Here is a 57671-nt window from a genome sequence, read left to right as displayed (position 1 = left end):
CACCTTCACCGTTATCTACGTACATAATGTTGTAGCCAACCACTAAGAAAGTCGTACAAGCAATAGCGTATAAACAGATGTTCTTAGTTAAAATTTCTGTGGTGTTCTTTGAGCGAACTAGGCCAGCTTCAAGCATTGCGAAGCCTGCAGCCATCCACATGACCAACGCACCTGAAATGAGGAAGAAAAAAGTGTCTAGTGCGTAACGTAGTTCCATTACTGTTGTCGTAAGTTCCATATTAAAGTCTCCAGTCCTTGTAATTCTTTAAAGTGCTTCAGCATCCATTTCACCAGTACGAATACGTACGGCTTGGCTTAGGTCATACACAAAAATTTTGCCATCACCGATTTTTCCGGTATGTGCTGCTTGGCTAATCGCTTCAACAACTCGGTCAACATTTTCAGCTTGGGTAGCAATCTCTAGCTTCACTTTTGGTAGGAAATCCACTTGGTACTCCGCACCACGATACAATTCAGTGTGTCCCTTCTGACGACCAAAGCCTTTCACTTCAGAAACAGTCATACCTTCAATACCCACATCAGAGAGCGCTTCGCGTACATCGTCTAATTTGAATGGCTTAACAATGGCATTTATTAATTTCATATTCGTTCCTTAAATTCTTACTTAATCCGTTAATTCTCTTATTACAATCCAAGTAGCGTGCCAAAAAGTTAAATCATTGATTTTAAACAACATGAAGATAATAAGTTCGTAATAACGAAAAAGGCCGCACCAATATGGTGCGGCCTTTTCACTATCTTAATGCGTTGCGCTATTGTTGCTCCAGTTTTGGGCAACCAAGCCTTCAAAGCTCTAAATGACTCAAGAATAGGGGCTAACTAGCGAGTAGAAAGTTAAACCTTAATAGCCTAAAAAGTCCATCCAGCGTTCGATAAGTCGCTCGAAATCATCGATTCCACAGCTTGCTTGGCTTTCACAGTTGTAGAAGTCAAATTCACTGCCCTCTTCCATCTCTTGCTCATGCGCTAACACGTTTTCCTGAATCGTTACGTCATCTTCATTGATAGCAAGGCTGATCTCTTTGCCAAGCAGCGTCACTTCATTACTCAGATCCTGTCGAGATTGTTCAATCAACGCCATCACGTGATCCAGTTTCTGCTTATCTTTCCCGATCTCTTCTTGAAGCCAGCGGCCAACAATTTCATGACCCATGCTGCACTTTACATAGTACTCGCCCATTAAAGTGTTTCGTGTAAATTCAAATTCCATAAAGGCTCCGCGCACTAATGACAGATAGGGTAAAAAATGAGGCGAGAGTATATAGCGAAGTCTACGAGAGATCGAGTGCGTTTAATGCTGCACTAAACCACCAATAAAAAATCAGCAAGAGCAAATCACCAAGAACGCACACAAACAAAAACGCCCTCTCGTATAGAGAAGGCGTTGTATTAGCAGCGAGTACGTTACTGCAATGCAGTAGCGACTGACTGATTATCTATAAAGCGCTTATGCAGGCTCTTGAAAGATAACTGTGTCTGCTTTTTCCGTGTACTGACCCATTTTATGGAAGTTCAGGTAACGATATGTATCAGCAGCGGTTGCATTGATCTTCTCTGCGTACTCTAAGTACTCTTCTTTCGTTGGAATACGACCAAGAATCGCACCAACAGCAGAAAGCTCAGCAGAAGCTAGGTAAACGTTCGCACCATTACCCAAACGGTTCGGGAAGTTACGTGTTGACGTCGACATAACCGTCGAAGCATCAGCAACACGAGCTTGGTTACCCATACATAGTGAACAGCCAGGAGTTTCGATACGTACCCCAGCACGACCGAAGATGCCGTAGTAGCCTTCTTCTGTCAGTTGGTCTTTATCCATCTTCGTTGGCGGAGCAACCCATAGGCGAGTATTTAGTGAGCCGTTAAACTCTTCTAACATCTTACCTGCAGCGCGGAAGTGACCAATGTTGGTCATACAAGAACCGATGAACACTTCTTGAATCTCAGTGCCTTGAACGTCTGAAAGAAGGCGAGCATCATCTGGATCGTTTGGCGCACATAGGATTGGTTGGTCAATATCAGCAAGATCAATCTCGATAACATGCGCGTATTCCGCATCTGAATCTGCAGATAGCAACTCAGGGTTCGCAACCCACTCTTCCATTGCCGTAATACGACGCTCAATCGTACGAACATCACCGTAACCTTCAGCAATCATCCACTTAAGCATAACGATATTCGAGTTCAGGTACTCATCGATAGACTCTTGAGATAGCTTAACAGTACAACCTGCAGCTGAACGCTCAGCAGATGCATCAGAAAGCTCAAATGCTTGCTCTACAGACAGGTGTTCAACGCCTTCAATTTCTAGTACACGACCAGAGAATTCGTTGATCTTACCTGCTTTCTCAACAGTTAGTAGACCTTGCTTGATACCGTAAAGTGGAATGGCATGTACTAGGTCACGTAGTGTGATACCCGGTTGCATTTCGCCTTTAAAGCGAACCAAGATAGATTCAGGCATATCAAGAGGCATAACACCTGTTGCCGCCGCAAATGCGACCAAGCCAGAACCCGCAGGGAATGAAATACCAAGAGGGAAACGAGTATGCGAGTCACCACCTGTACCTACAGTATCAGGAAGAAGCATACGGTTTAGCCATGAGTGAATAACACCATCACCCGGACGAAGTGAAACACCCGCACGGTTCATGATGAAATCAGGTAGCGTATGGTGAGTGTTTACATCAACCGGTTTAGGGTATGCAGATGTGTGACAGAAAGACTGCATTACAAGGTCTGCTGAGAAACCAAGACACGCCAGATCTTTAAGTTCATCACGAGTCATAGGACCCGTAGTATCTTGAGAACCCACTGTCGTCATTTTAGGTTCACAGTACTGACCAGCACGTACACCTTCAACACCACACGCTTTACCTACCATCTTCTGAGCTAGCGTGTAGCCTTTATCAGAAGCTAATGGATCGATTGGTTTAGCAAATAGGTCTGTTTCAGCTAGGCCTAGAGCATCACGAGCACGACCTGTTAGGCCACGACCAATGATCAGTGGAATGCGGCCACCAGCACGAACTTCGTCTAGCAAAACTTTGCCTAGTTCAAAGTTTGAAATCACAGAACCGTTCTTATGAACAACACCTTCGTACGGGTAGATATCAATGATATCGCCCATGTTCATGTCTTGTACGTTCAGTTCAATGGGTAGTGCGCCTGAATCTTCCATTGTGTTGTAGAAGATTGGTGCAATTTTACCACCAAGACAAACACCGCCAGTACGCTTGTTTGGTACGAATGGGATATCTTCGCCCATAAACCAAAGCACTGAGTTCGTTGCCGATTTACGTGAAGAACCTGTACCAACAACATCACCAACGTAAGCCAGTTGAATGCCGTCTTTTTGCATTTCTTCAATCTGTTTGATTGGACCAACGTTACCCTGTTCGTCAGGAGTAATGCCATCACGTTCCATTTTCAGCATCGCTTTCGCATGTACTGGGATATCAGGACGTGACCATGCATCAGGCGCTGGAGATAGGTCATCGGTGTTCGTTTCACCAGTGACTTTAAATACTTTAACGGTGATTTTTTCCGCTACTTTGTCTTTAGCTGTGAACCATTCAGCATCAGCCCAAGATTGAAGCACTTGTTGTGCAGAAGCATTACCTGCTTTCGCTTTCTCTTCGACATCGTAAAACGCATCGAACATCAGTAGAGTATGAGAAAGGGCTTTAACAGCGATTGGAGCAAGTTCAGCGTCATCTAGTAGAGATACTAGAGATTCGATGTTGTAACCGCCTTGCATAGTACCAAGCAGTTGTGCAGCTTTTGCTTTGCTTACTAGTGGAGATGTCACTTCACCTTTAGTGATAGCCGTAAGAAAGCCCGCTTTTACATAAGCAGCTTCATCTACACCCGGTGGAATGCGGTTTTCTAGTAGGTCAAGAATGATTTCTTCTTCACCTTGAGGTGGATTCTTCAGAAGTTCAACTAGGCCAGCTACCTGCTCAGCATCTAGTGGTTTTGGAACAACTCCCTCGGCAGCACGTTCTTCGACGTGTTTACGGTAGGCTTCAAGCACGACTTTTTTCCTCTCATTGCGGTTCACTTCTTACCTTCATAATTGTTAGTAAAATAAAGAAGTGAACATCCTTGGAAACTTGGCTCTCCATTGCCATTTTTGTCATTCAATTTGTATTGATGAGCGGCGTCATAGAGGCCAAACTGTGGGCGATAGAATAGCAAATTTAACGTTAAATTAAAATCTTATCATTTTGACCAACATAGCAAGTTAAGACGAAAGTCCCACTATTTTTGCCTAATTACGCAGTTAAACGGCTACTCTACGCATGATTATTTGTAGGAAGTACCGACAATCAAATAGACCGAATCATAGTTATCTTCAGTTCGGCCATAAGCCAAAATGATCGGTCCTATTGGCGAATCGACACCAGCAAAAACAGAACCTGCGGTGTACATTGGTGCTTCATCAATGGTTAAATCATTGTTCGACCAAACACCACCATGTTCTATGGATGCACCTACGTAGAACGGTGATTTAAAGAGGCCGAAGTCATTTTCAAACCACTTATAACGATAGATAAGGCTGGTGTAGGCCAAGTTCTGACCTATCATACTATTCCTTGGAATACCTGACAGGTTTAAGAAACCGCCAAGCTCTTTGGGGTCGATTGGAAAAATCGAGTTCTTACTCTCTACAATACCGTAATCAAGCTTTGCGACTAAAGTATGCTTCTCAATACTCTTTGCTGCCATGAAATTAGCCGAAAACTCATAAACCGTATCGCTTTCAGCCCCTAGATCCGGGGTATCTCCAGACGTGTTGTCCTCAAAGTCATCATGGGAAACAAGATATTCTAAATCGACAAAGTAACCTTCCGTTGGCAAACTAAAATTATCTAAAGTATCGAGCCGATAACTAATAAACCCGCCTATACGTGTATACGCTCCGTTACCAAAAGATGGTAGCGAAGAAACCTCCAAACCCCCATCAGTATAACGAGCACCAAATTTCAGTTCTTGCCACAACGTCGGTTGATAGCCTAATGCCAATTCACCGACATATTCACTATAAGTCAGTGGGACATAGTCTGTAGTCGCCTCTAATGTCGGCTCTCCAATCTCCCCCTCAACCACGGACAAGTTTCTATTTTCCTTACTGTAAACAATCGATGCAGAAGTGAACAGTTTTTGACTCGAAAAGAAGGGCGAGTAAAGTTCCGCTTCAATTCGTTTGTCAGTACCCATCTCGACGTTAGTTCTTAGCTCTGCACCATGCTTATTAATATCGGTAAAGTTGGCTGAGACACCGATCGAGTACTGACTAGTAGTAGAGAAATCATCTTCAAGAAAGAATCGAAAGTTGAGGTAGTTTGGGCCCCAAGACTTTTCGTTCACATCGACTTGAAGTTGGTCTTCACCGTCAACGTTGTCAAATTCATAAGTGACCAACTCAAATCTATCCAGTGCATAGAGATCTTTCACTTTAGATTCGATTTCACTGGTTTTCAAAACCTCACCAGAATCAAGGTTTAAGCGGTTTTCGATCAACTTATCTGAATAGTGGGTGTTGTTGTTGATGACCACCCTATCGACGACAGTTTGATCGCCATGTTTCAGCTGCTTTCGAGCTTGTTGCTTATGCTCGATATACTTCTGATAGTCCGCGTTAGAAAGTGACAGCTTAGAAAGCTCATCAGTATGCTGCTTAGCGGCTTCATAGCCCGCGAGGAAAGCCGATGGCATTTTATCAAAGTCAGTCGTCTCCATTTGCCCAACATCAGGACGTAGGAAAACATCATCATCCGTCAGTGTTTCAGCTTGCTCTTGAGTGCTGCGTTGGACCAGATAATTAGAGAGTTGATCAGCTGCCGCTAGAAAATTCGTGAAATCTTCTTTGCCTTTGTAATTGGTACTGATATCCACCGCAATGACAATGTCCGCGCCCATCGCTCTGGCAACGTCGACTGGCATATTATTGGTGACACCACCATCAACCAGCATTCGGCCATCTAATTCATAAGGGGGAAGCGCGCCGGGAACTGACATACTGGCCATCATCGCATCAACAAGGTGACCATGGTCGATGACCACTTCTTCAAGCTCAATAATGTCGGTTGCGACTGAACGGTAGGGAATAGCAAGATGGTCAAAAGAGTCGAGTGGAGATAGGTTACCTGTGGTCTCACGCAGAATACGCAACATGTTCTGACCTTGAACCACACCTTTCCTAGCTTTGATTTCGCCCCAACCTAAACCGAGATCGGTGTTCAGTTGGTAACGGTCTTCATATTCTTTGTCACGTACTCGGCGATCACTACGGTTAACACGATCACGGTAGCCGCGATTCCAATCAACCGTATAAATAAAACTTTCAATCTCATCAGCACTCATCCCTGTCGCATAAAGCCCACCAACGTAAGAACCCATGCTAGTACCAGTAATGTAATCGACCGGAATTTGCATCTCTTCTAGCGCTTTAAGTACACCAATGTGAGCCGCTCCTTTGGCTCCTCCACCAGCAAGCACAACAGCAACGGTTGGTCTTTTATGAGCTTGTCCAGCTTGCTGAGATTGTTCCACCGGTGTCACAGTAGATGCAAACAGCTGAAAACTGATCACAGTACCGACAATGCCTAAGCTGCTCACTATCCAACGAGAAATCATTCTTTAAACTATCCTTGTCATTCTTTTCTTTTACGACTTTACCACTGAAAAAGCTTTTTTAGCCACTGTTTTGGTTGACTTTCACAACCCTTTTTAATGTTTCCATTCTCATCCCATACCGGCAGTTTAACCGTACCGTCACAGTCAAACTCTAAAGCCCCTTGAGAAGTTCGAGTAAAACTTGCCGTCGTAATGCCATTCGGCCAAGGCAACAGTAACTGCTCTGGAGTTCGATGTTTCAGATAATCGGCATAGACACGTAGCGCACCACTAGAGCCCGTGAGTTTAGTCGGCTTATTATCATCGCGCCCTAGCCAGATGGTAGTGACTTCGCGACCATCAACACCCACGAACCAACTGTCTCGGCTGTCATTACTGGTTCCCGTTTTACCCGCTAATCCTGCCCATGCAAACTGACCTTGCAGGAAACGCCCCGTACCTTCAGACACACCACGTTTCATGGCATAAGTTGTCAACCAAGCTGCTTGCTGGTCAACGCTTTGTGATACACGAGGGATCGACTGATATAGAACCTCACCATCGTTATCAACAACTGAACGAAGCGCAGACAAAGGTGCGATACGGCCAGAGTTGGTGATGGTTTGGTACATCTGCGCTACCTGAAATGGGGTCAATGAGAATGAACCCAAAAACATCGATGGCACTGGACGAATTTCGTTTTTATCGACACCCAGTTTTCCAATCGTATCCGAAACGCTATCAATACCTAACTGCATGCCCAAACGAACCGTTGGTACGTTGTAAGACTTAGAAAGCGCCACATACAAGGGCACATCGCCACGGAACTTACGATCGAAGTTTCTTGGGCTCCACACGCTGCCTTTACTGCCTTTCAAGCTCAGTGGCGTGTCCTTCAATGTTGTCGCCAACGTGTACTTCTGGGGTTGATCTAGTGCGGTTAAGTAGATTGCAGGCTTAACCAAGGAACCAATAGGACGACTCGCATTCAAAGCACGGTTAAAGCCATCGTAGCCAGTACGCTTACCACCAACCATCGCACGAATTTCACCAGTATTTCTATCCACGGCAATAGCAGCAGCCTCGAGCTTGTTACCTGCCGTTTTAGATAAATCAGGCACCTTACGAGCAATCGACTTCTCTAGCTTGTCTTGGGACACCGGATCCAGAGAGGTAAAGACTCGAATGCCTTTCTGTGCTTCAAATCGGTCACCGACATATCTCTTAAGCTCAATGTTTACTTGCTGGAAGTAAGCGGGCTGACGGCTCGCTATACGTGGGTTATCTTGAATATCCAAGTCTCGGCTTGCGGCTTCTTCGTACTGTTTCGGCGTCAATATGTCTTGTTGCATCAGCAAACGTAGAACCAAATCACGTCGAGTCTTAGCTCGCTCAGGGTAACGAACCGGGTTGTAATACGAAGGTCCTTTGACCATGCCGACCAGCAGTGCTAGTTGATCGATTCGGAGTTCTTGAATCGGTTGCCCGAAGTACAAGCGAGATGCTAACCCAAAGCCATGAATCGCTTGCCCACCATTTTGCCCAAGATAAACCTCGTTTAAGTATGCTTCTAAGATGCGGTCTTTGCTGTAACGATGATCCAAGATAAGTGCAATATAGGCTTCGCGAACCTTACGCCATAATGTGCGCTCGCTAGATAAGAACAGGTTTTTTGCCAATTGTTGCGTCAACGTACTGCCACCTTGTACGGTTCGCCCTGCTTTTACATTGACCACCATCGCACGAGCGATTGCCAGTGGCGATACCCCATCGTGCTGATAGAAATTTCGGTCTTCGGTTGCCAGCAATGCATCAACCATCACCTCAGGGAACTGATTACGTTTTAAGAACAGACGCTGCTCATCGCTGCTTTTTTCAAGCATGCCAAGCATTTTCGGTTCAACACGCAGATACCCCATGTCGCCTTTCTTCTCTAGCGACTGAATACGAGTTAACTCGTTACCGTTGAAATGCAGCATCACATGACGATCCGCTTCCGGTCCATCGACAAACTCGAACGGGCGACGAATCATTTCAATCTTGGTTGAAGAAGAAGAGTATTCGCCTGGGTGACGAGGAGCGTTCACCTTACGATAATTGAGTACATCCAGCTCATTCTTAACCTGCACCAAACTCACCTGAGTTCCCGGAGACAGGTCCAGCACTCGCGCATAAACCACGGTTGGCAAATCAAACAACTGACCTTCAAAACGCTGCTTGACCACGGAATCAAGATAAATACCGACGAACAACAGCAATGCAGCAAGTGCCAAGCCTGCTTTCCAAGAAATGCCCCACAGGATCTTCAACCAACCTCTCTTGCCAGACGGCTTAGCTTTAGGTTTAGTCTTTTTTGCTGCTGCTCTTGGCTTTCTAGGCTTGGCTTTGGTCGCTGGTGACTTCTTTGCTGGCGCTTTTTTAGGTGGTGCCTTTTTGGGCGTTAACATTTTGGTCATCATCGATTCAACTGTCGTTTGGTTTTAGTGGTTGCTACATGGTTAGCAGGGTCATCTGGCCAAGGATGTTTTGGGTAACGGCCTTTCATTTCTTTTTGTACTTCTTTGTACGCGCCAGCCCAAAAGCCAGCTAAATCTTGAGTAATTTGTAGTGGTCGTTGTGCTGGAGAAAGTAGCTCAAGCACCACTTTTTTACGCCCTTGCGCGATCAATGGCGAGTCTCGTTCACCAAAGACTTCCTGCATTCGTACTGAGATCACTGGCTCAGACTGATACTGGTAGCGAATTGCTTTTTTACTGCCCGTCGGCATCAGATAGTCGGTAGGCAGCCATTGATCAATTTCTTGATTCAACGGCCAACCAAGGTATGCCGACAGTGCTTGTTCAATCGATACATTCGACAACCCTTTAGCAGACTTAATGCCATTTAAATACGGCGACAGCCACTCATCAAGATGTTCAACTAAACTCGCCTCATCCATCGCTGGCCAATCATGCTCAGGCATCCAAAGTTCTGCACAGCGTACCCGCTCAACCAGTTGTTTAGCCGAAGGGGTCCAATGTAAGCGATCCAACCCGCATCGAGCGATATAATTGAGTAGCGCTTGGCTCGCCTGATTCGCATCAGGCTCTGGTAAAGCTTTGGTGCTGATAATCAACTTGCCCAAAGACACTCGCTGCTCGGCCACTAAGCGGCCACGTTTTTCATCCCAATCGGCGTAATCTGAACGCACAAGCAGTTTTGGGAATTCAACTTCTAGCTGCGAAATATCAACGGCGGTGGCTAAGAAAATCTGACTGGCTCGCCCTGTGCTGCGCATCAAATCAATCACTACGATATAGTCATTGTTCGCCAATGAATCATCGTCTCGAACCTCAGCCCCGTGGCCATTCGCAAGAAGGAAAGCACTGCTGGTTGCGCTTCTCACTTGTGCAATTCGGTCTGGGAAGGCAAAACAAAGCACTAATGGTAGCAATGATTCGTCAACTTGTGACAAATCTAAGTGATGTTTGAGTTTGCTCGCGAGACTTTTCGCTCGCTGCATCACAACGCTATTTTTTGAGTGTTTTCTTTGCTTCAGTCGATGCAACGAATGCTGAATATCCGTCACATTGCGCTCTGGCTCTTCAAGTAAAGCGGCAGCAACAATCGCGACATTCAGTAGCTCTTGGCTGCTTTGCTGCGCTTTAACCAACATACTGGCGATGCGAGGTTCAATTCCTAAGCGTTGAGCCTGTTTTCCTAGTGCCGTAAATTGACCATTACCGTCTAACAGTTCCAGGTTTTGTAAGAGTTGCTTAGCTTGTTCTGTTGAAGCTTTCGGTGGAATGTCTAACCATTGCAATTCATCAGCACTTGCGGCTCCCCATTGTGTCAATTCAGACACCAACGAAGACAAATCAGAATGAAGAATCTCAGGTTCTGGCACAGCAGGTTGCTGCATCAACTGTGTTTCACTGTACAAGCGAACACACAAGCCCTCTTCGATTCGCCCAGCACGACCCGCTCTTTGTTCAGCTGAAGATTGCGAGATTTTCACTTGCTCCAGCTTAGTAATACCGGTTTTCAGATCGAACTTTGCCACACGTTCAAGCCCGGAATCGACCACCAGTCGAATGCCCTCAATCGTTAAAGAAGTCTCAGCAATATTGGTCGCTAACACCACTTTTCGACGCCCTTTCTCTGATGGCGCAATCGCTTTTTGTTGTTGAGGAAAGCTGAGCTGACCGTACAAAGGACACACATCGATATCGCTGGCGAGTTGTTCTAGTTGAGATTCGACTTGTTTTATCGCCGAGACACCCGGCAAGAAAGCCAAAAGTGAGCCTGACTGTTTCTCCATCAGAGAACGAATTACGTTGGCCATCTTAGGAGCTAAATATTCATTCGAGCCTAATGGCTGATAACGGAAGTCGACCGGGAAAGTTCGCCCTTGTGATTCAACATACTTGGCATCAGGCAACAAAGATTGCAGCGCGTGTTGATCTAAGGTTGCCGACATCACCACCACTTTTAGATCATCACGCAGTGCTTCTTGGATCTCCAAACTAAAGGCCAGCGCGGTATCTGCATGGATACTGCGCTCGTGGAACTCATCAAAGATCACCATATCAACCCCAGTCAATTCAGGGTCGGTTTGGATCATTCTCGTCATAATCCCTTCGGTTACGATTTCCAAGCGAGTCGCATTGCTGGTTTTAGATTCACCACGAACTCTAAAACCTATGCTCTCTCCCACTTTTTCTCCCAATTGGCTGGCTAAGTAAGTTGCGATATTCCTTGCCGCCAAACGCCTCGGTTCAAGCATAATGATTTTGCCTTGAACGGCGTTGGTCTTAACTAACTGTAAAGGGAAGAATGTTGACTTACCCGCACCGGGAGCGGCCTTTAGAATAAGTTGAGTGTGTGTTTCTACGCCAGCGAGCAGATCTGGCATCACAGCTTCTATGGGCAGTTGTGGCAATGGGAGAACCTTGTGGTGTAATGTTGGCAACATTGTACATAAAAACCTACCTGTCTAAATAAGTAATATGCACTTCAATCCTCCATTAGAGCCAGCGACTCTTATTAAACGCTATAAACGTTTTCTCACTGACATCCAACTTCCAGACGGCAGCGAACGTACTATTCATTGCGCTAACACTGGTGCAATGACGGGATGTGCGACCCCTGGCAATACGGTGTGGTACTCAACCTCAGATAATGTAAAAAGAAAATACCCAAACAGCTGGGAGATCTCAGAAACAGACAAAGGTCACCGTATTTGTGTAAATACTGCGCGAGCAAACCAGTTGGCAGTGGAAGCAATTGAAAATAATACTATAGTTGAACTCTTAGGCTATAACGCGTTACGAACCGAAGTGAAATATGGCAGTGAGAATAGTCGAATTGATATTCTGCTTGAAGATAACGAAAAGCCGCCTTGCTATATCGAAGTAAAAAGCGTCACTTTGCTCGACGAACAACAAACGTCCACTAAGCAACAAATATCAACTAAGCAAAAAACGTCAACCAAAGGACAAGGCTTTTTCCCTGATGCGGTCACCACTAGAGGCCAGAAACATCTGCGTGAACTCACAGAAATGGTCGAATCTGGAAATAGAGCCGTACTTTTATTCACTGTTTTGCATTCAGGTATTGAAAAAGTGTCTGCGGCACACCATATAGACGCCAAATATTCGTTATTACTTAAACAAGCACAAGACGCTGGTGTTGAAGTGCTTTGCTATAAAGCAGAGCTCAGCAGTACTCAAATACAACTAAAACAAGCTGTTGAATTTATCAATAGCTAAGCAAAAATGCTGAACTATTCACATTGATTGCAAGTTTGAACAAGAGTATTTGCCACCATTCGTTCTTTCTGCTATAGATACCCGCCTTAAAATTAGCTGCTTTGCAGTTGACTAGGTGTAAATAGGAGATGCTGTATGCCAGAATCTAAGAAAAAAGCGCTAGGCATCCTAGCCATCGCAGGTGTTGAACCGTACCAAGCAAAGCCAGGTGAAGAATACATGTCACCTGAGCAAACGGAACATTTTACAAAAATTTTAGCAGCTTGGCGCAACCAGCTCAGGGAAGAAGTTGATCGTACTGTGCACCACATGCAGGACGAAGCAGCAAATTTCCCAGACCCAGTTGACCGTGCTTCTCAAGAAGAAGAATTCAGCCTAGAGTTACGTAACCGTGACCGTGAGCGCCGTCTTATCAAGAAAATTGAGAAGACACTAGACAAGATCGAAGAAGACGATTTCGGCTTCTGTGACTCTTGCGGTGTCGAGATTGGCATTCGTCGTCTTGAAGCTCGTCCAACTGCTGACCTTTGTATTGACTGTAAAACACTTGCAGAGATCAAAGAGAAACAGATGCAAGGTTAATTCTTGCGGATGTAAAAAAGGGAGCTTTGGCTCCCTTTTTTGTTTGTTATCCAAGCTGAATATTTCAATATTTTGCTAGAAAATCAACAGCTTTGGCTTGTTTGTACGTATTAATACGATGACTAAACGAACCAAAGCAATAGATAAACGTCTTAAGAATCGGCTACTGCGGTACCATCAAGATTAGGTTTTTCACTTATGAATTATATCGGGCGCTTTGCACCATCACCGTCAGGTCCTCTTCATTTTGGATCACTAGTTGCAGCTCTTGGTAGCTACTTTCAAGCGAAATCAAACCAAGGACAATGGTTAGTTCGCATGGAAGACCTCGACCCACCAAGAGAAATGGCCGGCGCTGCAGACCTCATTCTTAAGACGCTTGAGGCTTACCACCTATTTTGGGATGGCGAAGTCGTCTACCAAAGCCAACGCCATGACCTTTACCAAGCTCAAATTGATCAATGGGTCGCTGACAAGCAAGCCTATTACTGTCAATGCACACGCAAGCAGATAAAGTCTCTGGGTGGGTTTTATAATGGTCACTGCCGAAACGCAGGTTTGATTGATTCAGGCGAACAAGCCGTGCGCTTGTGCATGGACTTTCCAGTCGAGTCTTTTGACGATGTTCGTCACGGCACGATTCAAATCCCTAAAGCATTGGCTGAAGAAGATTTTATTATCAAACGCAGAGATGGATTGTTTGCCTATAACTTGGCGGTTGTCCTTGATGACATCGAGCAAGGGGTAACAGAAGTCGTAAGAGGCGCAGACCTGATAGAACCTACAGGTCGACAAATCAGTTTGTATAAGACACTCAAGCAAAAAACCGTGAGTTACTTGCACTTACCATTGGCAACCGATGGCTTGGGGAATAAACTGTCAAAACAGAACCATGCCACCGCGATCGATCTCGACAACCCAAAACCAACGCTGCTCGACGCTATGCGATTCTTAGGTTTTGGTATCCCGCATGCCCTCTGTGAGGCTTCAATGGATGAGATTTTGTTATGGGGAACTCAGCAATGGAACGTCAGCCAGTTACCTGATAGTTTACAAAAAGAGCACAGCGATTAGCTCAAAACTAACGGTAAATAGCAAAAACGACACATAAAAATGCCATAACCAACTGCAGTGGTTAAGCAGACGATGTTCTCAAATGGCTCGCGCTAAGCTATCATTAGCCGCAATTAAACTCTGCACTACCACTTTGGACTAAGAGAAAAACAAAGCTGGCGATACCTACTTTGTTCTAAACTAATGAATACAAACGACAATACCCCAAGCGAACAACGCGGATTCCACGAATTAGCTCTGAATATATATACTCGTCAAGAGCACAATATTTCACGCAAGCAGATCAGCGACAACGCACTAAAAGTGCTATATCGCCTGAATGGTGCGGGTTTTGACGCATTTCTAGTCGGTGGTGGTGTTCGCGATATCTTATTAGGCTCACAGCCAAAAGATTTTGATATTGCGACCAACGCAACACCAGAACAAATCAAAAACCTCTTCAGAAACTGTCGCCTTATCGGTCGCCGTTTCCGCTTAGCACATATCATGTTTGGTCGTGACATCATTGAAGTGGCAACTTTCCGTGGCCACCACCAAGAGCCATCGAAAAACGTATCTGCGCAATCTGATGAAGGCATGCTGCTACGCGATAACGTGTACGGCAATGTTGATGAAGATGCAGAGCGTCGTGACTTCACTATTAATGCGATGTACTACAACATTGCAGACTACAGCATTCACGATTACGCGGGTGGTGTGGAAGATTTAGAAGACAAGCTGATCCGCTTAATTGGCGATCCAGAAACTCGCTACCGTGAAGATCCGGTACGTATGCTTCGCGCGATGCGTTTCGCCGCTAAACTGGATTTCGATATTGAAGAAGACACAGCAGACCCTATCGAAGAGCTGGCACACCTGCTAAAAGATATCCCAGCAGCGCGCCTTTACGAAGAGTCTCTGAAATTACTTCAATCAGGTCACGGTTTAGAAACCTATCACCTAATGCGTGAATACAATCTGTTCCAACAGATGTTCCCTGCAATTGCAGAGCACTTCACTGAAGGTTACGACTCTCATACAGAGCAGATGCTTGACTTAGTACTCGACTCAACCGATCTTCGTATCGAAGATGGCAAGCGAGTAAACCCTGCATTTATGTTTGCAGCGATTCTTTGGTACCCAATGAACAAGCTTGCAGACAAGCTTGTCGCTGAGCAGGGTATGGCGCATTACGATGCGATAATGGAAGCGAGCAACATCATTCTTGACCAGCAAGTTAAGTCTATTGCTATTCCTCGTCGTCACACGGCGACCGTTCGTGAAGTTTGGCAACTGCAATTGCGACTGCCTCGTCGTAACGGTAAACGTGCTGTTCGTCTCATGGAACTGAATAAGTTCCGTGCTGGTTACGACTTCCTAGAAATGCGTGGCGAGATTGAGGGTGGCGAAACCAAAGAACTAGCAAAATGGTGGGAGCGTTATCAGACCGCAGGCCGCAACATGCGCCAAGCGATGGCTAACGACGTTGCAGCACCATCAAAATCAGGCCATCGTCGCCGTAAGACTTACCGAAACAAAAAGAGTAAGCAGTCCGAATGATAACGGCTTATATTGCGGTCGGCAGCAACCTTGCCGACCCAGTTAGCCAAGCAAACTTGGCTATCGAAACGCTAAAAATCCTACCGCGATCAACGTTTATTGCGACCTCTCAGCTATATAGTAGCACTCCAATGGGGCCGCAAAACCAACCTGACTACATCAACGCGGTAGTAGCAATCCAAACCGAATTAACGCCAATTGAACTGCTTGATTGCACTCAAAAGATCGAGCTAGAGCAAGGGCGCGTCCGTAAAGACGAGCGTTGGGGGCCAAGAACTTTGGATCTCGACATTGTGTTATACGGCAATGAGGTGATCGATTCAGAGCGCTTAATCGTTCCTCATTACGGAATGAAAGAACGAGAGTTTGTACTTTACCCGCTTGCTGAAATCGCACCAAGTTTACAACTCCCTGATGGGACTGAGCTGACAGAACTACTCAAAATAGTTGATAAGAACGGGCTCAATGTTTGGCAACAATAGCCAAGCGCATTAAGGAAAACCAATGAAAAAAGTAACCATTAACGACCTGATCAAATGCAAACGTGAAGGCCGTAAATTCGCGACGTCGACAGCTTATGATGCGAGCTTTGCTCAGTTATTCGAAAGCCAAGAAATGCCAGTTCTGCTTGTCGGTGACTCACTGGGTATGGTTCTACAAGGCCATAACGACACATTACCAGTAACCGTTGAAGACATTGCTTACCATACTCGCTCAGTGCGCGTAGGTAGCCCAAACTGTCTTCTTATGGCTGACATGCCTTTCATGAGCTACGCAACGCCAGAGCAAGCCTGTGAGAGCGCAGCAACCTTGATGCGTGCTGGTGCGAACATGGTAAAAATCGAAGGCGGAAGCTGGTTGGTTGATACTGTGAAGATGCTAACAGAACGTGCAGTACCAGTATGTGCACACTTAGGCTTAACGCCTCAGTCTGTGAACATTTTGGGTGGTTACAAAGTGCAAGGTCGTGACGACGAGCAAGCCGACAAAATGGTTGCTGACGCTCTAGCACTGCAAAACGCAGGCGCTCAAATCGTTCTCCTTGAATGTGTGCCCGCTTCATTGGCAAAAAGAATTACAGAAGCTTGTGACGTACCCGTTATCGGTATCGGCGCAGGTAATGTTACCGATGGTCAGATCTTGGTTATGCATGACATGTTCGGTATTTCTGCGAACTACATGCCGAAATTCTCTAAGAATTTCCTAGCTGAAACAGGTGATATGCGTAAAGCCGTCGCTCTATACAAAGAAGAAGTAGAGAGCGCACGTTTCCCTGATGATGCTCATACAATCGCTTAGGAGTAACTATGCAAACTTTTGCTGAAATAGCGGCTCTTCGTGAGCAGATTAAACAGTTTAAGCGTGATGGACGTACGGTTGCTTTTGTCCCGACAATGGGAAACCTGCATGAAGGTCACCTGACTCTGGTCAAGAAAGCTCGTGAACTGGCTGATATTGTTGTGGTAAGCATCTTTGTTAACCCGATGCAGTTTGATCGTACTGATGACTTGAACAACTATCCTCGTACGTTAGAAGCTGATTTAAGTAAGTTAACAGCCGAAGGTGTTGAGCTCGTGTTTACACCGACACCAGAAGTCATGTACCCAGATGGATTAGATAAACAGACGTTTGTTGAAGTTCCAGGCATATCTCACATGCTTGAAGGCGCGTCTCGTCCAGGTCACTTCCGCGGCGTATCAACGATTGTCGCTAAACTGTTTAATATCGTTCAGCCAAACTTTGCATGCTTCGGTGAGAAAGACTTTCAGCAACTTGCTGTTATTCGCCAGATGACAACAGATTTAGCGTTAGACATTGAAGTTGTCGGCGTAGCGACCGTTCGTGAAATGGATGGCTTGGCAATGAGCTCTCGCAATAGCAACCTAACGATTGACGAGCGTCAACGAGCTCCAGTTCTAGCGCGCACTATGCGTTGGATCAGCAGCGCTATTCGTGGTGGCCGCGATGATTACGCGTCAGTGATTGAAGATGCGACTGACCAGCTACGCGCAGCTGACTTACAACCAGATGAGATCTTTATCTGTGATGCGAAAACGCTGCAAGCGATCACGTCAGAAACGACTCAAGCTGTGATTCTGATGTCAGCTTTCCTAGGTAAGACGCGTCTTATCGATAACCAAGTTCTAGATTTGGTTACGGAAACAAAAGAAGAAACGGCTGAATAGTCGGCTTCTGCTCTTAACGCAAAACAAGAACACCAAACGCAAAACATAAAAAAGGTCGATGTTATATCGACCTTTTTCTTTACCTATGACTTAGATTAACCAAAGGTTAGCTACGTAAGCCAATCCCCTTAGTCACTAGATAGTGTGCAACGCCATACAGCGCTACGATAAACACACCCAATACACCAAACGACGTTACAATACCCACATCAGACACGCCCAAGAAGCCATATCTGAACGCGTTAACCATGTACACAATTGGGTTCAGTTTCGACACACCTTGCCAAAATTCAGGCAATAGACTGATCGAGTAAAACACACCACCAAGGTACGTCAACGGCGTTAATATAAAGGTCGGGATAATAGAGATATCGTCAAACGTGCGTGCAAATACAGCGTTGATTAAGCCGCCCAGAGCGAACACAACCGACGTTAGAAATACTGTCGCAATAATCACGCCCCAATGGTCAACTTGCAGGTCGACAAAGAAAAGCGATACGAAGGTAACTATGGTGCCCACTAACAAGCCACGCACCACACCGCCCATGACGAAACCAGCAATGATCACGTAGTTAGGGACTGGCGCTACAAGCAGTTCTTCAATGTTCTTCTGGAATTTGGCACTAAAAAACGACGAAGCAACGTTGGAATATGAGTTAGTGATCACCGACATCATGATCAGGCCGGGAACAATGTATTCCATGTAACTAAAGCCGTTCATTTCACCAATACGCGCACCAATCAAGTTGCCAAAGATGATGAAATACAGCGTCATGGTAATCGCTGGCGGGACAAGCGTTTGCACCCAAATACGAGTAAAGCGATTGATCTCTTTGGTCAACAAGCTACAGAAAGCGGTCCAATATAGGCTGTACATATTATTTACTCCCCTCACGGACAATACTCACAAATAGCTCTTCTAAACGGTTTGCTTTGTTACGCATAGAGAGGACTTTCACCTGCTGTTCACTCAATTGAGCAAAGATGGTATTCAAACCTAGGTTCTTGTCGATTTCGATTTCTAGCGAACCATTAACCATCACTTGGCTATTCATACCTTCAAGTTTAGGTTCAGTGGCGCCCTCTTCAAGATCAAGAATAAAGGTCTCTGCACTCAACTTACCCAGCAGCGACTTCATTGTTGTATTCTCGATCAGCTCACCACGGTTGATGATACCAATGTTACGACACAGCATTTCCGCTTCTTCTAGGTAGTGCGTCGTCAAGATAATGGTAATACCCTGCTTCTCATTGATCTCCTTCAGAAACCCCCACATTGAACGACGCAGTTCAATATCAACGCCCGCCGTTGGCTCATCAAGAATCAACAAATGAGGCTCATGCATCAGTGCACGTGCGATCATCAAGCGACGCTTCATACCACCAGACAAGTTACGTGCACGTTCGCCACGCTTTTCCCACAAATCGAGCTGAGATAAGTATTTTTTCGCTCGCTCTTTCGCCAGTGCTTTTGGCACACCGTAATAACCCGCTTGTTGTAGTACGATCTGCTCAACGGTTTCGAACGGGTTAAAGTTAAACTCTTGAGGCACTAGACCTAAGTTCTGTTTCGCCAACTCCAGATCGGTATCAATGTCGTAGCCGAACACTTTAACTTTGCCTGAAGTTTTGTTAACCAGTGAAGAGATAACACCAATGGTGGTTGATTTACCTGCACCATTTGGACCAAGCAGAGCGTAAAAATCGCCTTTTTCTACTTGTAAACTAACGCCTTTAAGAGCCTCAAAGCCCCCTGCATAAGTTTTTCTTAATTGCTCAATTTCTAATGCATACATAGAGATAGACTGCCATTTGCTATAGATAAGATGTTGATGACCGGGCTTGAGGAAGAGAGTAATGCTTAAAACGAGCTAGCAGAAAACTAACCCAAACTTGTTTACTCGGCCATTTTGCAAACAAGTTTATCGTTGATTAACGATTAATACAAATACCGAGTGAGGGTTTCTTTCGAAAGCGAACAAGAATATTAGCTTACGTAAAGACCAATTCAGTGTTCAGCAAACATAAAAATACCGTTAAGTTATTCACTTAACGGCATTAATCACCAATACTAGATTTGGCGTCTATAACTGATTCATGTCAGATTATTGCTGAAAATTAGACTGACTCAAATTGATGTTCATCTCTATCAACATAGCTTGTTGCAGCTGTCAGAGCTTCATATCTGAATCGGTAAGTGTTGGATTCCGGCACAAGATCAAGCACGTGGAATTTCTCTAGCTGCTGACGAGTATTCTCATTCGGACACAGTAAGTACACTTCACACTGCGCATCCAACGCATCTTTAATCGCATTTTCTAGTGCAAGCCCAACCGTCACATCAATCATAGGTACATCTGTCAGATCTAGAATCATCGCTTCGTAATCAGAGATACTAGAGTGCTGACGTGAAATCGCCTTTGAAACACTGAATATCATTGGCCCAGAAAGGTAAAAGAACAGCACTTTACCATTGGCACTATCCAGTAGCTGACGTTCGCTATCGGTCAATGGGATATCGTCTTCATCATCACCATCACTGATCGCCTTAACTTGTCTGGCTTGCTCTCGGCTCAATCTTTCAATAATCAGGATATTCGAGATAAAAACACCCAGTCCGACAGCAATAATCAAGTCCACGAATACAGTCAACAGCATCACGCCGTACATTACGCCCATGCCGGCATAACTCACCTTGTGTGCTCGCTGGATAAAGCTCCAGTCAAGAATATTGAAACCAACATACATCGCAATGCCAGCCAATACCGCCATAGGGATTGGTTCGGTTAAGCCACCAGCAACCAATACCACCAATGCTAAAACTAAGGCTCGAATAACACCAGAAAGTGGAGAGCGAGCACCCACCTGGATATTGGTTACGGTACCCATGGTTGCGCCCGCACCGGGTAGCGCACCAAACAGACCAGAGATCATATTCGCGATGCCTTGGCCACGAAGTTCTTTATCTGAATCATGCTCTTTACGAGTCAATGAATCTCCGATAACCGCAGTCAAAAGCGTATCAATACAACCAAGAGTACCCAGCACCAAGGCATCAATAACCATGGTCGTAAATTGTTCAGAACTGATTGTCGGAATAACGAGAGAGGGCAAACCAGCGGGGATTTCACCAATACGGCGAATAGAGTCGGTATCAAAAATAATGACGGATAAAAGGGTCACAGCAACCAAAGCGACCAGTTGAGCTGGCACATACTTACGATATTTGGCTGGAAAACCAAAAAGAATACCGAGCGTCAATGCTCCTAAAAACAGTTCGCTTATTTTCAGATGGGCTAACGTATCAGGCAATGCGGAAAGCGTGCCCATCACCCCGCCAGATGGAGCCGCATGTCCTAACAATGGTGATAACTGCAAGATAATCAGAATAACGCCGATACCCGACATAAAACCAGAAATCACGCTATATGGCATCAAAGTAACGTATTTTCCGAGCTTTAAGGTACCAAGTAATATCTGAAAAGCACCCGCCATCATGACCACGGTAAAGGTCATTGCCATTCCGGTTTCAGGATATTTGGCCACCATGCTTGTCATCACTGCTGTCATGATCACCGTCATCGGACCGGTAGGCTCTGATATCAAGCTGCTTGAGCCGCCAAACAGTGCGGCAAATAGGCCGACCATGATGGCGCCCCAAAGGCCAGCTTCCGCGCCCGCACCAGACGCAACACCAAATGCCAACGCTAAAGGCAATGAAATGATGGCTGTGGTTACACCGCCAAACATGTCTCCTTTGAGACTGATATCCGCAAAACGACTTCCAAACAAAACACACCTTCCTGATGATGAAAATGACAAACCTTATCACTTTAACAAATGAGTTAATCAGACAGAAAGTGTTAATTCAATCACATTATTCATGACTTATAACCAGATGGTAGTTTCTGTGCTAAGTTAATGATCTTAACGACTAGAACACGTCAGATGAGTACGTGTTGACGCAGTTTTTACGGGATTGAATTTGTAACATTGTGTATAGTTACAATTCTTAATGAAGGGATGTAAGACGCAAAATGCCAGAGATTAAACAGCTTTTTGAAAACAACTCTAAATGGTCTGAAGAAATTCGATCTCAAAGACCTGAGTATTTTACAACGCTTGAAGAAGGGCAAAGCCCTGGCTTTCTATGGATTGGCTGCTCTGATAGCCGAGTACCGGCCGAGCGTCTCACTGGTTTGTATTCTGGCGAACTGTTTGTTCATCGAAATGTAGCAAACCAAGTGGTTCATACCGATCTCAACTGCTTATCCGTTGTGCAATACGCCGTTGACGTACTCAAAGTTAAACACATCATTGTATGCGGTCACTATGGCTGTGGTGGTGTTAATGCAGCGATTGATAACCCTAAACTTGGCCTTATCAACAACTGGCTACTCCACATTCGCGATAACTACCTTAAGTACCGTAAGCAAATTGAATCTCTACCTCGTGAACAATGGGGTGACAAGTTGTGCGAAATTAACGTTGCTGAACAAGTCTATAACCTTGGTAACTCAACCATCATGCAAACCGCATGGGAACGTGGACAAGATATTGAAATCCACGGCGTAGTTTATGGTATTGGTAACGGCAAGCTACAAGACCTTGGCGTTCGTTGTTCAAGTAATGACACGTTAGAAAATAGTCACTTAGAAGCGCTTGAAAAAATCCTATCGTCTCCAACTCTTGGTTAACCTTTAACGTCTAACCAGTAGATATAAGAAAGGCTCGCATTGTGCGAGCCTTTTTTGTTTTTCTTCACAGAGCAGTGATTACTCTTGAGGTACTACTTTACCGATGTACGGTAGGTGACGATATTTTTGTGCGTAGTCGATACCAACACCAACAACGAACTCGTCAGGAATTTCAAAACCAATCCACTTTGTATCGACAATCACTTCACGGCGAGAAGGCTTGTCTAATAACGTACAAATTTCGATAGATTTAGGGCCACGTAGGCTCAAAATCTCTTTCACTTTAGTCAGTGTGTTACCTGTATCGATAATGTCTTCTACAAGCAGAACATCTTTACCTTGGATATCATCATCAAGGTCTTTCAAAATACGAACATCACGTGAGCTTTCCATGCCGTTGCCGTAGCTAGACGCGGTCATGAAATCAACTTGGTGAGTTAAATCGATAGCACGAGCAAGATCCGCCATAAAGACAAAAGATCCACGTAATAAGCCAACTAAAACTAGATCTTCACTGCCTTTGTAGTGCTCCGTGATCTGCTTGCCTAGTACGTTCACTCGATCCTGAACTTCTTGCTCAGAGATCATGACTTCAACTGTATGCTTCATACTGCTCTCATTTTATTTGGTGATTGCGACGAATGTTGACAGTTTCGTCAGTTGTGTCGCTCAATTTTGTGAGTAAGTCTAGCACTGCTCAAATACCCACACCACCTTATGGTTCTAATTTACTGTGAGATTCTCAATTAAATGTGCGCTGATGCCCTATCCAATACTCGCTTCCTTTCACATCAATCCTGATCACGCTTTATGTATCAAGTTTGATGTAACTGTCTATAAAACAAACTCAAAGGATTGACCATTCGCATATGCACCATTACACTCATCTTGGCTTAAATAATAATAAAATCATTAATATAAAAATTTCGTTGGCAAGGAAAATAAAATGGACTCAATATCTAAGAGACCTAGAACTAGGCTTTCACCTTTAAAAAGAAAACTTCAATTGATGGAAATCGCTCTTGAGGTATTCTCTCGCCGCGGTATCGGTCGTGGTGGACACGCTGATATTGCAGACATCGCTCAGGTGTCTGTAGCAACCGTATTTAATTACTTCCCTACCCGTGAAGATCTGGTTGATGAAGTGCTTAATCATGTTGTACGCCAATTCTCTAACTTCCTTTCAGACAATATCGATCTGGATATTCACGCAAAACAAAACCTACATAATATTGCGACTGAAATGGTGACGTTAGTGGCTCACGATAGCCATTGGTTGAACGTATGGTTTGAATGGAGCGCTTCGACTCGTGATGAAGTATGGCCTCTATTCGTAACCACCAACCGCACTAACCAAATGTTAGTACAAAACATGTTTAGTAAAGCGATCGAACGCGGCGAAGTTTGCGACGATCACGATCCTAAACATCTAGCGAACCTATTCCACGGCATCTGCTACTCACTGTTCATTCAAGCGAAACGTGTAGAAACGCCAGAAGAGCTTTCAAGCTTAACGGATAGTTACTTGAACATGCTGTGCATTTATAAGTAGATTCGAGATAAATGATTTAAGGGTTGGCCTAATCGGTCAACCCTTTTTTTGTAGAATGGAATGGCTCTTCGCATCCCGAAGCGCAGCGTACTCGCATCTCGGAGTGAAACGTTACTGTTCCCTACTTCAGACATAAAAAAGCCGCTGACGAATCAGCGGCTTTTAAAAACATTAGCGAGTGGCTAAAGAAGAATTACTTCTTCTTTTTTACTGCTTTTTTGTTTGGAAGGTCAGTGATTGAACCTTCGAATACTTCCGCAGCTAGACCAACAGACTCGTGTAGAGTTGGGTGAGCGTGGATAGTAAGTGCGATATCTTCTGCATCACAACCCATTTCGATTGCTAGGCCGATTTCGCCAAGAAGTTCACCACCGTTAGTACCAACAACAGCACCACCGATTACGCGATGAGTATCTTTATCGAAGATCATCTTAGTCATACCGTCAGCACAGTCTGAAGCGATTGCACGACCAGAAGCAGCCCAAGGGAAAGTAGCAACTTCGTAGTTCAGGCCTTCCGCTTTCGCTTCTTTCTCAGTCTTACCTACCCAAGCAACTTCTGGCTCAGTGTACGCAATTGATGGAATTACTTTAGGATCGAAGTAGTGCTTCTTACCAGAGATAACTTCAGCAGCTACGTGACCTTCATGCACACCTTTGTGAGCTAGCATTGGTTGACCAACAACGTCACCGATCGCGTGGATGTGAGGAACGTTAGTACGCATTTGCTTATCAACATTGATGAAACCACGCTCATCAACTTCGATACCCGCTTTTTCAGCGTCGATAAGTGCACCGTTTGGAACACGACCGATAGCAACAAGAACAGCATCGTAGCGCTCAGCTTCAGCTGGTGCTTTTTTGCCTTCCATTGAAACGTAGATACCGTCTTCTTTCGCTTCAACAGCAGTCACTTTAGTTTCAAGCATTAGCTTGAACTTGTTCTTGATGCGTTTAGTGAAGACTTTAACGATGTCTTTATCCGCAGCAGGGATAACTTGATCGAACATCTCAACAACTTCAACTTTAGAACCTAGAGAGTGGTAAACCGTACCCATCTCAAGACCGATGATACCGCCGCCCATGATAAGCAGCTTTTCTGGTACTTCGTTTAGTTCTAGTGCATCCGTAGAATCCCAAATACGTGGGTCTTCATGTGGGATGAAAGGAAGTTTGATTGGGCGAGAACCCGCTGCAATGATTGCATTATCAAAGTTAATTGTTGTCGTTTCTTCGCCAACAACTTCGATGCTGTTAGGACCAGTAAACTTACCGAAACCGTTAACAACAGTAACATTACGCATCTTAGCCATACCGCCAAGACCGCCAGTCAGTTGATCAACTACTTTGTCTTTCCAGATACGAACTTTGTTGATGTCCGTTTGTGGCTCGCCGAATACAACGCCGTGCTCTGCCATCGCTTTTGCTTCTTCAATTACTTTAGATACGTGAAGAAGTGCTTTTGATGGAATACAACCAACGTTTAGACATACACCACCAAGAGTGCTGTAACGTTCAACTAGTACTGTTTCTAGACCTAAATCCGCACAACGGAATGCCGCTGAGTAGCCAGCAGGACCTGAACCAAGTACAACAACTTGGGCTTTAATTTCTTTGCTCATTGTGACCTCTTGTAGTCATTATCCCTAACAGGCTGAGTAGATGTTCTTAAAATTATTGGGCTTTCAAACAGGAAACATTTTACAGAGATGTTAACAGTGTGAAAGTAGCTTTAAGTTAGCCTGTGAGCTAGACAACAATTCCCCCGCAGTTTATGAGAAATGCCGGAAACTGTTCTCTAAAAATAGTCTTTATATAAAGAATTAAGGTGACCCGAAAGTCACCTTAATAATTACTTTCTCAATTACAGTACTAGACGACGAATGTCAGATAGTGCGCTGTTTAGGAAAGTAATGAAGCGTGCACCTTCAGCACCATCGATCACGCGGTGATCGTATGATAGAGACAGTGGAAGCTGTAGACGTGGTTGGAACTCTTTACCATTCCAAACTGGCTTAATCTCAGACTTAGATACACCTAGGATACCTACTTCTGGAGCATTTACGATTGGAGTAAATGCAGTACCGCCAATACCACCAAGGCTAGAGATTGTGAAACAACCGCCTTGCATGTCTGCTGCTGTTAGCTTACCAGAGCGTGCTTTCTTAGAAACAACCATTAGTTCTTCAGATAGCTCGTAAATACCTTTCTTGTTCACGTCTTTGAAAACAGGAACAACTAGGCCGTTTGGTGTATCAACTGCGATACCCACGTTTACGTACTTCTTAAGAATGATGCTTTCGCCATCGTCAGATAGAGAAGAGTTAAACGCTGGGAATGCTTCTAGCGCTTTAGCAACAGCTTTCATGATGAACACAAGTGGAGTGATCTTCATACCAGTGTCTTTCTTCGCTTCGATTGCGTTCTGTTCTTTACGGAATGCTTCTAGCTCAGTGATATCTGCATTGTCCCACTGTGTAACGTGCGGGATCATTACCCAGTTACGGTGCAGGTTAGCGCCAGAGATCTTCTTAATCTTAGAAAGCTTCTGAACTTCAGTTTCGCCGAACTTGCTGAAGTCAACTTTTGGCCACGGTAGTAGACCAAGAGCAGAACCGTCGCCGCCTTTGCCAGATGCTGCAGCACCAGACTCTAGACGCTTAAGTGCATCTTTAACGTAAGACTGAACGTCTTCTTTAAGGATACGGCTCTTACGACCAGTACCTTTAACCTTAGAAAGGTTAACGCCAAATTCGCGAGCAAGACGACGAACAACTGGAGAAGCGTGCGCGTAGTCACCGTTCTCTTGGAAGTCGCCAGCTGCTGGAGCTACTGCTTCTGCTTTAGGAGCAGGTGCGGCTGCCGGAGCTGCTGCTTGTGCTGGAGCGGAAGCCGCTACTGCTACTGGAGCTGCGCCTTCAACAACGAAAGTCATGATTGAAGAGCCTGTTGACACTTTGTCGCCAGCTGCAATCTTGATTTCTTTTACTGTACCAGCGAATGGTGCAGGCACTTCCATTGAAGCTTTGTCGCCTTCAACAGTAATTAGAGATTGCTCTTCTTCTACTGTATCGCCAACCGCTACCATGATTTCAGTAACTTCTACTTCGTCGCCACCGATATCAGGAACGTTCACTTCTTTCTCAGCAGATGCTGCTGGAGCCGCTGCAACTGGTGCCGCCGCTGGAGCAGGAGCTGCTGCAACTGGAGCGCCAGAACCTGCCACTTCAAATACCATCACTAGAGAACCAGTAGATACTGAATCACCAGAAGCGATCTTGATTTCTTTAACGATACCAGCGAATGGTGCAGGTACTTCCATTGAAGCCTTGTCACCTTCAACAGTAAGAAGAGATTGCTCTTCTTCTACTGCGTCGCCGATAGCTACCATGATTTCAGTTACTTCAACTTCATCACCGCCGATATCAGGAACGTGAACTTCTTTAAGCTCAGCTGCTGCAGGAGCAGCTGCAACTGGTGCCGCCGCTTCAACTGCTGGCGCAGCCGGTGCTGCTGCAGCACCTTCCGCTTCGAAGATCATGATAAGAGAACCAGTAGAAACAGAATCACCTTCTGAAATCTTGATTTCTTTAACGATACCCGCTTGAGACGCAGGAACTTCCATTGAAGCTTTGTCGCCTTCAACAGTGATCAGTGACTGCTCTTCTTCAACCTTGTCGCCAACGTTTACAAGAATCTCAGTTACTTCAACCTCGTCAGCACCGATGTCTGGTACATTAATTTCGATTGTCATTGTATTTACCTACCTTAATGCCAGTCTTATGCGTATTGCGGGTTAGTTTTTTCAGTGTCGATATCGAACTTAGCAATTGCTTCAGCAACAACAGACTTCTCGATATCACCACGTTTAGCCAGTTCAGTTAGAGCTGCAACTACGATGTAGCCAGCGTTAACTTCGAAGTGACGACGTAGGTTTGCACGGCTGTCAGAACGGCCGAAACCATCTGTACCAAGTACTTTGTAAGACTCAGTTGGCATGTACGCACGTACTTGCTCAGCGTAGTTCTTCATGTAGTCAGTCACTGCGATTGCAGGTTCTTTACCAAGAACAGTCGTGATGTACGGTACTTTCTCTTCAGCTTCTGGGTGAAGCATGTTGTCACGCTCTACCGCTTGGCCGTCACGAGTTAGTTCGTTGAACGACGTTACAGAGAATACGTCAGATGCTACGCCGTACTCTTCGCTTAGAATTTCAGCGGCTTTACGCGCTTCGTTCATGATAGTACCAGAGCTCATTAGTTGAACTTTGCCCTTAGCACCAGCGTGAGATTCAAGCTTGTAGATACCCTTACGAATGCCTTCTTCAGCGCCTTCTGGCATTGCTGGCATTGCGTAGTTCTCGTTCATTACTGTTAGGTAGTAGTAAACGTTCTCTTGGTTCTCACCGTACATGCGACGGATACCGTCTTGCATGATAACCGCTAGCTCGTAAGCAAACGTTGGGTCGTAAGAGATACAGTTAGGGATCGTGTTCGCTTGAATGTGCGAGTGACCATCTTCGTGCTGTAGACCTTCACCATTCAGTGTTGTACGACCTGCAGTAGCACCTAGTAGGAAGCCACGAGCTTGTTGGTCGCCCGCTAACCAAGCCATGTCGCCAATACGTTGGAAACCGAACATTGAGTAGTAGATGTAGAACGGGATCATCGGTAGATCGTTTGTGCTGTATGACGTTGCAGCAGCAACCCATGAAGCCATAGAACCTAGTTCGTTGATACCTTCTTGAAGAACTTGACCAGACGTTGCTTCTTTGTAGTAAGAAACGATGCCTTTATCTTCAGGTGTGTATTCTTGACCGTGTGGGTTGTAGATACCAACCTGACGGAATAGACCTTCCATACCGAATGTACGAGCTTCATCACAGATGATAGGAACAATGTTCTTACCAATGTTCTTATCTTTAAGAAGGATGTTTAGCGTACGTACATAAGCCATAGTTGTAGAGATATCACGCTTCTGCTCACCTAGTAGAGGTGCGAATGCGTCTAGCTCAGGAACCTTGAACTCTTGAGTAAACTTAGGAAGACGTGCAGGCGTGTAACCGTGAAGAGCGTTACGACGAGCGTGCATGTATTCGTACTCAGGCGTGCCTTCTTCTAACTTCAGGTAAGGAAGCTCTGTGATTTTCTCATCAGAAAGAAGGTCTTCTAGGCCTAGGCGATCACGTAGGTGTTGAACATGAGTCATGTCCATTTTCTTAACACCGTGTGCAATGTTCTTACCTTCAGCCGCATCACCCATGCCGTAACCTTTAACAGTCTTAGCTAGGATTACAGTTGGCTTACCGTTTGTCTCTTGTGCATTGTTAAATGCAGCAAACAGTTTAGAAGAATCATGACCACCACGCTTAAGAGCGAAGATTTCGTCATCAGTCATGTCTGCAACTAGTGCAGCTGTTTCTGGGTACTTACCAAAGAAGTGCTCACGTACGTATGCGCCATCTTTAGATTTGAATGTCTGGTAGTCACCATCGATAGTTTCGTTCATTAGTTGAAGAAGCTTACCAGTCGTGTCTTTAGCCAGTAGTGAATCCCAGTTGCTACCCCAGATAACTTTAACAACGTTCCAACCTGCGCCTTTAAATAGGCCTTCAAGTTCTTGGATGATGCTACCGTTACCCATTACAGGGCCGTCTAGACGCTGTAGGTTACAGTTGATTAGGAAACATAGGTTGTCTAGCTTCTCACGCGCAGCGAAAGAGATAGCACCACGTGATTCTGGCTCATCCATCTCACCGTCACCTAGGAACGCGTATACGCGTTGCGCTGAAGTTTCTTTCAGGCCACGGCCATCAAGGTACTTAAGGAAGCGCGCTTGGTAGATCGCAGAGATCGGACCAAGACCCATAGATACAGTAGGGAACTGCCAGAACTCAGGCATCAGTTTCGGGTGCGGGTAAGAAGGGATACCTTTACCATCAACTTCTTGACGGAAGTTATCTAGCTGTTCTTCAGTTAGACGACCTTCAACGAATGCACGAGAGTAGATACCTGGAGAGATGTGACCTTGGTAATAAACTAGATCGCCACCGTCCGTCTCATTTGGAGCACGGAAGAAGTGGTTGAAACATACTTCGTAGAACGCTGCAGCTGACTGGTAAGAAGCCATGTGACCACCAAGGTCTAGGTCTTTCTTAGAAGCACGCAATACAATCATGATTGCGTTCCAGCGAATAATCGAACGAATACGACGCTCAAGAGTTACGTCACCAGGGTAAGCTGGCTCTTGTGCTGCTGGAATTGTGTTGATGTAGTTTGTGTTGATGCCTGTAGCCATATCAACACCATCTAAACGCGCTTTATCTAGAACTTGTTCTAGTAAAAACTGTGCACGTTCTACACCTTCTTCACGTACTACTGACTCAAGAGCTTCTAACCAATCTTGAGTTTCCAGAGCATCAACGTCATGCTTCATGTCAGACATGGCGATCTATCCTTTTTGTTAGTTGGATTCTACTAAACACGTAAATAGCCGAAGTATTACGGCTATTTACCCTGTTGAATTCGACGTAAAGAACGTTCGCGGCGCGATTCTTCTTTGGTCAAATCCATCAATGTTTCTTCGATGTAAGCTAAATGAGAATGTGACATTTCACGCGCCTGTTCTGGCTGCCCTGAAACGATCGCATCTACAATGTTAGCTCGATGTATACTCACTTTCTCCACAACGTCTTTACGACGATGCAACAGCTTTAAATTTTCTAAGACATTTTGTTCGAGTAACGGAGCCAAACTACGAACAATGTGTAATAACACCACATTGTGCGCTGCCTCTGTTAAAGCAATAAGAAAAGCCATCACTGCTGCAGATTCGGCTTCAATATCACCTTTATCTTGCGCGCCGCGAATTTTTTCTTGGCATGCTTGAATTCGAGCAAAGTCTTCATCAGTGCCACGTAATGCCGCAAAGTAAGCCGAAATCCCTTCCATCGCATGACGCGATTCCAACAAGTCTAGTTGGGTTTCAGAATGGGACGACAACAAATTAAGCAAAGGATCTGAAAAGCTTTTCCAGATATTTTCGCTAACAAACGTACCTCCACCTTGACGGCGAGTAAGCAAGCGTTTTGCTTCTAAACGTTGTATAGCTTCTCGGATTGAAGGACGAGACACATCGAACTGTTTCGCTAGTTCGCGCTCAGGCGGCAACTGCTGCCCTGGAGCCAGTGTTCCTTCCACTATCAACCTTTCTAACTCTTGTTCGATAACGTCCGAGAGTTTTGGCTGACGAATCCTTTGATAAGCCATAGTTTGTTGTTCTTCTTTTTTTTCGCTGACAATTGGTAATACCAATTTTAAGTTGGGCAGAAATTAACATAATTAAAACGCCACTGTCCAGTGCAAAATTGACCTGCATCATAGAACACAGCATGAATTAACCATGATTTAACAAATGAAATTTAAAACAGCAACCAAATTGGTCTTACCATTTACAGGGGTAATACTTTTGGGGAGGTTTCGTGCTAGAAAGTTTCAGGATAAAAATGAATTGTTTCAGAAAGATTAGTGCCACTTGTTTAAAAATCAAACCAAGCGCACATTTAGGATGGAAATTCTGTTCATAAGTTTTAATAAATTAGCGTTTGATAAGCTCGTCACACTCTCGATTTATTGATGCTCTCCTCTCCACCACTTTCTTTACATCGCAACAACAAAAATTCACAAGTCATTATGCTAGGCGTTGACTATTCAACGCCTAACAGCAGTAAGGCTATCTAAAGTTGAGGCTTAGCCCTTGAGCTTTTCTTTAAATTTCTGCCAGTCGAAAACCAAGCCAGGATCGGTTTTGCGCAAAGGCGCAATATATTGGTGGCCTGTGATTCGTTCAGTGGTAATTTGAGGGAAGCTCGATACCAGTGTTTCCGTTAATTGGGTAAGCGCTTGATACTGCTGCTCGGTATAAGCCACAAAGTCACTGCCTTCCAGTTCAATACCAATCGAATAGTCATTACACCTTTCACGGCCGGCAAAGCTGGACTGGCCAGCGTGCCAAGCTCTATCAAGGAACGAAACAAACTGCACAACCTCACCATCACGACGAATCAAGCAGTGTGCAGAAACACCCATTTGGTGAATCACCTGAAAAAATGGATGCTCTTCTGGGTCAAGTTTGCCCGTGAAAAACTGTTCGATGTAAGGCCCACCAAATTGCCCCGGAGGTAAACTAATGTTGTGAACCACCAACAGAGAGATATCGCAGACACTAGGTCTAACATCAAAATACGGGGAAGGAACATGCCGAGCGTTGTCATACCATCCGTTGGAGCTGATCGTCATCTTGGTCTCACTTTCTTTTCTGCTAGCACAATAAGATGTGACCTTACCCATAGAGCAGTCACGCTAGCCTCTTTAATTTGAAGTTAAGCAAGAGTATCATTCCATTCCCACTCCCTTTCAAGATTAGATTTGCGATGAAAAACACACATAACAGCCACCAACGCCTTGACTACTTAAAAGAGCAACTGCCTCTAGAGATCAGTCGCTCAGTGGCTGAGACCATCAAAGAAGATCTAGGCGGAACGTTAGATCCAGCGGCTGATATTACGGCAAGTCTAATCCCAGCAGACGCAATCAACAGCGCTACCATCATTACCCGTGAACACGGTGTGTTCTGTGGTAAAGCTTGGGCTGATGAAGTGTTTAAGCAATTGGGCGGTGAAGTGACTATCGAGTGGAACGTAGAAGATGGCGACAAGGTTGAACCAAACCAAACGCTTTGTAGCTTGACAGGCCCAGCACGTGCGCTATTAACCGGTGAGCGTAATGCAATGAACTTCATTCAAACGCTATCTGGCTGTGCGACAACAACAGCGATCTACGCAGACAAAGTTAAGCACACAGAATGCCGCCTGTTAGACACTCGCAAAACAATTCCGGGCCTTCGCAGCGCACTAAAATACGCTGTCGCTTGTGGTGGCGGTTTCAACCACCGTATTGGCGTTTTCGATGCTTACCTAATCAAAGAAAACCACATCATCGCCTGTGGTGGCATTGAGAAAGCTATCTCGACAGCAAAAGAACTTAACCCGGGTAAACCTGTGGAAGTTGAAACGGAAAGCCTAGCAGAGCTAGAGCAAGCGATCAGCGCTGGCGCAGACATCATCATGCTAGACAACTTCACCACAGACATGATGCGTGAAGCGGTTAAAATCAATGCGGGCCGCGCAGCATTAGAGAACTCAGGCAATGTAACATTAGACACTATCGCAGAGTTCGCTGAAACGGGCGTTGATTACATCTCGGTAGGTGCACTGACTAAGCATCTAAAAGCGATGGACCTATCCATGAGATTTAAAGCGTAATTAACTGAATAGTAAATATATTTCCATTAAAGGCACGGTTGATAACAGTGCCTTTTTTATTACCTAAATTATCAGTATTTCAATCACTTATTTAAGTTGGTCGCATAATTTTGCGCGCCATATGAAACACCACACTAATAAACACGAAACCACTCGCGGCCAAACCTGAACACCATTCCACTTCCCCATTCCGACTTCTATTCTTTCCATCAACCAGTGCTTGCGCTGAAACAAACTAAACAATGGAATAGAACAATGAATAACAAAAGTAAAAGAACAAATCAGAAAGGTTTTACGTTAATTGAATTGATGATTGTGGTGGCAATTATTGGTGTGTTATCGGCGATTGCTGTGCCTGCATATAAGGATTATGTGTCAAAGAGCGAGGCATCATCTGCTCTTGCGACTTTAAAATCACTGCAAACACCAGCAGAACTTACCTTTCAAGAAGAAGGATCTCTTAGTAGCGCAATCTCAGCTCTTGGAGTTTCTTCGGGATCAAACACATTAGGAACTTTAAGTATTAGTAATGTAGGTTCATCGACAGTTTCTCCTGCAATTCTATTTACATTTAACGGTGGTTCATTAAACAGTGCCACATTAACACTATCTCGTGATGCGACAACTGGTTGGGCTTGTGCTAAATCAACAACAGTTCCCGATTTAGATGGCTGCCGATAAGTGCTCACCAACCTCCCAACAATTCTTCGTCAAGCTAACCTTCTTAGCCTGACTCAAGAACAAGCCGTTGCGGAACATGTACACGCTTCAGGTGTTTCAACACCTGAAGCTTTGCTCGTTCTTGATTTGTTCAGCGGCGATTCCTTAGCAAGTAATATCAAAACCATTTTCGGTTTACCGTTAGTACAACTAGCCAGTACTGACTACGAAACCTTGTGTGAGCAATTGGGGCTTCGTGAGCTTATAACCAAGTATCGCGCTATCCCAATATCTGTTTCTAGTTCAACTCTCACACTTGCCTCGGCCGACCCGACCGACTTACAAGCTGAAGATGACTTTCGATTCGCGACCGGATTGCAGATTGAGTTAGTTGTCGCTAACTACTCTGAACTAGAAGGTGCAATACGAAAGCTGTATGGCCGTTCTATTTCCGGGCAAGATTCGAAACGTAAAGAGATCACCCAAGATGAGCTAGCCAACCTTGTTGAGATATCTGACGACGAGATAACGTCCATTGAAGACCTTAGCCAAGATGACTCCCCTGTCAGTCGCTTTATCAATCAGATTCTAGTCGATGCAGCACGTAAAGGCGCATCGGATATCCACTTCGAACCTTATGAAGAAAACTACCGCGTACGTCTACGTTGCGATGGCATCCTTGTCGAGATCCAACAGCCCGCTTCTCACTTAAGTCGTCGTCTATCGGCTCGCCTGAAGATCCTCGCCAAACTTGATATCGCCGAACGTCGTTTGCCTCAAGATGGTCGTATCAAACTGCGCTTAAATGACGAACTGGCGATTGATATGCGTGTATCGACGCTGCCAACATTATGGGGAGAAAAGATCGTTCTTCGTCTTCTAGACAGCAGCGCTGCCAATCTCGATATCGATAAGCTCGGTTACAGCGAGGATCAAAAAGCACTCTACCTTAATGCATTGAAACGCCCACAAGGGATGATCTTAATGACCGGGCCAACGGGCAGTGGCAAAACGGTTTCTCTTTATACTGGCCTTCGAGTGCTCAACACCACTGAACGCAACATCTCAACAGCCGAAGACCCTGTTGAAATCAACCTGTGTGGCATCAATCAGGTACAAGTGACGCCTAAGATCGGCTTTGGATTTGCTGAGGCGCTGCGATCATTTTTACGACAAGATCCTGATGTGGTGATGGTTGGAGAGATCCGTGACTTGGAAACCGCAGAGATCGCGATCAAAGCCTCACAGACAGGCCACTTAGTGCTTTCGACACTGCACACCAATTCTGCAGCAGAAACAGTGACTCGCCTCTCTCATATGGGAATAGAACCCTTTAATCTTGCTTCATCATTAAGCCTGATTATCGCCCAACGACTGGCAAGAAGATTGTGCAACCACTGTAAAGAAACTGACGATTCGCCAGACATATTCCTGCGTCACTCCATTCCCAACAGCCAAACTATCTACAAAGCGAATCCTCAAGGGTGCAATGAGTGTAACCAAGGGTACTCGGGGCGAGTCGGTATTTATGAAGTCATGCCGTTTAGCGACCAATTGAAAAATAGCCTGATCGACAAACCGAACGCGTTAGCCATTGAAAACTTGGCACGTCGAGAAGGCATGAGAACTTTACAAGAGTCAGGGCTAGATAAACTGCTTGAAGGCACCACCAGCTATCAAGAGCTACAACGTGTTCTATACCTATAATTCACGGAGCGAAAATGAGTAGTAAAAGCAAACAATCACAACTAAAAAACTACCATTGGAAGGGAATCAATAGTTCTGGCAAGAAAGTGTCTGGGCAGAGCTTAGCGCTCACCGAATTAGAAGTGCGAGAGAAGCTCAAAGAGCAGCACATTCAGATTAAGAAGATCAAAAAGAAAAGCATCTCAGCAATCACTCGTTTAACCCATCGAGTCAAAGCCAAAGATATCACTATTTTGACTCGCCAACTGGCTACCATGTTGGCGACTGGTGTGCCCATAGTGCAAGCCATCAAGTTAGTGTCAGACAATCACCGCAAAGCAGAAATGAAATCGATTTTATCGCACATCTGCAAAGGTGTAGAAGCCGGCACGCCAATCTCAAAAGCGATGCGAACCGCAAGCCGCCACTTTGATGACCTCTATACCGACTTGGTCGCGACAGGCGAACTCTCCGGCAACCTTGCACAAGTATTTGAACGCTTGGCGACCTATCGAGAAAAGAGTGAGCAACTAAAATCCAAGGTTATAAAGGCGCTCATCTACCCAGCAATGGTTGTAGCGGTCGCCCTTACCGTTTCTTACTTAATGCTGACCATGGTCATTCCTGAATTTGAATCGATGTTTTCTGGTTTCGGAGCAGACTTACCTTGGTTCACCCAGCAAGTGCTTTATCTTTCCCATTGGATGCAGGCTTATAGTTTCTATAGTGCCATCGGTATTGGTTTATTAATTCTGTCTTTTCAGCAGCTGCGTCAGCGATCCTACTCGATTCGACTTTCAACCAGTCGCCTTGGCTTACGCTTTCCTATCTTGGGTGCTGTCATCACCAAAGCATCGATTGCAAAGTTCAGCCGAACACTTTCAACCAGTTTCAGTTCAGGGATTCCTATTTTAACCAGCCTTAAAACAACGGCTAAAACCGCAGGCAACCTGCATTATGAATCGGCCATCATCGAGGTTCACCGTGAAACTGCCGCAGGCATGCCGATGTACATTGCAATGCGCAATACCAATGCCTTCCCGGAGATGGTTTTGCAGATGGTGATGATTGGTGAAGAGTCCGGAAATCTTGATGATATGCTCAATAAAGTCGCTTCCATTTACGAGTTCGAAGTAGACAACACCGTCGATAACCTAGGTAAGATTCTAGAGCCACTGATCATCGTATTTTTAGGCACCGTAGTTGGTGGACTTGTTGTCGCGATGTACTTACCGATCTTTAATCTTATGAGTGTGTTAGGATAGTTAAAAGCAACTAAACACCCATGAGCAGCCAACCTCTGCTCACCTTGATTAAGTGGTAAAGGACACTATGGAAGTATTTCACTACTATCCTTGGCTATTCCCCGTATTAGCTTTCATTTTTAGCCTTCTTATCGGCAGCTTCCTCAACGTAGTCATACACCGTTTACCGATAATGATGGAACGAGAGTGGCAACAAGAGTGCTCGGAGTATTTCTCTCAATATAAAGTTCTAGCGCCAGAGGGAAAGTTCAATCTCAGTATCCCTCGTTCTACCTGCCCGAAATGTAAAACCCAATTAAGAATCATCGACAATATTCCAGTATTAAGTTGGTTGTTCTTAAAGGGCAAGTGTCATAGCTGTGCTAACCCAATCAGCGCTCGTTACCCATTGGTCGAACTGCTTACGGCAATACTTTGTACCGTAGTCGCGAGCCACTTTGGTTTCAGTTACTACGCCATTGCTTTGATTTTTTTCACGTTTGCATTGATTACCGCAACCTTTATCGATCTCGATACTATGCTGTTGCCTGATCAAATTACCTTACCTTTAGTTTGGTCTGGTATCGCGTTAGCTCTGTTTAATATCAGCCCTGTATCGCTTCAAGATTCCGTGGTTGGTGCAATGGCAGGTTATCTAGCGCTATGGTCTGTTTACTGGTTATTCAAGCTACTGACAGGCAAAGAAGGTATGGGTTACGGCGACTTCAAACTTCTGGCTGCGCTTGGCGCTTGGCTTGGTTGGCAACACCTCCCAATGATCATTCTTCTATCCTCACTTGTCGGCTTAGTTTTCGGATTGATTCAACTTCGCTTGAAACAACAAGGCATAGATAAAGCCTTTCCATTTGGACCTTACCTTGCGATTGCGGGTTGGGTGAGTTTGATGTGGGGTAACGACATCATGGGCTGGTATTTCACTTCTGTACTAGGAATTTAACCATGGCAATCATTATCGGATTAAGTGGTGGTATCGCCAGTGGAAAAACCACCGTTGCTAACCTCTTCAATGAGCATTTTAATATTGATATTGTCGATGCTGATATCGTTGCACGCGAAGTCGTTGCAGTGGGCAGTGACGGCTTAAAGCAGATTACTGATCGTTTTGGTGAGACGATCTTGCTTGAAGATGGATCACTTAACCGAAGTAAGCTGCGTGAGCTAATCTTCTCGGATCCCACAGAGAAACAATGGCTCAATGACCTGCTTCATCCCATGATCCGTAACAAAATTGACAGTGACCTGTCTAAAGTCACATCCCCTTATGGTCTATTAGTCGCACCGCTATTGGTTGAAAACCAAATGCAAAGCATGGCCGATCGCGTATTAATCGTTGATGTGCCAACAGAAGTACAAATAGAGCGTACGATGAGTCGTGATAATGTTTCTAGGGAACAAGTTGCATCAATTTTAAAATCACAGGCTTCAAGAGAACAACGCTTAGCAGTTGCAGATGACGTGATTAAAAACCATACTAAAAACCAAGAACTTTTGCCTCAAATCACAGATTTACATCAAAAGTATCTGGCAATCAGTACTGTAGATGGGTCAGAATAGAATAATGTTGAATGAAGGTTTGCTCGATGATCACCCACAAATTTGAACATCCTCTAAATGAGAAAACACGCATCTACTTAAGAGTTGAATCACTCTTGAGGCAGCTGCACTTGTCTTCTACATTTTCCGATGCTCAACAGTATCAACTCTTTTTCCGTTCCATCTTTGATCTGGTCGAAATCTTCGAACAGATCCAGCTCAAGAGTGAACTTGCAAAAGATATTGAGAAGCAGCGTGTAACCTACAAAAGTTGGTTAGATGTTGAAGGTGTCGATCAAGAGATGCTGACTTCACTACTCAACGATATTAGTAACATCTATCGTGAACTGATGCAGGCGGAGCGTTTTGGGCAGTCACTTAAAGAAGACCGCTTCTTGAGTGCCATACGTCAACGCTTTAATTTACCAGGTGGCTCATGCTGCTTTGATTTACCCGCACTGCATTATTGGCTGCATCTTCCTCTCGATAAGAGAATGCGAGATGCCAAAGCTTGGATGGATAGCCTACAGCCTCTGTATGAAGCGCTAACACTATGGTTAAAGCTCACCAGAGAGACTGGTCACTTTAAAGAGCAAATTGCTCGCGCTGGCTTCTTCCAGAGTGATGCTGATGAAGCGAATATCCTTCGCCTTTCTATTCCAATGCAATACGGTGCTTACCCGATGATCTCCGGGCATAAAAACCGTTTTGCCGTTAAGTTCATGAGCTTTGAAACAGGACAAGCCTGTACTCAAGACATCGAATTTGAATTGGCTGTCTGCAGCTAATTAATTTCCTTTTATAGTTTGGCTTGAGCCTTCACTCGAGCCTAAACTCTTTCTTACAATACCCTCTAATTAAGAATCACTATGTCGAAAAAAATCACCATCGTTAAATGCCCTCAATGTAATGCCGACGTTGAATGGGGCGAACAAAGCCCACACCGCCCGTTTTGCAGTAAGCAATGTCAGATGATTGATTTCGGTGAATGGGCAGACGAAGAGAACAGCATTGCTGGCGCACCAGACATGTCAGATAGCGATGGTTGGTCGGAAGACCCGCACTAAGCGAGTAGCGAGTAGCGAGTAGCGAGTAGCGAGTAGCGAGTAGCGAGTAGCGAGTAGCGAGTAGCGAGTAGCGAGTAGCGAGTAGCGAGTAGCGAGTAGCGAGTAGCGAGTAAATTTTGAAGGGTTGGCGTTTAACGTCAATCCTTTTTTATTGCCTATAGCATGGTACGAATAGAGATTCCCTACTCCTTCCTTCGTCAGTCTAGGGAATGCAGTTAAATGTGAGTTTCGTTTAAGTCCGTCATCCCCAAGAGCGAGGAACGAGCGAATTGAGGCTCTCTTACCTACTCAGCTCTAAATAGCAGACACAAAAAAGCGGAGCCAAATGGCTCCGCTTTTATCGATAGAATGCAAAAAGAATTACTTCTTAGTAAGCTTCTCTTTAATACGAGCTGACTTACCAGAACGCTCACGTAGGTAGTACAACTTGGCACGACGTACTGCACCACGGCGTTTAACTTCGATGCTATCAACCATTGGAGAGTGAGTTTGGAACGCACGCTCTACGCCTTCACCGTTCGAGATCTTACGAACTGTGAATGCAGAGTGTAGACCACGGTTACGAATAGCGATTACAACGCCTTCGAAAGCCTGTAGACGCTCACGGTCACCTTCTTTTACCTTAACCTGAACTACAACAGTGTCACCTGGTGCGAATTTAGGAAGGTCTGATTTTAGTTGCTCTTCTTCAAGAGCCTTGATGATGTTGCTCATTTGTATAAATTCCTAGAATAAACTGATACTAAATTTAATAGGTTACTGCTTGCTTTTCGTTAAGAGCGTTGCTCTTTAATGAATTCAGCCAGTAATTGTTCCTGTTCGTCAGTCAGAGCTAGGTTTTCCAGGAGCTCTGGTCTTCTTAGCCAAGTTCGGCCCAACGATTGTTTTAATCGCCAGCGACGAATGTCCTTATGGTTTCCAGACTTGAGTACCGATGGCACATCTTTATCGTCTAGCACCTCAGGGCGCGTATAATGGGGACAATCTAGCAAACCATTTGCAAAAGAATCTTCTTCTGCTGAAGCGAAATCTCCAAGTACACCCGGAACAAACCGAGAGACTGAATCAATCAACGTCATGGCTGGCAGTTCGCCACCCGTCATCACAAAATCGCCAATCGACCATTCTTCGTCGACTTCAGATTGAATAATGCGCTCATCTACCCCTTCATAGCGACCACAAATAAGAAGCAAGTTCTCGTTTGTTGCCAACTCTTCAACACCTTTCTGGTCGAGTTTACGACCTTGAGGTGAAAGATAGATTACTTTCGTCTTTCCCGGTGCTGCTTGCTTGGCAGTTTGGATAGCATCGCGCAAAGGCTGAACCATCATTAACATGCCAGGACCACCACCGTAAGGTCTATCATCAACAGTGCGATGTTTATCATGAGTGAAATCGCGAGGATTCCATGTCTCAATAGATAAAAGACCTTTTTTAACCGCTTGACCTGTTACTCCAAAATCAGTAACAGAACGGAACATTTCAGGAAACAGGCTAATAATGCCAACCCACATGTGTTCTCTCGCTCTGTAATTTGGAGTTAGAATCCAGGATCCCAGTCAACTTCGATCCGGCGAGCTTCGCGATCAACTTTCTTGATCACTTGCTCTTCAAGGTACGGTACTAACCGTTCCTTTTGGCCAAAAGCATCTTTAAGATTTGCTTTAATTACTAGAACATCGTTCGAACCAGTTTCTAATAGGTCAGTGACCTCACCAAGGTCGTAACCTTTAGTGGTAAAAACTTGCATACCGAACAATTCGCGCCAGTAGAATTCATCTTCTGACAATTCAGGTAACGAAGCAGGGTCAATAGCAATTTCAAAGTTAGTCATCAGTTGTGCGTCTTCACGAACATCTAATCCCGCTAGCTTACATACATAACCTTGGCCATGACGTTTCCAGCTCTCAACTTTGTACTCAACCCACTTACCCTTTTGGTTTAAATACCAAGGGCTGTAATCAAATATGCTTTCAGCATTGTCTGTGTAGGAGAACACTTTAAGCCAGCCACGAATACCATAGGTAGACCCAAGTTTACCCATAACAATTCTATTATTTTGCTCGCTCATCGTTTCTTTACCCTTCATCGACATAAGCTATTTCTCTTTAAAAAAGAATTAAGCCGCTTTTTGAGCGTCTTTAACTAGCTTAGCTACACGATCAGATAGAGATGCGCCTTGACCAACCCAATGGTTAACACGATCTAGGTCTAGACGTAGACCTTCTTCTTGACCTTGAGCAGTAGGGTTAAAGAAACCTACTTTCTCGATGAAACGGCCAGTTACAGAGTTACGGCTATCCGCAACTACGATTTGATAAAATGGGCGCTTCTTTGCACCGTGACGTGCCAAACGAATGGTTACCATGTCGTCCTCTTTGCTTTCTTAATAAAATAATTAACCCCAAGTATAAGTAAATAGCTTGGGGTCTCGTGCCAAATTAAAGCCCCGGAATTTTACTCTTATTCCGGTGCAATGCAAGGGCTTTAGCTATTTTTTCACCAACATAGCAACCGGACACTTTCTGTGACACGGCTAACACTATGAAAAGTAACGTAGCTAAAGCTTACATTTGTAGATTATCGACCAAACGGGTTAAAACCACCACCCATTCCGCCCATACCTCCACCGCCGCCCATCATGCCCTGCATGTTGCGCATCATGCCTTTCATTCCACCCTTCTGCATTTTCTTCATCATCTTCTGCATTTGAGTGAACTGTTTAAGCATACGGTTTACATCTTGTACCTGCGTACCAGAACCTGCAGCAATACGCTTTTTGCGTGAGCCTTTGATTAGGTCTGGACGCTGACGTTCTTTCATTGTCATAGAGTTGATGATCGCTTCCATTTGCTTGAACATCTTGTCATCAACTTTATCTTTAACGTTGTCTGGTAGCTGAGACATGCCTGGAAGCTTATCCATCATGCCCATCATTCCGCCCATGTTTTTCATCTGACCAAGCTGCTCACGGAAGTCTTCAAGGTCAAAGCCTTTCTTCTCTTTGAACTTCTTAGCCAGTTTCTCTGCTTTCTCGGTATCAACGTTTTTCTGTAGGTCTTCAATAAGAGACAGTACGTCGCCCATACCTAAGATACGAGAAGCAACACGATCTGGGTGGAATGGTTCTAGTGCGTCAGTCTTTTCACCAACACCTAAGAATTTAATCGGCTTGCCAGTGATATGACGAACAGACAGTGCAGCACCACCTCGCGCATCACCATCAACTTTCGTCAAGATAACACCGGTTAGTGGTAGCGTATCACCAAAAGCTTTTGCAGTGTTCGCAGCATCTTGACCAGTCATTGCATCAACAACGAACAAAGTCTCTACTGGTTTAATTGCAGTATGAAGCTCTTTGATCTCGCCCATCATCTCTTCATCGATAGCCAAACGACCAGCAGTATCGACAATTAGCACGTCGTAGAATTTCTTCTTCGCATGGTCGATTGCAGCGTTTGCAATATCAAGAGGCTTTTGATCAGCTGAAGATGGGAAGAAGTCGACGCCAACATCGCTTGCTAACGTTTCAAGCTGTTTGATCGCCGCTGGACGGTAAACGTCGGCAGACACAACCAAAACTTTCTTCTTGTCACGCTCAGTCAGGAGCTTAGATAGCTTACCTACCGATGTGGTTTTACCCGCACCTTGTAGACCTGCCATTAAAATAACGGCTGGCGGCTGTGCTGCTAGGTCAAGAGCCTCGTTAGACTCACCCATCACAGCTTCAAGCTCAGCTTGAACGATCTTAATGAATTCTTGACCAGGTGTTAGAGATTTAGAAACCTCAACACCCACAGCGCCTTCTTTTACGCGCTTAACAAAATCGCGGACAACGGGCAGTGCAACGTCGGCTTCAAGTAGCGCCATACGTACTTCACGCAGCGTCTCTTTTATATTGTCTTCGGTCAGACGACCTTTACCGCTGATGTTCTTCAGCGTTTTGGATAGACGATCCGTTAAATTATCAAACATAGTTTTCTCTTCGCTCAAAACTGCGACTATTACTGTGAGTATACATTAGCGCGGATTAGAGTCATACCCGTTGTAGAGCGTTAATCATCCACGCTTGTGATGTGAGACATTATTCACTTGGAATTGAATGAGGTTCACCATAGCCCCAAAGAGCGATGCGAGGTATAATTCGCCAATTAGTAATCATTTAAATGGATACCATGGACAGTCTTATTGCGATCGCAGCAGCCTTTCTTTATACAATGGCGATTTCCACGATCATTCCAGGTCTCGTGCACCAAACAGGAATCCGCGTAAAAACGGTGTTTATCAGCGCATTACTTGCTTTAGCTTTCCATGCTTGGTTGCTTGGCGATTTAATTTTTAATGCCAGTGGCCAAAACCTCAGTATCTTGAACGTTGCTTCATTGATCAGTTTAATCATCTCTTTGGTCATGAGCGGTGCGATGCTCAAAACCCGTTTGTGGTTCATCTTGCCGGTTGTTTATAGCTTCGCAGCTCTAAATCTAATGGCTGCCACTTTTCTTTCAAGCACGTTCATCAAACATCTAGAGAATGACCCAAAGCTGCTACTGCACATCTCTTTGGCTTTGTTCTCATACGCGACGTTGACTATCGGTGCGCTATACGCCCTACAACTTGCGTGGCTAGATCACAAACTTAAAAAGAAAAAAGCGTTAGTGATAAACCCTAACCTACCTCCTTTAATGATGGTGGAAAGACAGCTTTTCAAGATCATTCTGATCGGTAATGGCTTATTAACAGGTACTTTATTGACTGGCCTTATCTTCGTACAAGATATGTTTGCTCAAGGAAAAGCACACAAGGCTGTATTGTCTTTTATTGCTTGGGTTATCTACTCCATCCTTCTATGGGGTCACTATCAGAAAGGTTGGCGTGGACAAAAAGTCACTTGGTTCGCACTTGCCGGTGCCAGCATGCTCACATTAGCCTACTTCGGTAGCCGCTTCGTTCAGGAAATCATCCTGAATTAGTCTGTAAAATGAAGGCAATGTCTCACACACCTTGCCTTTAAAATATTGAGTCCGTTAGATTCAATTGACATCTCGACCATGTTCGGTCATAAATTAATCAAGATACACAAATAGGAAAAGAATAGTTTTGGACGACATATCAACGGGTATCTTATTTGCGCTACTCGCGTGTCTCATTGTAATTTCTGGTTATTTCTCTGGTTCCGAAACGGGCATGATGTCCTTGAACCGCTACCGTTTAAAGCACTTGGCCAATACGGGTCATAAAGGTGCCAAACGCGTAGAAAAACTTCTGAACCGCCCAGACAGATTGATCGGCCTAATTCTCATCGGCAACAATCTCGTCAACATTCTTGCGTCTGCGATCGCGACTATTCTTGGTATGCGCATCTACGGGGATATCGGCGTAGCGATTGCTACCGGTGTCCTGACTCTCGTGATCCTCGTGTTTGCCGAGGTAACCCCAAAAACCATCGCTTCTCTGTTTCCAGAGCGTGTCTCTTACGCCAGTAGTATCCTTTTGATAATACTGATGAAGGTACTGTCACCATTGGTGATATTGGTGAACTTCATTACCAACGGTTTTATTCGTATCTTAGGTGTCAAAGCCCGTCACGATGCGACCGACCACTTAAGCTCTGAAGAGCTTAGAACCGTGGTAAATGAAGCGGGAAGCCTAATACCTCAACGCCACCAAGATATGTTGGTATCTATTTTAGATTTAGAACACGTGACCGTGAACGACATTATGGTGCCTCGAAATGAAATCACTGGCATCGACATCAATGATGACTGGAAATCTATCGTTCGCCAATTAACTCACTCCCCTCATGGGCGTATTGTGTTATATCGTGACCAGATAGATGAAGTGGTTGGCATGCTTAGGTTACGAGAAGCTTACCGCTTGATGCTTGAAAAGAACGAATTCAATAAAGAGACACTGTTGCGTGCTGCGGATGAGATCTACTTTATTCCTGAAGCGACACCACTCAATATCCAACTACTTAAGTTTCAGCGCAATAAACAGCGCATCGGTTTGATTGTGGATGAGTATGGCGATATCAACGGCTTGGTTACCCTTGAAGATATTCTAGAAGAAATCGTTGGTGAGTTTACGACCTCAATTGCACCAAGCTTATCTGAAGAGATCACACCGCAAAGCGATGGCAGCTTCTTGATTGAAGGCAGCGCCAATATCCGTGACATAAACAAAGGCTTGCAGTGGACACTGCCTACAAATGGCCCAAGAACACTTAATGGTTTAATACTGGAACACCTTGAAGACATTCCTGAGAGTCACCTGAGTGTTCAAGTTGCGAGTCATCCAATGGAAATTGTTGAACTCGAAGAGAACCGTATCAAGCTCGTTCGCGTGTTCCCGCAGATCGTTAACGGATAAAAGTGGTTTGCTAGACTGGGATAACTAAGTGAGTAATCACAAGCTCACATGAGACAACTGCCTAGCTCTAAAATATGTCTCGTCCTAAAATACATTGACGAAAAAGGCCCGGTTCATTGAACCGGGCCTTTTAGTATCTAACTCGCTCTGTCTCTAGAGTGAAGCGTATTCAAGGTGAACTAACAATGACTAGTCGATCTTAAGCTCTTGAAGCATCGACTCTGGCAATGCCAGTTCATCATTTTTGTTTACAGAGATACCGGCAGCGATGATCGCATTAGCGATATCTTTAGCTTCATCCAAAGAGTGCATTGCCGCAGTACCACATTGATACTCGTTCAGCTCAGGGATCTTATTTTGATTCTCAACTTTCAGCACATCTTGCATTGCAGCCAACCAACCGTCTGCCACTTGCTGCTCTGAAGGCGTACCAATCAGGCTCATGTAGAAACCAGTACGACAGCCCATCGGTGAAATATCGATGATCTCTACATCTGAACCATTCAATTGATTACGCATAAATCCTGCGTATAGATGCTCTAGAGTATGGATACCTTTCTCAGATAGGATGTCTTTGTTTGGCGCAGTAAAACGCAGGTCAAACACAGTGATGGTATCCCCTTTTGGGGTTTGCATTGTTTTAGCTACACGAACTGCAGGTGCGTTCATGCGCGTGTGATCAACAGTGAAACTATCTAATAAAGGCATTGCTCTTCTCCGTGACGGTTGGCTTTAGAAAAACCAACTTCTATTGTCTTCTAGTTCTTTACGACACTGTTTAAGCTGCCATCCATAATCTTTTGCTTGCTGTTCGACTTTGCGCGCCACCTTAATCAACGATGGTTTGCTATTGTATGACTTGCGCTTATAACCACCACGACCTTCATGATAAGCCAAATATTGGTTATACGGATCCCATAGTGAAATACCAAGCTGACGACGCGTCTCGCTGGTGTACCAACCGATGAACATCAATGCATCATCAAAGTTGGTTCTTGAGCCACCGTTATTCGTCGCCTTTTGGAAATCTTCCCAAGCAGGATCTTGAGCTTGTGCATAACCGTAGGCACTACTCACGCGTCCCCACGGAATAAAGCCAAGAATGTAATCTTTAGGCGGGCGCGCATCATGACGATAGCTGCTCTCTTGTTTCACAAAAGCCATTGCTACGTTGATCGGCGTGCCCCACTCTTCTTGCATATCGAGAGCATCTTCATACCACGACGGGTGTTCTCTGAAGATGCTACACAAGTTATCTTGCTGCTTTGGCGGTGGCGTTGCACATCCAACCAATAGGCTAGAGACAATACCAACAGTCACTACTGGCAACCATTTTCCACTTACGCGTTTAGGCTGGCCTAATAAGGCTTGCTTCCTTTCCACCAAAGTCTCGCTATGCTTTTAAATACGAAAAATAATCCGTTAAGAAGCTGTCAAAATCTTGAGTGCTTGCTTCTTCACTTTGTTGCTGAGCAATCACAGAGCGTTGAACTTCCGCTTCCATCAACTCAGCTGAGTAAACTTTATATTGGTGTGCTTTGTGTTGCTGAGCGTACGTTTTTCCTAACGCACAACCCACTTTACCCAAGCCACCTAATTTTTTGGTCTCTTCTAGCAACTGGCCAGAAATGGTCAGCTCTGGGTTATCGATCCAAGTTTCAAGCGTATCGCACGTTTCTTGGTATGCACGACCACCTTGTTCAGCATCCATCAACTCAGCGATAACACGAAGATCTTTGAATACGCGTTTAGCCCAATCTTGCAGAGACAGCCTCTCGCCATCACAACCAATCTTGAGTTCTAAACCAACCTGACGACCTTCTAAGATCACCTTGTTCCAGTTATCGCGCCAGCATTCAAGTTCGCAGTTATCCATCTCAGCAGAGTCAGATAGAACACTCCAAGTTAAGAATAGATCGAGGAAGCGAACTTGTTGCTCATTGATACCAATTGAGCTGAATGGGTTTACGTCCAAAGAACGAACTTCGATGTACTCAACACCAGCACGAGCCAGTGCTTCCGATGGTTTTTCACCACTTTTCGCCACGCGCTTAGGGCGAATTGGCGCATAAAGCTCGTTCTCGATTTGAAGAACGTTACTATTCAATTGACGGTATTCACCATCAACCTTAGTGCCAATCTCAGCAAACTCTTCTGATGGCGTGCGAATCGCTTGGTTCAGACCTTCAAGGTACTGGTCTAGGCTATTGAAGCCAATCTTTAATACGCTTTGAGCACTATTGGTGTAGCCAAGATCACTCAGGCGAAGTGCCGTTGCTTTTGGCAGATATAGTGTCTCGCCAACCTTCTCAAAAGGTAGCTTTGTCTCTCTTCCTTTGATGAAAGAAGGACATAGTGCAGGTGAAGCACCGAAGAAATATGGGATTAACCAACCAAAACGGTAATAATTACGAATCAAACCAAAGTACGCATCTGACTTAGCTTCACAACGCGTTTCTTCTGTTTGCTCTCCAAACAGGCTATCCCAAAAACTTTCTGGGAAAGAGAAGTTGAAGTGAACACCAGAAATAATCTGCATCAGGCTACCGTAACGGCGCTTTAGGCCTTCACGATATAGCGTCTTCATTTTGCCGTTGTTAGAGGTGCCGTATTGCGCTAGCTGAATGTAATCTTCACTGCCTACGTAACAAGGCATAGAAAGCGGCCACATCTTTTCGCCATCTAACTTGGTTTGTGTGAAGTGATGGATATCAGACAACTGATTCAAAAGCGTCGGAACGTCGTTAGAAACAGGCGTAATAAACTCCAGTAGCGACTCGGAAAAATCGGTCGTTACCCATCCGTTCATCAACGCAGATCCCAAAGCCTTTGGGTGCGGCCCAGTAGCAAGATGCCCATCTTCCGTGTAGCGTAACGTTTCCCTTTCAACACCACGACCAAATTGAGAGAAGGTCTTAGGGTTGGTTGCAACTTGCTTTAGTCGCGCAGCAAAATCAGTCAAAATTCAGTTCACTTATCTTATATCGTTCTGATTAGAACTATCATAAATTAGGTTGGAGGAGAAAAATAGAGTCTTTTCCCTCCCCCTTTAATGTGTACTCTAACGAATGATTTCAAGCTCTTCTATTGGAATATCTAACTTTTCTAGTTGAGGACGAAGCGAAGTCGCATCACCAACAACAATTATTTGATAATCATTCGGGTCAAACCATTTCTTAGATAGCTCGTTTAAAGTCTCTTTTGAGACCGTTTCAACTATCTGATTACGTTGTTGCAGATAATCTTCATCAAGGCTCAGCGCAACAATATTACTCAACAACCCAGCCTTTTGACTTGGTGTTTCGTATTTGAGTGCATCTTGTTGACCGACGGCAAGGCGCATAAATTTCACCTCTTCGTCAGTTAATCCACTTTGACTAAATTCATTTAGCTCTGAGATAAACTCTTGAATCGATGGAACCGTCGCATTGGCTCTCACTTGAGCACTAAATACTACCGCACCAGTTTCACGCGTACTCGCGAAGTAACCGCTCGCACCGTAAGTGTACGCCTTGTCTTCACGTAAGTTTTGGTTAATGCGGCTATTGAAGTTACCGGCTAAGTTAAAGTTGGCTAGCTGGCTCAAATACAACTCACCAGTCGCGTCGAAAGGTAAACCTTTACGCACTAAACGAACAATACTTTGCGGTGCACCCGGTTTATCAACTAAATACAGATGCTGTCCTGAAAGCTCTTTGATGATCTGAGGACGCGTTAGTGGTGCCGCATCGCCTTGCCACTGTTCAAAGAATTGTAGCTGTTTCCCCACCTCTTTCTTCGAGATGTCTCCCACAACAACAATATTGGCACCTTCCGGTGTGTAGTGTTGTGCATAGAATTTTTTCACATCATCTAAGGTTAGATCCGATAGAGACGCCTTGGTGCCATCGCTTGCTCGAGCAAAAATACTGTCACCAAATAGCACTTCACGGGTTGCTTGAGAAGCCATCCAGCTTGGTTGTTGATGCTGATAGACAACACCTTCAAGCATCTGCTTCTTAACACGTTCAAAGTCTTGCTCATCAAACTTAGGCTCAAACAGAACCTCTTGTACGATCGCTAAGGTTTGAGGCAGGTTTTTCTCTAGCGTTGAAACCGAGATATCCGTGGTATAACTGCCTGCGCCAATGCTAACGCTACTGCCAAGCTTATCTAAGGTCGCCTGTAGTTCTTCAACCGTTCGTTTAGTCGACCCCTCTTCCATCATCGAAGCCGTTAGGTTCGCTAAGCCTTCTTGACCTTTACGAACATAGCGTTCGCCTGCAGGCAGTTGAATTTGCAGCTGTACTGTCGGCGTTTCACTGGTCACGGTACCAATCAAGTCAGTGCCGTTCGCAAAGTGCATGCGGTACAACTCAGGCATGGTCGCTTCAACACCAAAGTTCACTTCTGGCATCACGCTGCGATCAAATGTGTTTGGCGCCTTTCTGAAATCCAGTTGGTCTTCCGTCACCTTGCTGTATTCAGGAAGGGTACGTGCAGGTGTGATAAAGGTAGCCTCACGAACCGCTAAGTCGAGTTTTTTCTTGGGAACCACACTCAACGTAACCTTGTGCTTGCCTTCGATGAAATCTTGGTATGCCTTACTTACGCTTTCTGGAGTAACCGCTCGAATTTGATCGAGTTGCGATTCAATGCGATCCGGCTGACCATAGAAGGTTTGGTTAGACGCAAGCTGTGAAACCTTGCCTTTAACACTTTGCAGTGCAAAAACTGCATCCGCTTCTGCCATACCAGTGATCTGGTCTAAACGCTCTTGTTCAACGCCCTCTTTCGAGAATTGATCTAAGGTATCCATCAGCTCTTGGTTCAGAACCGTCAAATCGCCTTTTTCACCTGAATTACCCATCGCATACACATACATGGTACATGCAAGCTCAGCACAATCATGGAAAGATCCTGCGCTCACCGCTTTTTGCGTTTTTACGAGGTTTTGATACAGGTAGCTGTTGGTGCCAGAACCTAACACATTGGACAGTGCATTCAATGAAGCCTGCGTCTCTTCACCACGATACGTTGTTGGCCAACCAACAAGCACCATCGGCTGACGAATATTATCTTTTAAGGTGATGAACTTGTCTTCAGTCAGCACTGCAGGTTGCTTCTCTGCCGCCTTAACTTCAGGTCCTTGAGGGATAGGGCCAAAGTACTTGTTAACCCACTCTAGCGTGTCATCAACGTCGATATCACCACCGATCGTTAACACGGCATTGTTTGGGCCATACCAACGTAAGAAAAATGCCTTAAGGTCATTCACATCAACACGATCTAAGTCTTCAACATAACCGATTGGTTGCCACGAGTAAGGGTGACCTTCTGGATACAGTGCTTCTCCCATGCGCTCCCACATCAAACCGTAAGGGCGGTTTTCATAGCTTTGCGCTCGCTCATTCTTAACCGTGCCTCTTTGCACCTCAAATTTCTTTTGAGAAACTGCATCTAACAAGAAACCCATTCTGTCCGATTCTAACCACAACATTTTTTCGAGTTGGTTAGAAGGAACGGTTTCAAAGTAATTAGTTCGGTCACGGTTGGTGGTGCCATTTAACGAACCACCCGCTTCGGTGATGATCTTGAAGTGCTGTTGATCACCGACGTTCTCAGAGCCTTGGAACATCATGTGTTCAAAGAAGTGAGCAAAGCCTGATTTACCAATCTGTTCACGAGCAGAACCCACATGATAGGTCACATCAACATGAACAAGTGGATCAGAATCATCAGGAGAAAGAATAACGGTCAAGCCGTTTTCAAGCTGATACTTCGCATAAGGAATCACGACTTTATCTTTAGAAGGCTTAACCTCTTCTAACAGAGTGACGCCTTCCGGTAACGAGGAAAAGAAGGGTGTTGAGCTAGGTACATTGTAAGAACAGCCAGCAATGGCGATAAGAGAAAATGTACCAAGTAAAACCTTTTTCATAGGTTCTCCTTAGAAAAAACCGAAGTAGATAGCAGCAAGTAAGCTGTAGCGAGCGGCTTTGCCAATCGCTATCAAAATAACGCTAGGGATAAATTTCATTCTCAGCCAACCCGCAGCCAGACACAAAGGATCACCAATGATGGGTAACCAACTGAATAACAATGTCCAGTAACCATAGCGACTCAGCCAAGCCATAGCCTTATGACCATGCTTTTCAGATTGAGTTCGATTAGGCAACCATAAACCAATCCAATAGTTGGTCAGCCCGCCTAAAGTATTACCGAGTGTCGCGAGAAGAATGATCGATGATGTTGAAAACTGATCTAAGCTCAAGGCTGCCACAAGGCTCGCTTCTGATCCCCCGGGCAATAATGTGGCACTCAAGAAGCCACTGATGAAGAGTACCCACAGCGCCGAGTCAGAGAACCACAGCGCTATATTTTCGAAAAGAGAATTAAAAAACTCTAGCACTGCATATCAACCTTCTTGCATTTTAAGTAGTACCTTGCCTCTGGTGTGTCCGGTTTCAACCTGTAGGTGAGCCGACTGCGCTTCATCTAATTGGTAGATACCTTGAATTTCGGTCTTGAGCAATCCGACACTAACCATGTAAAGCATGGTGTCCATTTGTTCTGGGTTTGGCGCAACCAACATACCTGATGCAGTAAAACCCAGTAGTGTGGCTTTTTCACAGATCAGTTCTGCAGACAAGGTTGGGACTGTCACGACTCTCGCGCCATCTTTCAGGCACTTCAATGCATCAAGTGCCGTATCGCCACCGACCAAATCAATCAGTACATCAACATCGGATACTCTTTCTGATGCTGGAGCAAACCTATAGTTAATCGCATGAGCGCCTAACGTTGCTAAGTAATCAAGATTGGCTTCGCTACACGTAGTGTAAACCTCGGCTTTCGCTGCCACGGCAATTTGAACCGCTAGATGACCAACGCCGCCTGCGCCCGCCAAGATGAGTACGCGATCGCCCTCTTTCACTTCAGCTTTGTTGAGCGCTTGCGCTGCCGTTTGGCTGGCTAATGGTAATGCTGCGGCCGCTTCTAGAGTCACCGAATCAGGAACCATGCTTAATGCCGCTTCTGGGACACACACATATTGGCTGTAACCGCCACCTTGCAGTGGGAAACCAATAAAGCCGGCAACGTTATCACCAACAGTAAAACGCTCTGCCTGTTCGCCTAGGGTGACAATTTGCCCTGAAATGTCATAACCAGGTACCCAAGGCAGGTTATCTTTGTTCTGTGCTGCAGCCCAACCTAGACCAGCACGGGTTTTAACATCAATCGGATTAATGCCCGAAAAGGAAACTTTAACCACGACTTCTCCAGCCTTAGGCTCAGGAATAGCACGGGTTTGAATACTGAGGTTTTCGACACCGCCGAATTGAGTAATCGCTATCTGTTTATTTTCCATTTCCACATTTCCTTGATTGATAAAAGCCCTGATGAGCAAGCACCCTAATTGATAAAAAGAAAGGGATGCGAAAGCATCCCTTTGACTATAAACCATTTAATAAGGCTAAGTTAACCGCTCATTCGTAAATTGACGACCAATTAACGTAACGATACGTGACCTAGGAACCTACTAACCCACTAGAGCTAATAGAATACCCGCCGCAACCGCACTACCAAGTACACCTGCCACGTTCGGGCCCATCGCATGCATCAACAAGAAGTTTTGAGGGTTTGCCTCAAGACCAACCTTGTTTACAACACGAGCCGCCATCGGAACCGCTGATACACCGGCCGCGCCAATCAATGGATTGATGTCTTCTTTAGAGAAGCGATTAAGCAACTTAGCCATTAATACGCCACCCGCCGTACCAATACTGAATGCCACCGCACCTAAACCTAAAATACCCAGCGTCTCTAAGTTCAAGAACGTATCCGCTTGAAGCTTAGAACCAACACCTAGGCCAAGGAAAATAGTTACGACGTTAATCAGTTCGTTTTGAGCTGTTTTTGAAAGGCGATCAACCACACCCGCTTCACGCATTAAGTTACCCAAGCAGAACATACCTACTAGAGGTGTTGCTGAAGGTAGGAACAGAATCGTCATCAGTAGTACAGCAAGCGGGAAAAGGATCTTCTCGGCTTTACCAACGTGACGTAACTGCGCCATCTTAATCTTGCGTTCTTCCGGCGTCGTTAGCGCTTTCATGATAGGTGGCTGAATAATAGGAACTAAAGCCATGTAGCTATAAGCCGCAACTGCAATGGCACCTAGTAGGTCAGGAGACAACTTACTCGCCAAGAAGATCGCGGTTGGGCCATCGGCACCACCAATGATCGCAATTGACGAAGCATCTGCCATTGAGAATTCCATTCCTGGAACATAGTTCAGCAAGATCGCACCAAATAGCGTTGCGAAGATACCAAACTGAGCCGCAGCCCCTAGCCATAACGTTTTAGGGTTAGCAATCAACGCACCGAAGTCCGTCATTGCACCAACACCCATAAAGATCAGCAGTGGGAAAATACCCGTTTCAATACCAATGTAGTAAACGTAGTAAAGCAAACCACCGGGATCAGTAAACCCAGCATTTGGAATATTTGCTAATACAGCACCAAAACCAATCGGTAATAAAAGTAACGGTTCAAATCCTTTACGAATTGCCAAAAACAACAATAAGCAACCGACCAGCATCATACAAATCTGGCCGAACTCAAAGTTAGCAATCCCTGTTTCAGACCATAAGGTCATCAATCCTTCCATGGTACTCCCTTACGCTAAGCTTAGTAGTGGAGCGCCTACAGTAACTGCATCGCCTTCTTTAACATTCAATTCCTGAACGATACCACCACGAGCAGCACGAACTTCCGTTTCCATTTTCATCGCTTCCAAGATCAGTAGCACATCGCCTTCAGCCACTTCAGCACCAGGCTGAACGATCACTTTGAAGATGTTGCCAGCTAATGGAGCTGGAACTGCTTCTGCATCAGAAGCCGCAGCTGGTGCTGCTTGAGACGCTTGTGCTGGTTTCGCTGATGGAGATACCGATGTCAGTTCACCTTGAGGGCCAACTTCAACATCATAAACTTGACCATCAACCTTCACGCTGTAGCTTTCAATGCTACCTGCAACAGGCTGTGGTGCCGCAACAGGAGCTGCCGTTTCTGCAGTTGGTGCAGGTTCAAATGCTTCAGGGTTACGACGGTTCTTAAGGAACTTAAGGCCGACTTGTGGGAAAAGTGCGTATGTCAGTACATCATCAACGGTATCTTCAGCGAGTGAAATGCCATCTGATTTCGCTTTTTCTAAAAGGTCTGTCGTTAACGTATCCATTTCAGACTTAAGTAAATCAGCAGGACGACACGTGATTGGCTCTGCACCATCTAACACTTTCGCTTGCAGTTCAGCATCAACCTCAGCAGGCGCTTGACCGTATTCACCTTTCAGTAGACCTGCAGTCTCTTTAGTGATGCTCTTGTAGCGCTCACCCGTTAGAACGTTGATAACCGCTTGAGTACCAACAATCTGAGAAGTAGGTGTTACCAAAGGAATGTAACCCAGCTCTTTACGTACGCGAGGGATCTCTTCGAGCACTTCGTCCATACGATCGGCTGCGCCCTGTTCTTTAAGCTGGCCTTCCATGTTGGTTAACATGCCGCCAGGAACCTGAGCAATCAAGATACGTGAATCAACACCTTTTAGCTGACCTTCCCATTTCGCGTACTTTTTACGTACATCACGGAAGTACGCCGCGATAGGTTCGATCTGATCAAGCTTAAGATTGGTATCACGCTCTGTACCTTCTAACATCGCAACAACCGTTTCGGTTGGCGTGTGACCGTAAGTACAGCTCATTGAAGAAATAGCGGTGTCTAGAATATCGATACCCGCTTCAACGGCTTTAACCGCTGTTGCTGTCGATAGACCTGTTGTCGCGTGGCTATGCAACGCTAGAGGAACGTCACACGATGATTTGATACGTGTAATCAGCTCTTCCGCTTCATACGGCTTTAATAAACCTGACATATCTTTGATACATAGTGAATGACAACCTAGATCCTCTAGGCGTTTAGCCAAATCAACCCAAGTATCTGAGTTGTGAACCGGACTGGTTGTGTAAGACAACGTACCTTGAGCGTGACCACCAACATCAATCGTTGCTTTCACTGCTGTTTCAAAGTTACGTACGTCATTCATCGCATCAAAAATACGGAATACGTCCATGCCGTTCTTATGGGCACGTTCAACAAATTTTTCTACTACATCATCCGCGTAGTGACGGTAACCCAATAAATTTTGACCACGCAGTAGCATCTGCATTGGTGTGTTTGGCATCGCTTTTTTCAGCTCACGCAAACGCTCCCACGGATCTTCTCCTAGAAAACGAATACACGAATCAAACGTTGCGCCGCCCCAAGTCTCTAAAGACCAGTAACCGACTTTATCCAGTTCTGCCGCAATTGGCAGCATATCTTCGATACGCATACGAGTAGCAAATAGTGACTGGTGCGCGTCACGAAGTACCACATCTGTGATAGCTAGTGGTTTAGACATGCTCATAAACTCCTTTTTAATCCTTTAAATGCTACTTAGCAGTAGACGCACGGTATTGATGAACCGCGGCCGAAATTGCTGCCACTACCTGTGGACTAACAGCTGAAGGGTTTGATTGTGATTTTTTAATTTTTTTAGGTGCTGCGATCGGCTCTGGTACTTCTTCTGGTACCAGTTTTGACATCAACCGAACGAGGTAAACTAGAATAGTTAGGAAAATAAAGACAACGGACATCCCCGTTATCATTAGAGTCGCCGCATCTCCTAGCAGGCTTCCAATATTAGTCATGTTGCTTCCTTTCTTCGTCATCCTGACATACGTACAGGATTTCAGCGAATAGTGATCCCGACCCATGGATTATCTCGATTGGTAAAAGTTTGTCAATTTTGTTTAAGGTTCTGTTACGGATAACGCACACATAAGGTTAATTATTCGCCTATCAGATCACATAAATCTGTCAAATACGTCATTTATAGATATTTAAACTGTGACTTAAACGGGGCTTTTCTTAGAAATGATATGAGAAAGGTAGAATAACAAAGAAGCAATCAAGAATTACTTTAAATACAACAGGTTAAACAACGACAAAATTTAACATTATCGCAACAAATTTGCAGCAGACATAAAAAAAGCCTCGTATAAACGAGGCTTTCTTTAATAAGGTGGTGCGCCCTGGAGGATTCGAACCTCCGACCGCCTGGTTCGTAGCCAGGTACTCTATCCAGCTGAGCTAAGGGCGCAACGGTTTCGATATTAAGCTGTTAGTTAAGGCAATAAAGTAGTTAAGACTATAAAGCAAAACTAAGCGTTCAACATCAGGATTACTAAAAACCCTAAAAGTGGTGCGCCCTGGAGGATTCGAACCTCCGACCGCCTGGTTCGTAGCCAGGTACTCTATCCAGCTGAGCTAAGGGCGCAACGGTTTCGATATTAAGCTTTTAGTTAAGGCAATAAAGCAAAACTAAACGTTCAACATCAGGATTAATGAAAACCCTAAATAGTGGTGCGCCCTGGAGGATTCGAACCTCCGACCGCCTGGTTCGTAGCCAGGTACTCTATCCAGCTGAGCTAAGGGCGCAACGGTTTCGATATTAAGCTGTTAGTTAAAGCAATAAAGCAGTTAAGGCAATAAAGCAAAACTAAACGTTCAACATCAGGATTAGTGAAAACCCTAAAAGTGGTGCGCCCTGGAGGATTCGAACCTCCGACCGCCTGGTTCGTAGCCAGGTACTCTATCCAGCTGAGCTAAGGGCGCAACGGTTTCGATATTAAGCTTTCAGTTAAGGCAATAAAGCAAAACTAA

At 45.0% G+C, this 57671-nt stretch carries 49 protein-coding genes and 4 tRNA genes (1 of these 53 only partly in view); 19 read left to right on the top strand and 34 right to left on the bottom strand.

From position 1 onward, the window contains the following. The 7 genes from L3V36_RS09680 to hrpB form a co-directional block, all read right to left on the bottom strand. A protein-coding gene (locus L3V36_RS09680; protein WP_017088370.1) for an ammonium transporter crosses the window boundary here: on the bottom strand, positions 1-238 show its 5' portion. It extends 992 nt beyond the left edge of the window; only the first 238 of its 1230 coding nucleotides appear in the window; the start codon lies at positions 236-238; its stop codon lies beyond the left edge, outside the window. 27 nt (positions 239-265) lie between these two features. Further along, on the bottom strand, positions 266-604 hold the full coding sequence (gene glnK / locus L3V36_RS09675; protein WP_004738200.1) for a P-II family nitrogen regulator: 339 nt from the start codon (positions 602-604) through the stop codon (positions 266-268). Positions 605-862: 258 nt separating this feature from the next. Further along, positions 863-1231 carry a YacL family protein gene (locus L3V36_RS09670; RefSeq protein WP_017088701.1) on the bottom strand — a complete coding sequence of 123 codons (369 nt, stop codon included), beginning with the start codon at positions 1229-1231 and terminating at the stop codon, positions 863-865. Positions 1232-1468: 237 nt separating this feature from the next. Next, complete coding sequence (acnB, locus tag L3V36_RS09665) at positions 1469-4057, bottom strand: bifunctional aconitate hydratase 2/2-methylisocitrate dehydratase (protein WP_026012369.1); 2589 nt, start codon at positions 4055-4057, stop codon at positions 1469-1471. 272 nt (positions 4058-4329) lie between these two features. Further along, positions 4330-6663, bottom strand: a complete 2334-nt coding sequence (locus tag L3V36_RS09660) for a patatin-like phospholipase family protein (protein ID WP_017093876.1) — start codon at positions 6661-6663, stop codon at positions 4330-4332. Between the two features lie 38 nt (positions 6664-6701). After that, positions 6702-9101, bottom strand: coding sequence for a penicillin-binding protein 1B (mrcB, locus tag L3V36_RS09655; RefSeq protein ID WP_017087413.1), 2400 nt, complete (start codon positions 9099-9101; stop codon positions 6702-6704). Further along, on the bottom strand, positions 9098-11596 hold the full coding sequence (gene hrpB / locus L3V36_RS09650; RefSeq protein WP_083994938.1) for an ATP-dependent helicase HrpB: 2499 nt from the start codon (positions 11594-11596) through the stop codon (positions 9098-9100). Before hrpB ends, mrcB begins: the two co-directional genes overlap by 4 nt. Before the next feature lie 34 nt (positions 11597-11630). On the opposite strand from hrpB, the gene sfsA reads away from it, so the two are divergent. The 7 genes from sfsA (at position 11631) to panC (ending at position 17773) form a co-directional block, all read left to right on the top strand. Next, entirely contained in the window at positions 11631-12392 is a 762-nt protein-coding gene (gene sfsA, locus L3V36_RS09645; protein WP_019350583.1) for a DNA/RNA nuclease SfsA, read from the top strand. 135 nt (positions 12393-12527) lie between these two features. Then, positions 12528-12974 carry an RNA polymerase-binding protein DksA gene (dksA, locus tag L3V36_RS09640; protein ID WP_017073117.1) on the top strand — a complete coding sequence of 149 codons (447 nt, stop codon included), beginning with the start codon at positions 12528-12530 and terminating at the stop codon, positions 12972-12974. Between the two features lie 198 nt (positions 12975-13172). Next, positions 13173-14048: a tRNA glutamyl-Q(34) synthetase GluQRS gene (gene gluQRS / locus L3V36_RS09635; RefSeq protein WP_102448392.1), complete on the top strand. Its 876-nt coding sequence runs from the start codon at positions 13173-13175 to the stop codon at positions 14046-14048. 183 nt (positions 14049-14231) lie between these two features. Next, on the top strand, positions 14232-15587 hold the full coding sequence (pcnB, locus tag L3V36_RS09630; protein ID WP_004735460.1) for a polynucleotide adenylyltransferase PcnB: 1356 nt from the start codon (positions 14232-14234) through the stop codon (positions 15585-15587). Continuing rightward, positions 15584-16069 carry a 2-amino-4-hydroxy-6-hydroxymethyldihydropteridine diphosphokinase gene (gene folK, locus L3V36_RS09625; protein WP_102448391.1) on the top strand — a complete coding sequence of 162 codons (486 nt, stop codon included), beginning with the start codon at positions 15584-15586 and terminating at the stop codon, positions 16067-16069. Before pcnB ends, folK begins: the two co-directional genes overlap by 4 nt. A gap of 22 nt (positions 16070-16091) precedes the next feature. After that, complete coding sequence (gene panB / locus L3V36_RS09620) at positions 16092-16886, top strand: 3-methyl-2-oxobutanoate hydroxymethyltransferase (protein ID WP_102448390.1); 795 nt, start codon at positions 16092-16094, stop codon at positions 16884-16886. An 8-nt stretch (positions 16887-16894) separates the two neighbouring features. Next, positions 16895-17773 (top strand): pantoate--beta-alanine ligase, encoded by an 879-nt coding sequence (gene panC / locus L3V36_RS09615; RefSeq protein ID WP_102448389.1) that lies wholly within the window; start codon positions 16895-16897, stop codon positions 17771-17773. 106 nt (positions 17774-17879) lie between these two features. Here the strand turns inward: panC and L3V36_RS09610 are convergent, their stop codons facing one another. The 3 genes from L3V36_RS09610 to L3V36_RS09600 all read right to left on the bottom strand — a co-directional run bounded on the left by L3V36_RS09610 (position 17880) and on the right by L3V36_RS09600 (position 21523). After that, positions 17880-18650 carry an ABC transporter permease gene (locus L3V36_RS09610; RefSeq protein ID WP_004735456.1) on the bottom strand — a complete coding sequence of 257 codons (771 nt, stop codon included), beginning with the start codon at positions 18648-18650 and terminating at the stop codon, positions 17880-17882. Position 18651: 1 nt separating this feature from the next. Next, a complete protein-coding gene (locus tag L3V36_RS09605; RefSeq protein ID WP_102448388.1) occupies positions 18652-19569 on the bottom strand; it encodes an ABC transporter ATP-binding protein in 918 nt (305 codons plus the stop codon). A gap of 322 nt (positions 19570-19891) precedes the next feature. Continuing rightward, positions 19892-21523 (bottom strand): SulP family inorganic anion transporter, encoded by a 1632-nt coding sequence (locus tag L3V36_RS09600; protein ID WP_029222729.1) that lies wholly within the window; start codon positions 21521-21523, stop codon positions 19892-19894. 287 nt (positions 21524-21810) lie between these two features. On the opposite strand from L3V36_RS09600, the gene can reads away from it, so the two are divergent. Continuing rightward, positions 21811-22470, top strand: a complete 660-nt coding sequence (gene can, locus L3V36_RS09595; protein ID WP_004735453.1) for a carbonate dehydratase — start codon at positions 21811-21813, stop codon at positions 22468-22470. A 78-nt stretch (positions 22471-22548) separates the two neighbouring features. Here can and hpt read toward each other — a convergent pair whose 3' ends face one another. Next, positions 22549-23079, bottom strand: coding sequence for a hypoxanthine phosphoribosyltransferase (hpt, locus tag L3V36_RS09590; protein WP_004735452.1), 531 nt, complete (start codon positions 23077-23079; stop codon positions 22549-22551). Between the two features lie 337 nt (positions 23080-23416). On the opposite strand from hpt, the gene L3V36_RS09585 reads away from it, so the two are divergent. Continuing rightward, complete coding sequence (locus tag L3V36_RS09585; protein ID WP_017079965.1) at positions 23417-24022, top strand: LuxR/HapR/OpaR family quorum-sensing transcriptional regulator; 606 nt, start codon at positions 23417-23419, stop codon at positions 24020-24022. A 193-nt stretch (positions 24023-24215) separates the two neighbouring features. On the opposite strand, the gene lpdA is transcribed toward L3V36_RS09585, so the two are convergent. The 5 genes from lpdA to ampD all read right to left on the bottom strand — a co-directional run bounded on the left by lpdA (position 24216) and on the right by ampD (position 32369). Then, positions 24216-25643: a dihydrolipoyl dehydrogenase gene (gene lpdA, locus L3V36_RS09580; RefSeq protein ID WP_004735450.1), complete on the bottom strand. Its 1428-nt coding sequence runs from the start codon at positions 25641-25643 to the stop codon at positions 24216-24218. Between the two features lie 242 nt (positions 25644-25885). Beyond that, positions 25886-27775 (bottom strand): pyruvate dehydrogenase complex dihydrolipoyllysine-residue acetyltransferase, encoded by a 1890-nt coding sequence (gene aceF / locus L3V36_RS09575; RefSeq protein ID WP_061022511.1) that lies wholly within the window; start codon positions 27773-27775, stop codon positions 25886-25888. A 26-nt stretch (positions 27776-27801) separates the two neighbouring features. After that, positions 27802-30465: a pyruvate dehydrogenase (acetyl-transferring), homodimeric type gene (gene aceE, locus L3V36_RS09570; RefSeq protein ID WP_004735447.1), complete on the bottom strand. Its 2664-nt coding sequence runs from the start codon at positions 30463-30465 to the stop codon at positions 27802-27804. Between the two features lie 62 nt (positions 30466-30527). Continuing rightward, positions 30528-31289, bottom strand: coding sequence for a pyruvate dehydrogenase complex transcriptional repressor PdhR (gene pdhR / locus L3V36_RS09565; protein WP_009847596.1), 762 nt, complete (start codon positions 31287-31289; stop codon positions 30528-30530). A 480-nt stretch (positions 31290-31769) separates the two neighbouring features. Next, positions 31770-32369 (bottom strand): 1,6-anhydro-N-acetylmuramyl-L-alanine amidase AmpD, encoded by a 600-nt coding sequence (gene ampD / locus L3V36_RS09560; RefSeq protein ID WP_054541864.1) that lies wholly within the window; start codon positions 32367-32369, stop codon positions 31770-31772. A gap of 83 nt (positions 32370-32452) precedes the next feature. Here ampD and nadC point away from each other — a divergent pair, with 83 nt between their 5' ends. From nadC to yacG, 8 genes are all read left to right on the top strand, one after another. Next, entirely contained in the window at positions 32453-33343 is an 891-nt protein-coding gene (gene nadC, locus L3V36_RS09555; RefSeq protein WP_102448387.1) for a carboxylating nicotinate-nucleotide diphosphorylase, read from the top strand. Between the two features lie 255 nt (positions 33344-33598). Then, entirely contained in the window at positions 33599-34024 is a 426-nt protein-coding gene (locus L3V36_RS09550) for a pilin (RefSeq protein WP_102448386.1), read from the top strand. Continuing rightward, positions 34025-35710 carry a type IV-A pilus assembly ATPase PilB gene (gene pilB / locus L3V36_RS09545; protein ID WP_102448385.1) on the top strand — a complete coding sequence of 562 codons (1686 nt, stop codon included), beginning with the start codon at positions 34025-34027 and terminating at the stop codon, positions 35708-35710. A gap of 14 nt (positions 35711-35724) precedes the next feature. Next, positions 35725-36954 (top strand): type II secretion system F family protein, encoded by a 1230-nt coding sequence (locus L3V36_RS09540; protein ID WP_004735441.1) that lies wholly within the window; start codon positions 35725-35727, stop codon positions 36952-36954. Between the two features lie 67 nt (positions 36955-37021). Continuing rightward, positions 37022-37891, top strand: coding sequence for an A24 family peptidase (locus L3V36_RS09535; protein WP_208775160.1), 870 nt, complete (start codon positions 37022-37024; stop codon positions 37889-37891). 2 nt (positions 37892-37893) lie between these two features. Continuing rightward, the gene (coaE, locus tag L3V36_RS09530) at positions 37894-38508 is read left to right on the top strand and encodes a dephospho-CoA kinase (RefSeq protein ID WP_065205145.1); all 615 of its coding nucleotides are present in this window, start codon (positions 37894-37896) and stop codon (positions 38506-38508) included. 26 nt (positions 38509-38534) lie between these two features. Continuing rightward, positions 38535-39275 carry a cell division protein ZapD gene (gene zapD / locus L3V36_RS09525; protein ID WP_017088714.1) on the top strand — a complete coding sequence of 247 codons (741 nt, stop codon included), beginning with the start codon at positions 38535-38537 and terminating at the stop codon, positions 39273-39275. Positions 39276-39356: 81 nt separating this feature from the next. After that, on the top strand, positions 39357-39554 hold the full coding sequence (gene yacG, locus L3V36_RS09520) for a DNA gyrase inhibitor YacG (RefSeq protein ID WP_004735515.1): 198 nt from the start codon (positions 39357-39359) through the stop codon (positions 39552-39554). Between the two features lie 360 nt (positions 39555-39914). On the opposite strand, the gene rplS is transcribed toward yacG, so the two are convergent. The 5 genes from rplS to ffh all read right to left on the bottom strand — a co-directional run bounded on the left by rplS (position 39915) and on the right by ffh (position 43529). Continuing rightward, positions 39915-40268, bottom strand: coding sequence for a 50S ribosomal protein L19 (gene rplS, locus L3V36_RS09515; protein ID WP_004735514.1), 354 nt, complete (start codon positions 40266-40268; stop codon positions 39915-39917). A gap of 59 nt (positions 40269-40327) precedes the next feature. Then, positions 40328-41068 carry a tRNA (guanosine(37)-N1)-methyltransferase TrmD gene (trmD, locus tag L3V36_RS09510; protein ID WP_004735512.1) on the bottom strand — a complete coding sequence of 247 codons (741 nt, stop codon included), beginning with the start codon at positions 41066-41068 and terminating at the stop codon, positions 40328-40330. A 26-nt stretch (positions 41069-41094) separates the two neighbouring features. Further along, complete coding sequence (gene rimM, locus L3V36_RS09505; protein ID WP_004735510.1) at positions 41095-41649, bottom strand: ribosome maturation factor RimM; 555 nt, start codon at positions 41647-41649, stop codon at positions 41095-41097. Between the two features lie 24 nt (positions 41650-41673). Next, complete coding sequence (rpsP, locus tag L3V36_RS09500) at positions 41674-41922, bottom strand: 30S ribosomal protein S16 (protein WP_004735508.1); 249 nt, start codon at positions 41920-41922, stop codon at positions 41674-41676. A gap of 212 nt (positions 41923-42134) precedes the next feature. Further along, positions 42135-43529, bottom strand: a complete 1395-nt coding sequence (ffh, locus tag L3V36_RS09495) for a signal recognition particle protein (RefSeq protein ID WP_004735506.1) — start codon at positions 43527-43529, stop codon at positions 42135-42137. Between the two features lie 200 nt (positions 43530-43729). Between ffh and L3V36_RS09490 the strand changes: the two genes are divergently transcribed. Further along, positions 43730-44524 (top strand): inner membrane protein YpjD, encoded by a 795-nt coding sequence (locus L3V36_RS09490; RefSeq protein ID WP_017079954.1) that lies wholly within the window; start codon positions 43730-43732, stop codon positions 44522-44524. A gap of 127 nt (positions 44525-44651) precedes the next feature. Beyond that, complete coding sequence (locus tag L3V36_RS09485; protein WP_054541869.1) at positions 44652-45923, top strand: CNNM domain-containing protein; 1272 nt, start codon at positions 44652-44654, stop codon at positions 45921-45923. A 189-nt stretch (positions 45924-46112) separates the two neighbouring features. On the opposite strand, the gene luxS is transcribed toward L3V36_RS09485, so the two are convergent. The 13 genes from luxS to L3V36_RS09420 form a co-directional block, all read right to left on the bottom strand. Continuing rightward, a complete protein-coding gene (gene luxS / locus L3V36_RS09480; protein WP_017079953.1) occupies positions 46113-46631 on the bottom strand; it encodes an S-ribosylhomocysteine lyase in 519 nt (172 codons plus the stop codon). A 24-nt stretch (positions 46632-46655) separates the two neighbouring features. Beyond that, positions 46656-47306: a hypothetical protein gene (locus L3V36_RS09475; RefSeq protein WP_029222727.1), complete on the bottom strand. Its 651-nt coding sequence runs from the start codon at positions 47304-47306 to the stop codon at positions 46656-46658. Between the two features lie 10 nt (positions 47307-47316). Beyond that, the gene (gshA, locus tag L3V36_RS09470; protein ID WP_102448381.1) at positions 47317-48885 is read right to left on the bottom strand and encodes a glutamate--cysteine ligase; all 1569 of its coding nucleotides are present in this window, start codon (positions 48883-48885) and stop codon (positions 47317-47319) included. Between the two features lie 99 nt (positions 48886-48984). Further along, complete coding sequence (locus L3V36_RS09465) at positions 48985-51843, bottom strand: pitrilysin family protein (protein WP_102448380.1); 2859 nt, start codon at positions 51841-51843, stop codon at positions 48985-48987. A 9-nt stretch (positions 51844-51852) separates the two neighbouring features. Then, positions 51853-52314, bottom strand: a complete 462-nt coding sequence (locus L3V36_RS09460) for a YqaA family protein (protein WP_004735497.1) — start codon at positions 52312-52314, stop codon at positions 51853-51855. Between the two features lie 6 nt (positions 52315-52320). Continuing rightward, positions 52321-53274, bottom strand: a complete 954-nt coding sequence (locus L3V36_RS09455; RefSeq protein WP_208775158.1) for an NADP-dependent oxidoreductase — start codon at positions 53272-53274, stop codon at positions 52321-52323. A 171-nt stretch (positions 53275-53445) separates the two neighbouring features. Next, positions 53446-54576 carry a sodium ion-translocating decarboxylase subunit beta gene (locus L3V36_RS09450; protein ID WP_004735495.1) on the bottom strand — a complete coding sequence of 377 codons (1131 nt, stop codon included), beginning with the start codon at positions 54574-54576 and terminating at the stop codon, positions 53446-53448. Between the two features lie 9 nt (positions 54577-54585). Then, a complete protein-coding gene (oadA, locus tag L3V36_RS09445; RefSeq protein WP_029222287.1) occupies positions 54586-56367 on the bottom strand; it encodes a sodium-extruding oxaloacetate decarboxylase subunit alpha in 1782 nt (593 codons plus the stop codon). A 31-nt stretch (positions 56368-56398) separates the two neighbouring features. Next, entirely contained in the window at positions 56399-56656 is a 258-nt protein-coding gene (locus L3V36_RS09440; RefSeq protein WP_010435831.1) for an oxaloacetate decarboxylase subunit gamma, read from the bottom strand. A 375-nt stretch (positions 56657-57031) separates the two neighbouring features. Next, a tRNA-Arg gene (locus L3V36_RS09435) sits at positions 57032-57108 on the bottom strand. Positions 57109-57208: 100 nt separating this feature from the next. Then, positions 57209-57285, bottom strand: a tRNA-Arg gene (locus L3V36_RS09430). An 84-nt stretch (positions 57286-57369) separates the two neighbouring features. After that, positions 57370-57446: transfer RNA gene (locus L3V36_RS09425), tRNA-Arg, on the bottom strand. Between the two features lie 100 nt (positions 57447-57546). After that, positions 57547-57623 (bottom strand) — tRNA-Arg (locus tag L3V36_RS09420). Between the last annotated feature and the right edge of the window lie 48 nt (positions 57624-57671).

It is taken from the genome of Vibrio sp. G-C-1 (assembly GCF_021728015.1).
GTDB classification, from domain to species: Bacteria; Pseudomonadota; Gammaproteobacteria; order Enterobacterales; family Vibrionaceae; genus Vibrio; species Vibrio splendidus.
Note: the sequence above shows the minus strand (reverse complement) of the source record. Positions and strands in the feature narration are given on the sequence as shown.

Coding starts and splice junctions, on each gene's coding strand:
- glnK (WP_004738200.1), bottom strand. CDS start 604: ATGAAATTAATAAATGCCATTGTTAAGCCATTCAAATTAGACGATGTA.
- L3V36_RS09670 (WP_017088701.1), bottom strand. CDS start 1,231: ATGGAATTTGAATTTACACGAAACACTTTAATGGGCGAGTACTATGTA.
- L3V36_RS09660 (WP_017093876.1), bottom strand. CDS start 6,663: ATGATTTCTCGTTGGATAGTGAGCAGCTTAGGCATTGTCGGTACTGTG.
- mrcB (WP_017087413.1), bottom strand. CDS start 9,101: ATGATGACCAAAATGTTAACGCCCAAAAAGGCACCACCTAAAAAAGCG.
- hrpB (WP_083994938.1), bottom strand. CDS start 11,596: ATGTTGCCAACATTACACCACAAGGTTCTCCCATTGCCACAACTGCCC.
- sfsA (WP_019350583.1), top strand. CDS start 11,631: ATGCACTTCAATCCTCCATTAGAGCCAGCGACTCTTATTAAACGCTAT.
- dksA (WP_017073117.1), top strand. CDS start 12,528: ATGCCAGAATCTAAGAAAAAAGCGCTAGGCATCCTAGCCATCGCAGGT.
- gluQRS (WP_102448392.1), top strand. CDS start 13,173: ATGAATTATATCGGGCGCTTTGCACCATCACCGTCAGGTCCTCTTCAT.
- pcnB (WP_004735460.1), top strand. CDS start 14,232: ATGAATACAAACGACAATACCCCAAGCGAACAACGCGGATTCCACGAA.
- folK (WP_102448391.1), top strand. CDS start 15,584: ATGATAACGGCTTATATTGCGGTCGGCAGCAACCTTGCCGACCCAGTT.
- panB (WP_102448390.1), top strand. CDS start 16,092: ATGAAAAAAGTAACCATTAACGACCTGATCAAATGCAAACGTGAAGGC.
- panC (WP_102448389.1), top strand. CDS start 16,895: ATGCAAACTTTTGCTGAAATAGCGGCTCTTCGTGAGCAGATTAAACAG.
- L3V36_RS09610 (WP_004735456.1), bottom strand. CDS start 18,650: ATGTACAGCCTATATTGGACCGCTTTCTGTAGCTTGTTGACCAAAGAG.
- L3V36_RS09605 (WP_102448388.1), bottom strand. CDS start 19,569: ATGTATGCATTAGAAATTGAGCAATTAAGAAAAACTTATGCAGGGGGC.
- L3V36_RS09600 (WP_029222729.1), bottom strand. CDS start 21,523: ATGTTTGGCGGTGTAACCACAGCCATCATTTCATTGCCTTTAGCGTTG.
- can (WP_004735453.1), top strand. CDS start 21,811: ATGCCAGAGATTAAACAGCTTTTTGAAAACAACTCTAAATGGTCTGAA.
- hpt (WP_004735452.1), bottom strand. CDS start 23,079: ATGAAGCATACAGTTGAAGTCATGATCTCTGAGCAAGAAGTTCAGGAT.
- L3V36_RS09585 (WP_017079965.1), top strand. CDS start 23,417: ATGGACTCAATATCTAAGAGACCTAGAACTAGGCTTTCACCTTTAAAA.
- lpdA (WP_004735450.1), bottom strand. CDS start 25,643: ATGAGCAAAGAAATTAAAGCCCAAGTTGTTGTACTTGGTTCAGGTCCT.
- aceF (WP_061022511.1), bottom strand. CDS start 27,775: ATGACAATCGAAATTAATGTACCAGACATCGGTGCTGACGAGGTTGAA.
- aceE (WP_004735447.1), bottom strand. CDS start 30,465: ATGTCTGACATGAAGCATGACGTTGATGCTCTGGAAACTCAAGATTGG.
- pdhR (WP_009847596.1), bottom strand. CDS start 31,289: ATGGCTTATCAAAGGATTCGTCAGCCAAAACTCTCGGACGTTATCGAA.
- ampD (WP_054541864.1), bottom strand. CDS start 32,369: ATGGGTAAGGTCACATCTTATTGTGCTAGCAGAAAAGAAAGTGAGACC.
- nadC (WP_102448387.1), top strand. CDS start 32,453: ATGAAAAACACACATAACAGCCACCAACGCCTTGACTACTTAAAAGAG.
- L3V36_RS09550 (WP_102448386.1), top strand. CDS start 33,599: ATGAATAACAAAAGTAAAAGAACAAATCAGAAAGGTTTTACGTTAATT.
- L3V36_RS09540 (WP_004735441.1), top strand. CDS start 35,725: ATGAGTAGTAAAAGCAAACAATCACAACTAAAAAACTACCATTGGAAG.
- L3V36_RS09535 (WP_208775160.1), top strand. CDS start 37,022: ATGGAAGTATTTCACTACTATCCTTGGCTATTCCCCGTATTAGCTTTC.
- coaE (WP_065205145.1), top strand. CDS start 37,894: ATGGCAATCATTATCGGATTAAGTGGTGGTATCGCCAGTGGAAAAACC.
- zapD (WP_017088714.1), top strand. CDS start 38,535: ATGATCACCCACAAATTTGAACATCCTCTAAATGAGAAAACACGCATC.
- yacG (WP_004735515.1), top strand. CDS start 39,357: ATGTCGAAAAAAATCACCATCGTTAAATGCCCTCAATGTAATGCCGAC.
- rplS (WP_004735514.1), bottom strand. CDS start 40,268: ATGAGCAACATCATCAAGGCTCTTGAAGAAGAGCAACTAAAATCAGAC.
- trmD (WP_004735512.1), bottom strand. CDS start 41,068: ATGTGGGTTGGCATTATTAGCCTGTTTCCTGAAATGTTCCGTTCTGTT.
- rimM (WP_004735510.1), bottom strand. CDS start 41,649: ATGTCGATGAAGGGTAAAGAAACGATGAGCGAGCAAAATAATAGAATT.
- rpsP (WP_004735508.1), bottom strand. CDS start 41,922: ATGGTAACCATTCGTTTGGCACGTCACGGTGCAAAGAAGCGCCCATTT.
- ffh (WP_004735506.1), bottom strand. CDS start 43,529: ATGTTTGATAATTTAACGGATCGTCTATCCAAAACGCTGAAGAACATC.
- L3V36_RS09490 (WP_017079954.1), top strand. CDS start 43,730: ATGGACAGTCTTATTGCGATCGCAGCAGCCTTTCTTTATACAATGGCG.
- luxS (WP_017079953.1), bottom strand. CDS start 46,631: ATGCCTTTATTAGATAGTTTCACTGTTGATCACACGCGCATGAACGCA.
- L3V36_RS09465 (WP_102448380.1), bottom strand. CDS start 51,843: ATGAAAAAGGTTTTACTTGGTACATTTTCTCTTATCGCCATTGCTGGC.
- L3V36_RS09455 (WP_208775158.1), bottom strand. CDS start 53,274: ATGGAAAATAAACAGATAGCGATTACTCAATTCGGCGGTGTCGAAAAC.
- L3V36_RS09450 (WP_004735495.1), bottom strand. CDS start 54,576: ATGGAAGGATTGATGACCTTATGGTCTGAAACAGGGATTGCTAACTTT.
- oadA (WP_029222287.1), bottom strand. CDS start 56,367: ATGTCTAAACCACTAGCTATCACAGATGTGGTACTTCGTGACGCGCAC.
- L3V36_RS09440 (WP_010435831.1), bottom strand. CDS start 56,656: ATGACTAATATTGGAAGCCTGCTAGGAGATGCGGCGACTCTAATGATA.